39 protein-coding genes, 1 tRNA gene and 2 rRNA genes are annotated in these 41,544 nt (G+C 56.3%); 17 read left to right on the top strand and 25 right to left on the bottom strand.

The window, feature by feature from the left end; translation table 11 throughout:
* From oadA to mdh, 8 genes are all read right to left on the bottom strand, one after another.
* Nucleotides 1-1,536 (bottom strand): sodium-extruding oxaloacetate decarboxylase subunit alpha (gene oadA / locus MKR05_RS25320; protein WP_284118944.1); only part of this gene is annotated, 1,536 nt, incomplete at its 3' end.
* A gap of 15 nt (nt 1,537-1,551) precedes the next feature.
* The gene (locus tag MKR05_RS25315; RefSeq protein ID WP_023291145.1) at nt 1,552-1,803 is read right to left on the bottom strand and encodes an oxaloacetate decarboxylase subunit gamma; all 252 of its coding nucleotides are present in this window, start codon (nt 1,801-1,803) and stop codon (nt 1,552-1,554) included.
* Between the two features lie 141 nt (nt 1,804-1,944).
* A complete protein-coding gene (gene ttdB / locus MKR05_RS25310) occupies nt 1,945-2,562 on the bottom strand; it encodes a L(+)-tartrate dehydratase subunit beta (RefSeq protein WP_110238500.1) in 618 nt (205 codons plus the stop codon).
* On the bottom strand, nt 2,562-3,461 hold the full coding sequence (gene ttdA, locus MKR05_RS25305) for a L(+)-tartrate dehydratase subunit alpha (RefSeq protein ID WP_238875272.1): 900 nt from the start codon (nt 3,459-3,461) through the stop codon (nt 2,562-2,564). The genes ttdB and ttdA overlap by 1 nt, the downstream gene beginning before the upstream one ends.
* A gap of 32 nt (nt 3,462-3,493) precedes the next feature.
* Nucleotides 3,494-4,762: an SLC13 family permease gene (locus MKR05_RS25300; RefSeq protein ID WP_238875273.1), complete on the bottom strand. Its 1,269-nt coding sequence runs from the start codon at nt 4,760-4,762 to the stop codon at nt 3,494-3,496.
* A 211-nt stretch (nt 4,763-4,973) separates the two neighbouring features.
* On the bottom strand, nt 4,974-5,639 hold the full coding sequence (locus tag MKR05_RS25295; protein ID WP_048298461.1) for a GntR family transcriptional regulator: 666 nt from the start codon (nt 5,637-5,639) through the stop codon (nt 4,974-4,976).
* Nucleotides 5,626-6,255: a GntR family transcriptional regulator gene (locus MKR05_RS25290; protein WP_023291149.1), complete on the bottom strand. Its 630-nt coding sequence runs from the start codon at nt 6,253-6,255 to the stop codon at nt 5,626-5,628. The genes MKR05_RS25295 and MKR05_RS25290 overlap by 14 nt, the downstream gene beginning before the upstream one ends.
* A 131-nt stretch (nt 6,256-6,386) precedes the next feature.
* Nucleotides 6,387-7,325 carry a malate dehydrogenase gene (gene mdh, locus MKR05_RS25285; RefSeq protein WP_023291150.1) on the bottom strand — a complete coding sequence of 313 codons (939 nt, stop codon included), beginning with the start codon at nt 7,323-7,325 and terminating at the stop codon, nt 6,387-6,389.
* A gap of 414 nt (nt 7,326-7,739) precedes the next feature.
* Between mdh and argR the strand changes: the two genes are divergently transcribed.
* The 3 genes from argR (at nt 7,740) to yhcN-B (ending at nt 9,214) form a co-directional block, all read left to right on the top strand.
* Nucleotides 7,740-8,210 carry a transcriptional regulator ArgR gene (gene argR, locus MKR05_RS25280; RefSeq protein ID WP_002918625.1) on the top strand — a complete coding sequence of 157 codons (471 nt, stop codon included), beginning with the start codon at nt 7,740-7,742 and terminating at the stop codon, nt 8,208-8,210.
* 374 nt (nt 8,211-8,584) lie between these two features.
* Entirely contained in the window at nt 8,585-8,848 is a 264-nt protein-coding gene (yhcN, locus tag MKR05_RS25275) for a peroxide/acid stress response protein YhcN (protein WP_017899932.1), read from the top strand.
* A 99-nt stretch (nt 8,849-8,947) separates the two neighbouring features.
* A complete protein-coding gene (yhcN-B, locus tag MKR05_RS25270) occupies nt 8,948-9,214 on the top strand; it encodes a DUF1471 family stress response protein YhcN-B (protein WP_002918627.1) in 267 nt (88 codons plus the stop codon).
* Nucleotides 9,215-9,264: 50 nt separating this feature from the next.
* Here the strand turns inward: yhcN-B and MKR05_RS25265 are convergent, their stop codons facing one another.
* The 4 genes from MKR05_RS25265 to aaeX all read right to left on the bottom strand — a co-directional run bounded on the left by MKR05_RS25265 (nt 9,265) and on the right by aaeX (nt 12,736).
* The gene (locus tag MKR05_RS25265) at nt 9,265-9,540 is read right to left on the bottom strand and encodes a barstar family protein (RefSeq protein WP_002918629.1); all 276 of its coding nucleotides are present in this window, start codon (nt 9,538-9,540) and stop codon (nt 9,265-9,267) included.
* Between the two features lie 79 nt (nt 9,541-9,619).
* Entirely contained in the window at nt 9,620-11,587 is a 1,968-nt protein-coding gene (gene aaeB / locus MKR05_RS25260; protein ID WP_023291151.1) for a p-hydroxybenzoic acid efflux pump subunit AaeB, read from the bottom strand.
* Nucleotides 11,588-11,592: 5 nt separating this feature from the next.
* Nucleotides 11,593-12,525, bottom strand: coding sequence for a p-hydroxybenzoic acid efflux pump subunit AaeA (gene aaeA, locus MKR05_RS25255; protein WP_023291152.1), 933 nt, complete (start codon nt 12,523-12,525; stop codon nt 11,593-11,595).
* A gap of 7 nt (nt 12,526-12,532) precedes the next feature.
* Complete coding sequence (gene aaeX, locus MKR05_RS25250) at nt 12,533-12,736, bottom strand: p-hydroxybenzoic acid efflux pump operon protein AaeX (RefSeq protein WP_002918640.1); 204 nt, start codon at nt 12,734-12,736, stop codon at nt 12,533-12,535.
* Between the two features lie 131 nt (nt 12,737-12,867).
* Between aaeX and aaeR the strand changes: the two genes are divergently transcribed.
* Nucleotides 12,868-13,797, top strand: a complete 930-nt coding sequence (gene aaeR / locus MKR05_RS25245) for an HTH-type transcriptional activator AaeR (protein WP_002918641.1) — start codon at nt 12,868-12,870, stop codon at nt 13,795-13,797.
* A gap of 35 nt (nt 13,798-13,832) precedes the next feature.
* Here the strand turns inward: aaeR and tldD are convergent, their stop codons facing one another.
* The 9 genes from tldD to MKR05_RS25200 form a co-directional block, all read right to left on the bottom strand.
* Nucleotides 13,833-15,278, bottom strand: coding sequence for a metalloprotease TldD (tldD, locus tag MKR05_RS25240; protein ID WP_004206236.1), 1,446 nt, complete (start codon nt 15,276-15,278; stop codon nt 13,833-13,835).
* A gap of 87 nt (nt 15,279-15,365) precedes the next feature.
* Entirely contained in the window at nt 15,366-19,163 is a 3,798-nt protein-coding gene (gene yhdP / locus MKR05_RS25235) for an AsmA2 domain-containing protein YhdP (RefSeq protein WP_238875275.1), read from the bottom strand.
* A 37-nt stretch (nt 19,164-19,200) separates the two neighbouring features.
* On the bottom strand, nt 19,201-20,670 hold the full coding sequence (rng, locus tag MKR05_RS25230; RefSeq protein WP_004206239.1) for a ribonuclease G: 1,470 nt from the start codon (nt 20,668-20,670) through the stop codon (nt 19,201-19,203).
* 2 nt (nt 20,671-20,672) lie between these two features.
* The gene (locus MKR05_RS25225) at nt 20,673-21,254 is read right to left on the bottom strand and encodes a nucleoside triphosphate pyrophosphatase (RefSeq protein ID WP_023291155.1); all 582 of its coding nucleotides are present in this window, start codon (nt 21,252-21,254) and stop codon (nt 20,673-20,675) included.
* 7 nt (nt 21,255-21,261) lie between these two features.
* On the bottom strand, nt 21,262-21,750 hold the full coding sequence (mreD, locus tag MKR05_RS25220; protein ID WP_002918648.1) for a rod shape-determining protein MreD: 489 nt from the start codon (nt 21,748-21,750) through the stop codon (nt 21,262-21,264).
* Nucleotides 21,750-22,742, bottom strand: a complete 993-nt coding sequence (gene mreC, locus MKR05_RS25215; protein WP_004206242.1) for a rod shape-determining protein MreC — start codon at nt 22,740-22,742, stop codon at nt 21,750-21,752. Before mreC ends, mreD begins: the two co-directional genes overlap by 1 nt.
* A gap of 70 nt (nt 22,743-22,812) precedes the next feature.
* Nucleotides 22,813-23,856 carry a rod shape-determining protein MreB gene (gene mreB / locus MKR05_RS25210; RefSeq protein WP_002918653.1) on the bottom strand — a complete coding sequence of 348 codons (1,044 nt, stop codon included), beginning with the start codon at nt 23,854-23,856 and terminating at the stop codon, nt 22,813-22,815.
* A 305-nt stretch (nt 23,857-24,161) separates the two neighbouring features.
* A complete protein-coding gene (gene csrD, locus MKR05_RS25205; protein ID WP_044524921.1) occupies nt 24,162-26,102 on the bottom strand; it encodes an RNase E specificity factor CsrD in 1,941 nt (646 codons plus the stop codon).
* Between the two features lie 79 nt (nt 26,103-26,181).
* Nucleotides 26,182-26,373 carry a hypothetical protein gene (locus MKR05_RS25200; RefSeq protein WP_032429221.1) on the bottom strand — a complete coding sequence of 64 codons (192 nt, stop codon included), beginning with the start codon at nt 26,371-26,373 and terminating at the stop codon, nt 26,182-26,184.
* A 230-nt stretch (nt 26,374-26,603) separates the two neighbouring features.
* On the opposite strand from MKR05_RS25200, the gene msrP reads away from it, so the two are divergent.
* The 10 genes from msrP (at nt 26,604) to fis (ending at nt 35,070) form a co-directional block, all read left to right on the top strand.
* Nucleotides 26,604-27,605: a protein-methionine-sulfoxide reductase catalytic subunit MsrP gene (gene msrP / locus MKR05_RS25195; RefSeq protein WP_032454192.1), complete on the top strand. Its 1,002-nt coding sequence runs from the start codon at nt 26,604-26,606 to the stop codon at nt 27,603-27,605.
* Nucleotides 27,605-28,204 carry a protein-methionine-sulfoxide reductase heme-binding subunit MsrQ gene (msrQ, locus tag MKR05_RS25190; protein WP_023291158.1) on the top strand — a complete coding sequence of 200 codons (600 nt, stop codon included), beginning with the start codon at nt 27,605-27,607 and terminating at the stop codon, nt 28,202-28,204. Before msrP ends, msrQ begins: the two co-directional genes overlap by 1 nt.
* Nucleotides 28,205-28,436: 232 nt before the next feature.
* The gene (gene aroQ / locus MKR05_RS25185; protein WP_023291159.1) at nt 28,437-28,889 is read left to right on the top strand and encodes a type II 3-dehydroquinate dehydratase; all 453 of its coding nucleotides are present in this window, start codon (nt 28,437-28,439) and stop codon (nt 28,887-28,889) included.
* 22 nt (nt 28,890-28,911) lie between these two features.
* The gene (gene accB, locus MKR05_RS25180; RefSeq protein WP_004206250.1) at nt 28,912-29,379 is read left to right on the top strand and encodes an acetyl-CoA carboxylase biotin carboxyl carrier protein; all 468 of its coding nucleotides are present in this window, start codon (nt 28,912-28,914) and stop codon (nt 29,377-29,379) included.
* 10 nt (nt 29,380-29,389) lie between these two features.
* The gene (gene accC, locus MKR05_RS25175) at nt 29,390-30,739 is read left to right on the top strand and encodes an acetyl-CoA carboxylase biotin carboxylase subunit (protein WP_004174096.1); all 1,350 of its coding nucleotides are present in this window, start codon (nt 29,390-29,392) and stop codon (nt 30,737-30,739) included.
* A 110-nt stretch (nt 30,740-30,849) separates the two neighbouring features.
* A complete protein-coding gene (locus MKR05_RS25170; protein ID WP_004206253.1) occupies nt 30,850-31,092 on the top strand; it encodes a DUF997 family protein in 243 nt (80 codons plus the stop codon).
* Nucleotides 31,082-32,533, top strand: a complete 1,452-nt coding sequence (gene panF, locus MKR05_RS25165) for a sodium/pantothenate symporter (protein WP_023291160.1) — start codon at nt 31,082-31,084, stop codon at nt 32,531-32,533. Before MKR05_RS25170 ends, panF begins: the two co-directional genes overlap by 11 nt.
* 11 nt (nt 32,534-32,544) lie before the next feature.
* On the top strand, nt 32,545-33,426 hold the full coding sequence (prmA, locus tag MKR05_RS25160; RefSeq protein ID WP_060589649.1) for a 50S ribosomal protein L11 methyltransferase: 882 nt from the start codon (nt 32,545-32,547) through the stop codon (nt 33,424-33,426).
* Between the two features lie 357 nt (nt 33,427-33,783).
* A complete protein-coding gene (gene dusB, locus MKR05_RS25155) occupies nt 33,784-34,749 on the top strand; it encodes a tRNA dihydrouridine synthase DusB (RefSeq protein ID WP_004144972.1) in 966 nt (321 codons plus the stop codon).
* A gap of 24 nt (nt 34,750-34,773) precedes the next feature.
* Nucleotides 34,774-35,070, top strand: coding sequence for a DNA-binding transcriptional regulator Fis (fis, locus tag MKR05_RS25150; protein ID WP_000462905.1), 297 nt, complete (start codon nt 34,774-34,776; stop codon nt 35,068-35,070).
* Nucleotides 35,071-35,154: 84 nt separating this feature from the next.
* On the opposite strand, the gene envR is transcribed toward fis, so the two are convergent.
* Nucleotides 35,155-35,808: an acrEF/envCD operon transcriptional regulator gene (envR, locus tag MKR05_RS25145; protein WP_023291162.1), complete on the bottom strand. Its 654-nt coding sequence runs from the start codon at nt 35,806-35,808 to the stop codon at nt 35,155-35,157.
* A gap of 376 nt (nt 35,809-36,184) precedes the next feature.
* On the opposite strand from envR, the gene MKR05_RS25140 reads away from it, so the two are divergent.
* The 3 genes from MKR05_RS25140 to MKR05_RS25130 all read left to right on the top strand — a co-directional run bounded on the left by MKR05_RS25140 (nt 36,185) and on the right by MKR05_RS25130 (nt 40,961).
* Nucleotides 36,185-37,324: an efflux RND transporter periplasmic adaptor subunit gene (locus MKR05_RS25140; protein ID WP_064158539.1), complete on the top strand. Its 1,140-nt coding sequence runs from the start codon at nt 36,185-36,187 to the stop codon at nt 37,322-37,324.
* Nucleotides 37,325-37,336: 12 nt separating this feature from the next.
* Nucleotides 37,337-40,447, top strand: coding sequence for an efflux RND transporter permease subunit (locus tag MKR05_RS25135; protein WP_023291164.1), 3,111 nt, complete (start codon nt 37,337-37,339; stop codon nt 40,445-40,447).
* Between the two features lie 292 nt (nt 40,448-40,739).
* On the top strand, nt 40,740-40,961 hold the full coding sequence (locus tag MKR05_RS25130) for a membrane protein (RefSeq protein ID WP_004206262.1): 222 nt from the start codon (nt 40,740-40,742) through the stop codon (nt 40,959-40,961).
* A gap of 220 nt (nt 40,962-41,181) precedes the next feature.
* Here MKR05_RS25130 and rrf (MKR05_RS25125) read toward each other — a convergent pair.
* From rrf (MKR05_RS25125) to rrf (MKR05_RS25115), 3 genes are all read right to left on the bottom strand, one after another.
* A 5S ribosomal RNA gene (gene rrf / locus MKR05_RS25125) occupies nt 41,182-41,297 on the bottom strand.
* A 38-nt stretch (nt 41,298-41,335) separates the two neighbouring features.
* A tRNA-Thr gene (locus MKR05_RS25120) sits at nt 41,336-41,411 on the bottom strand.
* 14 nt (nt 41,412-41,425) lie between these two features.
* Nucleotides 41,426-41,541, bottom strand: a 5S ribosomal RNA gene (gene rrf / locus MKR05_RS25115).
* Between the last annotated feature and the right edge of the window lie 3 nt (nt 41,542-41,544).

Genomic DNA, 41,544 nt, shown 5'->3' with positions numbered 1-41,544 from the left:
GGCAGGAACCGGTGCGGAAGACGGGGTGGCCGCCGTCAGCTGGCTGACGTCGCCGCCGTCGCTGACCTTCACCACAAAGGCTTTGCCTTCCACTTCCACGGTGTAGACGCCGGAGGCGGCGGCTTTCCCCGGCGCGGCAGGCCTGGCGTCTTCCACCTGCGGCACCGGTTCAAAGGCCGCCGGGTTATGGCGGTTTTCGAGGAACTTCAGGCCGGGCTGCGGGAACAGGGCCACGGTGAGCACATCGTCGATGGCGTTCTCCGCCAGCTGAATATTCTTCTCCCGCGCCTGGCGCTTCACATCGGCTTCCAGCTGCGCCAGCTCCGGCTTCAGCAGGTCCGCCGGGCGGCAGGTGATGGCTTCAGCGCCGTCCAGTACGCGGGCCTGCAGGGCGGCGTTCACCGGCGCCGGCGTGTGGCCGTATTCACCTTTCAGAATGCCGGCGGTCTCCTTTGCGATGGTTTTGTAGCGCTCGCCGGTCAGCACGTTGAGCACCGCCTGGGTGCCGACAATCTGCGAGGTCGGGGTGACCAGCGGGATGAAGCCGAGGTCCTCGCGCACGCGGGGGATTTCCGCCAGCACTTCATCCAGACGGTGGGCGGCGTTCTGCTGCTTCAGCTGGCCCTCGAGGTTGGTGAGCATCCCGCCCGGCACCTGGGCCACGAGGATACGGCTGTCGGTGCCCTTCAGCTGGCCTTCGAAGGCGTGGTATTTTCTGCGCACCTCGCGGAAGTACGCCGCGATGCTTTCGAGCTTCAGGATATCCAGCCCGGTGTCGTGCTCAGTACCCGCGAGGGTGGCCACCAGCGCTTCGGTGGCCGGGTGGCCGTAGGTGGCGCTCATCGAGGAGATGGCGGTGTCGACGCCGTCGACGCCGGCTTCAATGGCCTTCAGCAGGGCCATCTCTGCCATGCCGGTGGTGGCGTGGCAGTGCAGGTGCAGGGTGACGGCAAAGCGTTTTTTGATTTCGCTGACCAGCTCAAAGGCGGCGCCGGGGGTGAGAATGCCGGACATGTCTTTAATCGCGATGGAGTCGACGCCGGTCTCCAGCAGCTGTTCGGTGAGGTCGAGCCAGGTCTGCAGGGTGTGGGCCGGGCTGGTGGTGTAGCTCAGGGTGCCCTGGGCGTGGGCGCCGTGGCTGCGGACCGCCTGCAGGGCGGCCTGCATGTTGCGCGGGTCGTTCATGGCGTCGAAGACGCGGAAGACGTCCATACCGTTTTTGACGGCTCGCTCCACGAAGCGTTCGACCACGTCGTCGGCGTAGTGACGGTAGCCGAGCAGGTTCTGGCCGCGGAGCAGCATCTGCAGCGGGGTTTTCGGCATCGCCTTTTTCAGCTCGCGCAGGCGGACCCACGGGTCCTCGCCGAGGAAGCGGATGCAGGCGTCGAAGGTGGCGCCGCCCCAGCACTCCAGCGAACGGTAGCCGACGTCGTCAAGCTGAGCGGCGACGGGGAGCATATCGTCGAGACGCAGACGGGTGGCGAACAGGGACTGGTGGGCGTCGCGCAGGACGACATCGGTAATGGCAACGGTCATGAATTCCTCCGTGAATTAAGGGTGAAGACGGCGGTGGTGGTGAATGGCGGCGACAATCGCCGGCGTTAAGCGGGCGAAGTCGCCGGCGGGCGCAACGGCGGCCGGCGCCGGTTTGGGGGCGGCAGGCGGCTCGGGAAACAGGCGGTTGACGGCGAGGGACATTCCCCGGATGGCGAAAATGAGCAGCAGCAGGAACACCAGCACAAAGCCCATGCCGAGAAACATCAGGGTGAAGCCTTCGCCTAACAGGACGGCATTATCAGTCATAAAATAGCCTTTGGGAGGGGCGCAATAATGGCTAACAGCAGACCGCGTTAGCAGAGTGGATTTCCCCGGACCGCCTGGTCAGAAGCCTCTGTTTAGCGGTCAGCTGCCGCTGCCATTACTGCGCTATATATTCAATCGGGGTTATTTAATGAAGCTCACATGTTTGCAGATTTCATCGGTGACAATGTCTTTGCGCTGATTAAAGATCACTTTATTCTGCTCAAACAGGTTATTGCCGTGGGTATCGATTGAGACAATTAACGGCCCGAACTCTTTCACCCGACATACCCATAAGGTTTCCGGCATCCCTAAATCACGCCACTGCGCATCTTCGATTTCTTCCACGCAGACCGCGGCGACGACCGCGCAGCCGGCCGGGAACACGCAGTGCAAGGCTTTATGCTCGGCGCAACCCTCTTCCGTTCCCTTCCCCATACCGCCTTTACCAACGATTAATTTCACGCCGGTTCTGGCAATAAACTCTTTTTCAAATTTCTCCATGCGCATACTGGTGGTCGGCCCAACGGAGACCATTTCAAATTTATTTTCCGAACCTTTAATCGGTCGCACAATCGGCCCGGCATGCAATATCGCGCCACCGGCAACATTAACCGGTAATTCACGACCGCCCTCAATTAAGCGACGATGAGCCACATCTCGACAGGTCACAATATGGCCGTTGAGATAAATGATATCGCCCGCTTTAATATCAGCTAAATCTTCATCTTTAATGGGCGTAGTGAGTATTTTTTTAGCCATCAGAATGCCACTCCTGTGTGAGACGTAATGGTGTAGTTCAGGTCTTTATCGAAAACGATATGTCCTTTGCGGTGCGACCAGCAGCCAACGTTAACCGCCACGCCAATAGTGGAAGGATGACGGGCAGTATTTTCGATATTGACGCCCATTACGGAGGTATTGCCGGACATCCCCTGCGGCCCCAGGCCAATTTTGTTGATGCCGTCTTCGAGCATTTTTTCCAGCGATGCCGCGCGTTCGTTGTCATTGTGCGGGCCAATCGGGCGCATCAGCGCTTTCTTCGACAACAGCGCCGCCGTTTCAACGGAAGTCGCAACGCCAACGCCAACCAGCAGCGGCGGACAGGCGTTCAGACCATAGCTGGTCATCACATCCAGTACAAAGCGGGTCACCCCTTCATAGCCAGCGCCAGGCATCAACACCATCGCTTTACCCGGCAGCGAGCAGCCGCCGCCAGCCATATAGGTGTAGATGCTGCACTGATCGGAATCCGGGACAATCTCCCAGAAAACGGTGGGCGTCCCTTTGCCAACGTTTTTGCCGGTGTTGTATTCATCAAAGGTCTCGACGCTGTTATGACGCAGCGGGGAGTCGACGGTGGCTTTGATCACCGATTCGCGCAACAGCGCTTCCAGTTCGCCGATCAGCGGGAAGTTGGCGCCGCACTCCACCAGAAACTGGATCACGCCGGTATCCTGGCAGGAGGGACGATCCAGCTCTTTCGCCAGTCGCTGGTTTTCAATCATGGTGGTGAAGATGACATCCGCCAGCTGGCTGGTCTCTTTCTTATGCAACTCTTTTAGTTTTGCCGTGACGTCATCAGGCAATACTTTGCCGGTATATCCCACAAATCTGGCCATAATGTCGGTCATGCGGGATATCTGTTCACTTTTGCTCATAAAGGCTCCTTAGTCAGAACAGCGTCCGTAAGTTACGGATGAAAAGGGAAAAGGATTGGCAGCAGGATCAGGCTGACAATGGTGGAAACGATAATCAGAGGGATGCCGCACTTGGCGTAATCGACGAATTTATAGCCCCCGGCCGACAGCACCATCATATTGGCGGGCATACCGATCGGCGTCGCATAGGCGCAGGAGCTACCAATCACTGTCGCCATCAGCACCGCACGCGGATCGGCTCCCATACCGGCGGCAATAGACAGGCTCACTGGCACCAGTAGCGCGACGGTGGCGGTATTGGACATAAAGTTGGTCATCACCACGGAGAGGATAAAAACCACCACCAGCAGCATGAACGGCGAGGAGTTGTTGCCCAGCAGACCGATAACCTGGTCAGCCACCAGCTTGCCCGCCCCGGTCATTTCCAGCGCCTTTGCCAGCGCCAGGGTGCCGCCGAAGATAAAAATAGTCTGTGAATCAATGGCTTTGTAAGCTTGCTTTTCCGTCAGTACCCCAGTAACAATCAGCACCAGGGCACCAATACAGCCCGCCACCGCCAGTCTAATGCCGGTCTGTTTTTCGAAAATCATGCCGAGGATCGTGGCGATCAGTACGACCAGGGACAGGATCTGCTTCCAGCGCGGAACATGACTGTAATCACGCTGTTCGCCGACGCTGCCCACTTCACCGCTGTTCGGGTTATTGGGCAGGAACTTATAGCCGATGGTCAGGAAATAGAGGATGCCGCAGACCAGCATTGGTAGGCCCACTTTCGCATACTCAAAGAAGCCGAAACCGCTACCGATCTTCTGCAGGGCCGATTGTGCGATCAGGTTGCCCGGAGCGCCAATCAGCGACAGGTTGCCGCCCAGCGCGGCAGCAAACACCAGCGGCATCAGCAGACGCGAGCGGGTAAATCCCGATTTGGCGGCCACGCCAATCACGACCGGGATCAATACGGCTGCCGTACCGGTATTCGAGAGAAAACCTGACATCACGCCAACCACCACCATAATGGTGAAGATCAGCTGCTTCTCAGTTTTGGCGAAGTGAGTGATCACCCCACCGACTTTATTGGCCATCCCGGTCTCAAATAACGCCCCGCCAACGATAAACATGGCGACAAAGAGAATGACGTTGCTGTCGATAAAACCGGCAAAGGCCTGTTTTAGATCCAATACGCCAGTGACCACTAACGCCACGCAAACCACCATGGAAGTCACTGCCAGCGGCACCTTTTCCCAGATAAACATGACGATAGCGAACACCAGCAAACATAGGGTGATGGTAATCGGTTCCATACTTATAATTTTTCCTATCAATGATATATGATATTGTATCCAATATTGACGAGAGAGAAATTATTCCCATGCAAAAAGTAAGTCAATGCGTTTTTGTGGAATGATCGCGCAATGAGATCTGCATCAAGATCCTGCGCAGATCGTCACGAGGAGGAATTAATAATGTTGATAAATACAACAAACGCCAGCCATTCGCTGGCGATCGAACCGGTCAGGGTGCCGGATCGGGCAGGTAACGCGTGAGCATATTCTCCATCGAGCGGATGATATGCTCATGCATTCGCTGGCGGGCCAGCGCTTCGTTATGCTGCTCAAGCGCTTGTAAGATCGCTTTATGTTCACGAATGGAAATGATGGCGTACTCTTCTTCGGTCACCTTGTGCCCCATCGAGAGTCCGTTCCACATGTTGCAGAGCAGCATCTTCATTTTTTCATTTCCCGCCGCGTTCCAGATCTCCATGTGGAAGGCCTGATTCAGGTCGGAATATTCAGCAGAATTATTGTCTGCCAGCGCCTTCTCTGCGGCATAGTGAACCTGAGCGATGCGTGTAATATCGGTCCCTGGGCGAGAAGCTTTCGCCACCGCTTCACTTTCCAGTACGGCGCGAATTTCGTAATGCTCGCGGATAGTCTGCTCATTAATCCCCAGCACCAACGCACCTTTATTCGGCCGCACTTGAATCAGGCCATCAGCGGCTAAAATCTGAAACGCTTCACGTACCGGCATGCTGGAAACGCCAACCATTTTGGCAATCCCTTCAAGGGTAATTTCCTGCCCTTCCACTAAATCCCGCGAAAGGATCGCTTTACGCAAAACCGCCGCCACCTGCTCCTTCGCGGAAAGAAGCTTAATTTTCCCTAATTTAGGCTTCTGCACTTTCCCAATCCTTCATATGTTGACGCATTATCTCCGCAAGGATAAGGAAATAACGCTGTGTTGCCTGAGCAATTTTTTCGCCTTCACCCTGGCCAATGGCGCTCGCCAGTTCGCTCAGGATCTGCGCCGACTCCTGGCCATCCTCTTTCAGGTACAGAATGACATAGGAAATATAACCGTCCAAAAATTGCTGATACGCCTTTGCCAGATAGCGGTTATCAAGATAGGAAATCAGCAACTGATGAAACGCCAGTTCACCGGCGTTATCACCAGCACACGCCAGCTCCTGCGCGCGTGCGCGAAGTAATTCCCCCTGATTCGCCGGCACGAGGGCAAATAGTTCCGCAGCCATCACCGCGATAACGCGAAAAATATGGCTCACGTCCTCGACGGCCAGCGTGGAGACCTGCATATGTCGGTTAGGCAAGCGCACCAGAAATCCTTCCTGTTCAAGGGACTGTAGCGCTTCCCTAACCGGCATACGTGAAAGTCCCAGCTGTTCTGCGATGTTCTCCTGAGTCAATTCCTCCCCGGGTTTCATGGCGCCGGAGAGGATCTGATAACGAATCATCTGCGCGATTTGGTCCCGGGTCTGTTTTCTTTCGATCTTTTTCACGCTGTCCTCATGGCTGGTGGCTTAAAACGCGGGGGATTTTAGCAGATTTGCCCGACCGCTGGCGCATTGGGGCGAAAAGTGAGGTAATAAAAAGCCGGAACAACAGTTCCGGCTTTTTTGAGCGTGCGAGGTTACTTGTTGACGAAGTCTTCGCCGAGCGCGATATCTTTCTTCAGGGTGTCCAGCATGCCTTCCAGCGCCTGCTGCTCAAAGGCGCTGAGTTTGCCGATAGACTGACGCTCTTCTACGCCATTCTTCCCCAGCAGCAGCGGCTGAGAGAAGAAACGCGCATACTGGCCGTCGCCTTCCACGTAGGCGCACTCCACTACGCCTTTTTCTCCCTGCATGGCGCGAACCAGAGAAAGGCCAAAGCGCGCAGCCGCCTGACCCATCGACAAGGTCGCCGACCCGCCGCCCGCTTTCGCTTCCACGACCTCGGTACCGGCGTTTTGAATGCGTTTAGTCAGATCGGCCACTTCCTGATCGCTAAAGCTGACGCCCGGGATCTGCGACAGTAAAGGCAGAATGGTGACCCCGGAGTGACCGCCAATAACCGGGACTTCCACCTCGGTTGCCGATTGACCTTTCAGCTCCGCCACAAAGGTATTGGAGCGGATGATGTCCAGCGTAGTCACGCCGAACAGTTTGTTTTTATCGTACACGCCGGCTTTTTTCAGCACTTCGGCGGCGATGGCCACGGTGGTGTTCACCGGGTTGGTAATAATGCCGATGCAGGCCTGCGGGCAGGTTTTGGCAATCTGCTGCACGAGGTTCTTAACGATACCCGCATTCACATTAAACAGGTCGGAACGATCCATGCCGGGCTTACGCGCTACGCCCGCGGAGATCAGCACCACATCAGCGCCTTCCAGCGCCGGGGTAGCATCTTCACCGGAAAATCCTTTAATTTTTACATCTGTGGGGATATGACTTAGATCTACCGCCACGCCCGGCGTAACCGGAGCGATGTCGTACAACGAGAGCTCTGAACCTGAAGGCAGTTGGGTCTTAAGTAGTAGGGCAAGCGCCTGGCCGATACCACCGGCAGCGCCAAGGACTGCAACTTTCATCCTAAACTCCTTATTATGGTTAATTTAGTCTTTCGTTATTCCGTCGCCTGGACCTTAATTCACAAGATGAACAATTACAATGATTATGGCTGAAGAATGCATTATTGTGCGTAGCAATAGAACAGCGGCGCACTTTATGCTTCCTGACTGACCATCCAGCAAAGCGAAGTACCGGATCGACTATTGGTTACAATACACCCAGCCAGTTGCGCAAAACAACACCAACTCAATAACATTTCATTTACTTTTACATGCCTTTAAGCGTTGTGATGAGAACATGTTCCTTATACGGTTTTTTTGCTAAAATATGCCCCCTTCATAACATTATTGACCTATCCCCTCGCGGATTATTTGCATAAAAATTCACGGTTATGCATAATGATGTTGATTTTACCACCATAATCTGGGTGACTTATGCGAAGTTCGGCAAAACAAGAAGAACTGGTTAAAGCGTTTAAAGCGCTGCTTAAAGAAGAGAAATTCAGCTCGCAGGGAGAGATCGTCCAGGCGCTGCAGGAAGAAGGCTTCGAGAATATCAACCAATCGAAGGTTTCCCGCATGCTCACCAAATTTGGCGCGGTTCGTACCCGTAACGCCAAAATGGAAATGGTCTATTGCCTGCCTGCCGAGCTTGGCGTGCCGACCACCTCCAGCCCGCTGAAAAATCTGGTGCTGGATATCGATTATAACGATGCCGTCGTGGTGATTCACACCAGCCCCGGGGCAGCGCAGCTGATCGCCCGTCTTCTCGACTCGCTGGGCAAGGCGGAAGGTATTCTTGGCAGCATCGCCGGGGATGACACCATCTTCACCACGCCAGCGCGCGGTTTCACAGTGAAAGATCTGCACGACGCTATCCTGGTGCTGTTCGAACAGGAACTCTGAGCATTCCCCTCTGGCAACCGTCAGAGGGTGATTCCCCCTCTTCTCTCCCTCCCCCCCTTTCAACTCAACAAAAATTTAACATTTCGTGTGATTTAGCCTGTCTATACGTTCTTTTACGTAAGGGAAACGCCTAAAACGCACGAAAGATCAAAATCGTATACCTTTATGATTTTATTAGAAATAAAACTTATCTCTGTCGGTGACTCGTCATTTTTAATTCTTATCGGTTATAAAAAGCGCAATTTATTGTAACTATTAACGCACAAAACAATTAGCATGGTATTAATATTTTTGGTGATTAGTGTATACTTGTTTTTGTGATGAGGGTCACGAAACAAAGACCCTCAACAAAAAGATTCGACGAGGTGAACATCATGAAAATCAAAACCACTGTAGCAGCTCTCAGCATCCTGTCCGTCATGTCGTTTGGCGCTTTCGCCGCTGATGTTATCAACAGCGAGCAAGCCCAGGGCCGCGAGGCCATCGGTACAGTTTCCGTCGGCGCGGTAGCCTCTTCCCCGATGGATATGCATGAAATGCTGAACAAAAAAGCGCAGGAAGAAGGGGCTTCTTCTTACCGCATTATCGAAGCCCGCACTGGCGACCACTGGCATGCCACTGCTGAGCTGTATAAATAAGTTTTAGATCGTCAACGATTAACCCGACAAAAATTCTCTACCGCGGCCCGGCCTCATTCATCGCCCCGCCGCGGCAAAACAAAGACTGGAGTAAAGATTATGAAACGCGCAATGATCATCGCATCCCTTGGCCTGGCTTCCCTTCTCTCTTTCGGCGCTAGCGCGGCCGTGCAGCAAGTGAACGCTGAGCAAGCCCAGAACCTGCAGTCCATGGGCACCATCTCGGTTTCCCAGGTAGGTAGTGCGCCAATGGACATGCGTCAGGAACTGGCCGCTAAAGCCGAGAAAGAAGGCGCCAGCAGCTACCGTATTATTGAAGCACGTACCGGCGATAGCTGGCACGCCACCGCTGAGCTGTACAAATAAACCCTCGTCGTCTTATTTCGACGACTTGCCCCCGCCTGCCGGGGGCTTTTTTATGCCTGCCGGGCGTTAAAACGTAACTCCCCCTCCAGCTCTTCCTCTGCTTCATCAAATAATAAAATTAACGCCCCAAAGCGCCGACGCTGCTTGTCATTTAAATGGATGAACTCAATGTCCAGCGGCAGCGGCAGCAGCCCACCGGTCACCGCGTCCCATAGCGAATCAAGGTTGTTGACCTTATCCTGTGCCAGCTCGAAGGTGCGGGAAAACTCCCGGTAGAAATCCTGTTGCTCGGCGATTTCGTCAAAATCAAACGTATAGGTGGTCATGGCAGCCCCTCCCGCTTCTCTTCCTGTCGCCGTTAAGTATAGCGATAAAAAAACCGACGCCTGGGCGTCGGTTTATGGGTTAACTGCTGGTCAGCACATGCTGGTACTTGTGCAACATCTCAACCAGTCGCCGTACCGGCTCGGTCACCTGCGGCGAAGCCTCCCAGACCCGCAGCTTCTCCTGATAAACATCAAGCTCCGCCAGCAGCCGGGTAAAGTAGCGCCGACGCTTATCATCGCTCCCGGCGGAGATCACATGATCCGCGGTACGTCGCAGCTGGCGATGGAACGCCGACAGATCCTCATTCACCGGCACGGGCGCATCGCGCAGGCGCTGGTGGGCAATGATTAACGTCAACGCCAGACGGAAACGGGCGACATCGCCAGGGAATTTGTTGAGCAATAAAAACAGCTGCTGATAGAGCGCGGGCAGATGATTCTCTTTGCGACGCGCCGAGTTGGTGGTCAGCGAAGAGACCGCCGCGGAGACAAACTGGTTCAGCAGCACCCGACCGGTTCTTGCCCGGGAGTTATCCCTGACAATGAGAATAACCATCAGGGCGAGGAAACAACCGACGATCTGCCCCAGCGCGCTATCGAGGAACTGACTGAACTGGAACTGCATCGGGTTATCCAGCACCAGAATGTTGATGGTGCTCGCCAGCGCCCCCAGCGATCCGAGGCGCCTTTTCTGCACTTCGATACCGATAAAAAACGCCATCGCCGCCAGGCTGATACAAAGCAACAGCATACTCTGCTGCGTCGCCGGCATGATCACCAGAAAGTACAGGGTACCCAGCGGTAACGCCGCCAGAGTACCGTAGAGGAAGTCTATCGCCACCATTCGCGGGTTAGGCAAGCGCATCGCCAGCGCGGTAACCACGGCAATCATCACCATCGCGCCGCTACCTGAGGTCCAGCCCGTCCACAGCCAGAACAGCGTCCCAAGGATACAGGAGACGGAGGTACGCCAGAAGTTCACCATCGCGTGGTGACGCTCGGCGGACTCCACTTTAACCACCGTTTCGCCGCGCAATACACCGTCTTCGATGCGGCTGATTTTGGTGTTGCCCACCACGCCACGCTTAAGCAGCAGGTAACGGGTGGCTGCGCCTACCCAGCTGTAGATGGTGACCGGCGTATTATGCTCGCCTTTCCAGGTCAGGAAGCGACGCATACGCTTCAGCTGCTGGTGAACATCCTGCACCGTCTCAACCGGCTCAGCGAACAGCTCGCGGTAGTCGTCCGTCACCATTTCCGGGCGCGAGTTCTGAATCAGGTAGGTTTCGCAAGCCTGGGTGATAAGCGTTAGCGAGAGGGTATTGATCGCCTTCAGGCGTTGATTCGCCTTAGCCCAGCGAGAGGACTCCATAATCAGGTTACTGCGCATTCCTTCCAGCGCCGTGGTGCGACGCACCAGCGCTCCCCAGGCCTGATCCACTTCATCTTTTTCGCCGTGCGCAACGCATAACTGCATCAGCTTATACTGCGCAATCAGCAGGTTATCCAGTTCAAGGTCGATCTCTTTTTTAATCGAACGCGGGGAGAACAGCAGATCGGCGACGATGGCGCTGACAATCCCGATGACGATTTCGCTGCAGCGCTCAACGGCAAACTGCGGCGCCAGCATCGGATCGGTGTGGATGGTAATAATGATAATCAGCGCGGTGTATCCGGCCAGCCCCCAGGCATAGGAGTTTTCGACCTTGACCAGCGACGAAACCCAGGTACAAAACCCGGCCCACAGGCAGCAGACCAGCATCATCAGCAGAGGGGCGCGGATCATCAGGATGATGATGACCAGCGCCGCAATACAGCCAATAAAGGTCCCGGCAATACGCAACATGCCGCGATAGCGGATCGCGCCGGAGTACGGCTCTCCCCCGGCGGCAAAGGCCGGGCCAGCGGCGACAATCGCCGCGGTCAGCACCGCCCAGCGCGGCGTTTCGAGCTGAAAATGGAAGCCGACGAACAGCGCCAACACCACCGCGCATGCAAGCTTAATAGCAAAGCGGAGATGCTGGGGAGCAATAGTATATGTCCCCATAGCGATTAACCGAATTCGCGCAGGCGCATAGCCAGTTTCTGGAAGAAGTTGGCCTGGCTGGTATCACGGTCTTCTTTACCGGTGATCACCACCGTCGCCGTCGTGCCCGATGGCCACAGATTCCCCTGCTGGTGGTCAAGGCGAATACGAACCGGCACACGCTGCGCCAGACGCACCCATTCAAGGTTGGAATCCACCGAAGCCATCCCTTTCGAGTCGCTGCTGCTGCTGGCGTTGGTTACCCCCGCAGCGATACTGTCCACCGTGCCTTTAATGGTTTTGCTGCTGCCAAGTGGGGTAATTTCCGCCCGATATCCAGGGCGGACGCCTTCCAGTTTGGTCTCTTCCAGATAGGCCATGACGTAAAATGTATTCTCTTTCACCAGCGCCACCGCCGTGGAGCCGCGAGTGATAAATTCCCCGGTATAGACGTTAAGGTTGGTCACCCAGCCATCAGCGGGGGCGCGAATCTCTGTGCGCTGCAGGTCCAGTCTGGCCAGGTCGCGGCTGGCCACCGCTTTCGCCAGCTGATGCTCAACGGTCTGCAGCACGTTGTTCGCCTGGTCAATCTCTTCCCGCGACATCGCCTGGACGCCAAGCTTATTACGCCGACCGGCTTCGACACGTTTTTCCTGGGCTAAGGTCTGGTAGTAGGCGACATCGGCTTCCGCCTGCGCCAGCGCTTTTTGGTAACGAGGTTGGTCAATAACGAACAATACCTGGTCTTTCTTAACCAGTTGGTTATCCTTGACGTTTACCTGGGAAATCAGCCCGGAGACGTCGGGAGCAATGGCCACAATGTCGGCGCTAAAGCGCGCATCCCGCGTCCACGGCGAGGCGGTGTAGTAAACCCAGGCGCGGAAAATCGCCACGAAGGCCAAAATGACCAGTATCACGGTAATAGCGGTACGGAGGATATTTCTTGTTAGTGTTTTCACATCAACCTCAAACGAACAAGCGCGATATCAAATAAAAAAGGCAGCAATATAGCGCCGTATTAAACAGTGCAGGGTGCCAGACAAAATCGTAAATGCCGGTCGGAACCAGCAATCGGTGCACCAGCCAGAAGATGGCCAGCGACAAAAGCAACTCGAAGAAGATCGGCGGAAACGATAAGCCGAAAATCACGATGACAGGAAACAGACTCATGATGACCTTGAATAAGAAGCGTACAGGTAGTGAGCAGATGCGTTTATTATGTAGCTAACAATATATTAACGTAACGATTGCCGCATTATCTACAATGTGTGATCTAAATCACTTTTAAGCCAGAGTGAATAATGGAACGATTAAAGCGCATGTCCGTTTTCGCCAAAGTGGTCGAATTAGGTTCCTTCACCGCAGCGGCCCGCCAGCTTCAGATGAGCGTTTCCTCGATCAGTCAGACCGTCGCCAAACTGGAAGATGAACTGCAGGTGAAGCTGCTCAACCGCAGCACCCGCAGCCTTGGCTTAACGGAAGCGGGTAAAATTTACTATCAGGGCTGCCGTAGGATGCTGTTTGAAGCACAGGATGTCCATGAGCAATTATACGCATTTAACAACACCCCCATCGGAACGCTGCGTATCGGCTGCTCTTCAACTATGGCACAGAATGTTCTGGCGCGCATAACGGCGAAAATGCTGAAAGAATACCCCGGGCTCTCCGTCAATCTGGTCACCGGCATACCTGCCCCGGACCTGATCGCCGACGGTCTTGACGTGGTGATCCGCGTGGGCGCCCTGCAGGATTCCAGTCTTTTTTCCCGCCGTCTGGGCTCAATGCCGATGGTGTTATGCGCCGCGAAAAGCTATCTGGCGCAGGCAGGCAATCCTGAGAAACCAGCCGATCTTGCCGGGCATGCCTGGCTGGAATATAGCGTGCGGCCGGACAATGAGTTTGTCATTATCGCGCCGGAAGGGATCTCAACCCGCCTGACCCCGCAGGGGCGCTTTGTGACCAATGACCCCATGACGCTGGTGCGCTGGCTGACCGCCGGGGTGGGTATCGCCTATGTGCCGTTGATGTGGGCGATCGAAGAGATCAATCGCGGTGAGCTTGAGATCCTGCTGCCGAGCTACCAGTCCGATCCGCGTCCGGTCTACGCCCTGTACACCGAAAAGGATAAACTGCCGCTGAAAGTGCAGGTCTGTATCAATTATCTGACGGAGTATTTTGTCGACGTGGCGAAGATCTATCAGGGGATGCACGGCAGAGGGATCGCCCGCTGAAGCGGTTCCCGGCGACGCCGGGAACCCGCTCAGGATCAGGCAGTGCCGCCGACGGTGAGGTTATCGACCTTCAGGGTCGGCTGGCCAACGCCCACCGGCACGCTCTGGCCCTCTTTGCCACAGACGCCGACGCCGTTATCCAGACGCAGATCGTTACCCACCATCGAAATCTGCTGCATAGTCTCAATCCCGGAGCCGATCAGGGTAGCGCCTTTCACCGCCTTCGTGACCTTGCCTTTTTCGATCAGATAGGCCTCGGAGGTGGAGAAGACAAACTTACCGGAGGTGATATCCACCTGCCCGCCGCCGAAGTTTGGCGCGAAGATACCGTAGTCCACCGACTCGATAATCTCCTGCGGCGTGGACTGGCCCGCCAGCATATAGGTGTTGGTCATACGCGGCATCGGCAGATGGGCATAGGATTCACGGCGGCCGTTGCCGGTCGGCGCGACGCCCATCAGACGCGCATTGAGTTTATCCTGCATGTAGCCTTTCAGGATGCCGTTTTCGATCAGCACATTGTATTGACCCGGCGTGCCTTCGTCATCGATGGCCACCGAGCCACGACGGTCGACGATGGTGCCATCGTCCACGACGGTGCACAGCTCAGAGGCGACTAATTCCCCCATATGGCCGCTAAAGACCGAGGTGCCGCGACGGTTGAAATCGCCTTCCAGGCCGTGACCGACCGCTTCGTGCAGCAGGACGCCAGGCCAGCCGGCGCCGAGCACCACCGGCAGCATCCCCGCCGGGGCGGCGACCGCCGAGAGGTTAACCAGCGCCATGCGCACCGCTTCTTTCGCCCAGGCGTCGGCCCGTACTTCGCCCTCCTGAGAGGCGAGGAAATAGTCATAGCCAAAACGCCCGCCGCCGCCGCTGCTGCCGCGCTCGCGTTTGCCGTCCTCTTCCACCAGCACGCTGACCGAGAGGCGCACCAGCGGACGAACGTCGGCGGCCAGAGTGCCGTCGGTGGCGGCCACCAGAATCAGCTCATAGACCCCGCTCAGGCTGGCCGAAACCTCCTGCACGCGCTGGTCCGCCGCGCGGGCGACTTTGTCTACCCGGCGGAGAATATCCAGCTTCTCTTCCCGGCTCATACTCTGCAGCGGGTCGATGCTGGTATAGAGGGCGCTGTGCTCTACGGCGCCGAGGGTCTGTACTTTGCCATTGCCCGTCTCGCGCACAATGGTCCGCGCCGCCTGGGCGCTCTGCTCCAGCGCCAGCTTGCTGATCTGGTCAGCGTAGGCAAAGCCCGTTTTTTCGCCGCTGACGGCGCGCACGCCTACGCCCTGGTCGATATTGTACGACCCATCTTTAATGATGCTGTCTTCCAGAACCCAGGATTCGTGATAGCTCGACTGAAAATAGAGATCGCCGTAATCGAGGCGGCGCTCGGTCAGTTGACCAAGAATGGCAAACAGGTCCTGATGATTCAGGCCATTTGCCGACAGTAATTGTTCACTTACCAGGTTCAGACTCATCGTTATGCTACTCGTTTGTTGCCGCCTGACAGGCGGAAATACAGAAGGCTTCTATTGAGATTGCGGCAATTCCCGGCAATCGTCAAATCATTGCTTTTTGTTGCTGCGCGCCTGGCGCAGCACTTCATTGATCTGCGGCTGGTCAATCGGGCCGGTGATGCGATAGCGCAGTATCGAGACTTTGTTCCACAGCGGCCCCAGCACCTTGCTGGCGGCAAACACCGCCGCGCCGACAATCGGGTTGACGGCGAAGGCCGCCGCCACGCCGACGGTCGCGGATATCTCCGGCGCCACCACCGCCTGCAGGTCCAGATGACGACGCACCAGATCGACCGACCCTTTCATGGCAATGTCCGCCTCCAGGCCATCCACCAGCGTATCATCGGTATGCAGTACACCATCCTTAATCCAGGCCGTACTGTTAATCGAGTCGAAGTAAAATCCTTCGCTAAAGGTATCGCTGAAGTCGAAGCGCAGTTTGCGCAGCAGGGCATCGACGCTCAGCAAACGCAGCAGCTGGCCTGCGTGTCCGGTACTCAGGTCGGTAAACTGACCCTTGCCGAGGTGGCTTTTAATGATCCCATTGAGCGACGCGACATCGGGTGACCAGGGCGGCGCGCGCCAGTGCAGATCGTAGTCGATATCAAACGGCGAATCCTTCACCGGTGTGGAAACGCCAAAGAAATCCGCAAATTCATTCGTTTTATTGCCATGCAGTCTGCCTTTCAGCGAGGTGCGCACCCCGGAAGGGGCGTTAACCCACACGCCGTCGGTCGTCAGCCGGCCAAACCCGGTATCCACCAGGCCATTGGAGAGCGTTAAGGTATCGCCCTTGATCGCCACATCGCCTTCGATACGGCCATATTTTTGCCCCCACAGCCAGCATTCCGCGCAGCGCAGCTGCAGATCGGGCCAACCGTGGAAATCCAGCCGCGTCTCCGCCTGCGGGGCCACGTTCTCCGTTCCGCCCTTGCCGCTGGCGCTGGCCGGGTTGAAATAGAGATAACGCACATTTGCCAGCCACGGGGCATTGTCGCGCATCGTCAGAGTGGCGTTGATCTCGCGCCCCTGCGCCTCAACCTGTGAACCGCCGGTGACCGGCTGCGACATCAGACTCACGTTGTTCCATTGCTGGCCGGCCAGCGCCAGCGACGGCGTACGCAGCACAATGCGCGGTGGAAAGAGGACGCTGCTGCTGACTTCATTCGCCGCGCCCTTCTGGAACAGCGCCAGCCACTGCGCGCCATCCATCGGCGGCAGATTGAGCTCAACGCCGGGCTGGTCGGGCAGCGGAGAGGGGCCTTTGCTGTCCGTCGTGAGGATCGCTCTGTCCAGCGTCAGCTTACGGTTCAGCAACCAGCGGCTGTTGATATGATTCTTCGCGCCAACGGAACCGGTCAGGTCGAAGCTGCTCAGACCGCCGGCAACATTAATTTTGACCGGCAGGGGTTCGCCAGCGGGCTTGTTGACCGGTGAAGGTAAGTGACTGCTCACATTCTTCAGATCGCCATTGATATCAACCTTATAGCTGGCATTGCCATGGTACGGCAGTTCGATAGCGACTTTACCCTCCCACGGAACGCTACCGCTCAGCGCCTCATTAACCGCTTTCGGCAGCAGCCCGGTGCGCGACGGTTGCCAGCTGGCGTTCATCCCGACATCCACCAGAAACGCTTTTTCGCCTTCGCGGGTGGAAAAATTGAGGTTCAGCGGCTGATTAAACCAGGTCGCGCTCAACGTTTGACTATTAAGATCGCCATTCACAAAGCTGAAATTACCGCTCAGATTCTGCAGCGTGGTATCTAACGGTTTGATAAACAGATTGTTATTCTGCAGATGCACATCGCCTTTCGCGGTGGTCATTTCGCCATCGAGGGGAATGTTCAGATGTAAGCGAGCGCTTACATCACCATCCAGCTGCAGGGAATCCAGCGCCGCTCCCAGGGTCTCTTTCAGCGGCGTGGTGTTGAAATAAGGTCCCACCTCTTTCCCCGGGCCTTTGATATCGGCATCAATCAGCAGTTTTTCCTGCGCATAATCCGGGATCGCGGCATCGAGATTGCTGGCGGTCACGTTGCCGAGCATCGCTTTCTCCGCCCGCATCCACAGGCCGCTGTTGATAAAATTAAGGTCGATATTCAACCCGGTCAGCGCCGGCCAGTCCGGTTGAAAAGCGAAAGTGGCATTCTTCAGCGGGACGTAAACCTGGAACTGGCCTTCGTTGTGCGGATACGGGAACAGATGTGGGTTGCCGCCATACACCAGCGTCGCATCGCGGGCCTGTCCGGCTTTAATCGCGCCGCTGAGATAGTCCACCAGCGCTTTGCCCATCAGGTTTTCCGGGAAGTAACGCCACGCCTGGCCGCCATCGTTGGTGCTGATCCCCGCCAGAATGCCCAGCCAGGGATCGTCCCCCTGCGGTTGCAGATAGCGGAAGCCGCCGCGGGCGCGTACCCCCGTCGCCTGCACGTCAATATCGCGGCCATCAAGCATAAACCCTTTGTCATTTTTCACCCAGCTGAGGGTGGCTTCGCCAGCGGCGATCTCCAGCGGGGCCCGGAAAACACCGGTATACGGCATCAGCGCCTTCGTCATGCGCGCGCGCAGTTCCCCATGCTCAACGCTGCCATTCAGGCTGCCGGAAAAGTGTTCCGCTCCCGGCAGGAGCTTCCACTGCTTCCACGCCAGATCGCTCCACTGCGCCTGAAAGCGCGTTTTCTCCGTCGCCTGCAGGGGAATATCGAGAGCCAGCAGGTTGATTTTGCCGCTGGGCTGCGTGGTGCGCCAGAGTTCGCCCAATGAAGGCGCCAGCTTATCGGCAAACGGCTGCAGTCCGCTCAGACCGCTGAGGGCTAAGTTGCTGGCGCGAATACGTAATTCATCACTACGCTGATGACCGTCGCCACCGACATCCTGCGCTGGGATCCACGCCATCGCCAGCGCGCCGCTTGGCCAGGGTTTGTCGTCGATCGCGATCCGCGTATCGGGAATGTAGAAGCCCCAGCTCTGCTTGTCATGGGAGAGATGCGCCGTCAGGTTATCCACTGACAGGTGATGAACCTCGCTATCCCCCTGCCAGCTGGCGCCCCCTTTTTTCAGCCATACGTCGCCGCTGGCCACATCGCCTTTTTCAATGGTCATCCAGCCTTCGAGGCTGAAGCGGGCGCTTTTCAGGGCGATATTGTCCTGCATCCAGCGGCCCAGCCAGGGCTTGACGTCAATATCGTCAGCCTGCAGCCAGACCCGGCCTTTGTTCAGCAGGCCATCCTCATCGCGGAGATCCATCCGCACCTGCATGACGCCATGCTGGCCGGTGAGACTGGAAAGGCTGAGCTGCCCCTCGGCGCGGTGACGGTTCCTGCCGTTAAGCCAGGTCAGCTGCGGGACCGCCAGCTCCGCCCGCTGACCGGAAATAGTCAGGAAGCTCAGATGGCTGTCGCGCAGAGTAAAGTGGTCGAACTGACGTAAAAAGAGATCGCTGACGCGGTCGGTTTTCAGGCTTTCGCCGCCGTCATTGGTCTGAATAGGGGTATTGGTATGGATCTGCAGCTGCCAGAAGGTGAGATCGCGGAACTGCCAGCGCATATGCAACAGACTCTGCCAGACGTCCAGCGCCAGGGTCACGCGCTTGACCGCCATTGTCCCACCATCTTTCAGCCCGACATGAATATCGCGGACATCTAATGTTGGGCCAAAAGTTTGCCAGCTGGCGGCGATCTGCGAGGCATCCACCGGCGTGCCGGTGAGAGAGGAGATCTTCTCCAGCAGCTGCGGACGCCAGGCATCGAGCTGCGGCAACACGAGACGCAAGCCACTCACCAGCAGCGCGACGATAACAATCAGTGTTGCCACGGTGAGCAATAAAATCCCGGGCAGTCGCCTCACGCCTCTCTCCTTGTCAGCCGCACAATGACGCAGTGTCTTACATCATAACCACATCGAACTGCTCTTGATTATAGAGCGGCTCAATTTGTACCTTCACCTGCTTGCCGACAAAGATCTCCACTTCCGCCAGCGCATGCGACTCTTCCCCTTTCAGGGTTTCCGCCACCGCAGGGGAAGCATAGACCAGGAAGCGATCGGAATCATAAGCATGATGCACGCGAACGATCTCACGCATAATCTCATAGCATACCGTTTCCACGGACTTTACCGTTCCGCGTCCGTGGCAGGTCGGGCATTCGTTGCACAGCACATGCTCCACGCTTTCGCGGGTGCGTTTACGGGTCATCTCCACCAGACCCAACTGGGAGAAACCGTTGATGCTGGTCTTCACCCGGTCTTTACTGAGGGCCTGCTCCAGGGAGTGCAACACCCGCCGGCGATGGTCTTCATTGTTCATGTCGATGAAATCAATGATGATAATGCCGCCGAGATTACGCAAACGCAGCTGGCGGGCTATCGCCTGGGTGGCTTCGATATTGGTATTGAAGATAGTATCGTCAAGATTGCGGTGCCCAACAAACGCCCCGGTGTTGATATCGATGGTGGTCATCGCCTCGGTCTGGTCGATGATCAGATACCCCCCGGACTTGAGCTCGACTTTACGCTCCAGCGCGCGCTGAATTTCGTTCTCAACGTCAAAGAGATCGAATATCGGCTGACGGCCGCTGTAGTGTTCCAGCTTGCTGGTCATTTCCGGGATATATTCGGCGGTAAATTCGAGTAGCGCCTCGTAGGTCAGCCGCGAGTCGACGCGAATCCGGTCGAGATGCGCGTCGGCAAAATCACGCAGCACGCGCTGAGCCAGGGCCAGCTCGCCGTACAGCTGATAGCGGGTCTGGTTGCGCTTTTTGCGCTCCATCACCTTGGTCCATACGCGCTTAAGATAGGCGGCATCGGCGGCCATCTCTTGCTCGTGAACGCCTTCCGCGGCGGTGCGAATGATAAATCCGCCCTGCTCGTCGCAGTACTCTGCCACGACCTTTTTCAGCCGCTCGCGCTCGGCTTCGCTTTCAATGCGCTGAGAGACCCCCACGTGGGAGGCGCCCGGCATAAAGACCAGATAGCGGGAAGGCAGGGTAATATCGGTGGTCAGACGCGCGCCTTTGGTACCGAGCGGATCTTTAACCACCTGGACCATCAGGTCCTGGCCCTGGCGCACCAGCTCCGAAATATCGCGCACGGTAAACTGCTTTTGCTCTTCACCGGCAACGCACTCGGTATGCGGCATGATATCGGAGGCGTGGAGGAACGCCGCCTTATCCAGACCAATATCTACAAAAGCCGCCTGCATTCCCGGCAGCACTCGGCTAACACGACCTTTGTAGATATTGCCTACTATTCCGCGTCGCGCTTCACGCTCAATATGGATTTCCTGCAGAATACCGCCATCAATATACGCAACGCGCGTTTCGGATGGCGTTACGTTCACTAATAATTCAGCCGTCATCTTTATCCCTTTTCTTTACGCAGTGAGTTAAAGTTACTGAGCAACTCATACGTTTCCACCAGCGGTAAGCCGACTACGGCGTGATAGCTGCCATTAATCTTCCTGACGAAACAGCCACCCAACCCTTGAATACCGTATGCACCTGCTTTATCTAAAGGCTCGCCGCTGGCCACATAATCGGCGATATCCTGCTCGCTGAGCGGCCGGAAGGTCACTTCCGTGACCACCAGACAATCCAGCGTCTGCTGCTTATCCGCCAGCGCCACCGCGGTCATGACCTGATGGGTTTGGCCGGAAAGCAGGCGCAGCATCGCTGCAGCGTGTTCGGCATCGCGCGGTTTTTCCAGCACTTCGCCGTTCAAAATAACAATCGTATCCGCTCCCAAAACCGGCAAATCCCGCGATGCCAGCGCCACTCCGGCCTGCGCCTTTTCGCGCGCCAGGCGCACGACATAGTGCTGCGCGCTCTCCTGCGGCTGGCGCTGCTCCTCGATACCAGGAACCAGACGCTCAAACGCGAGACCAAGCTGAGTCAGCAGTTCCTGCCGACGCGGGGAACCAGAAGCAAGATACAGAGTTGTCATATCAACCTTATTGCACTGCAAATTGCTGACGCACTTTACGCATCAGCAGGAAGAGCCATGGCCAGAGGATACCGTTTACTACACTACTCCAGAATACTTCCGGACGGAAAGAGACGTTGATCACTAAAAACTCTGCCCAGAAAACAATGATATCCACGGCGAGGGATAACAGCATGACCACCAGCGCCTGTTGCCACAGCGCCAGGTTACGGAACAGCTGATACTTCAGCGCCACCAGATAGGCGACGATGCTTAAGGACAGCGCGCGAACGCCCAGCGTCGAGCCGCTGATGAGATCAAGAATAGCCCCCATCACGAAGCCCGTTCCCACATTCACCCGGTGCGGCAGCGCGAGGATCCAGTACAGCAGGATCAATAATACCCAGTTGGGCCGGAAAACGCTGATGTCCGCCGGCCAGGGCATAATTTGCAGCAATAGCGCGATAAGAAACGAGAGCCAGATAACCCAGCGTCCCTGGCTACGGTAACTTGCCACTATTGCCCCCCTGCAGGCTGCGACGGCTGAGACGGCGTCAGCCCGGTGGCGGGCGCCGGCATCTGCGGCCCCATCGCATCCGGCGCAGGCAACACCTGCGGCATCATCTGCATCAGGCGTTCGTTAGCCACCCGATGGACCTCTTCCGGGGTCATCGGGTTAGCGCCATTGCGATCGGCGCCCCACAGCAGCAGCAGATAGCGCAAACGCTGCAGACCGGCCGTCGGACGCGCCTGGATCACCGTGTAGGCGCGCTGGGTGTCCAGTTTCACTGAAGAGACAACCCCAACCGGGTACCCTTCCGGGAAACGACCGCCCAGACCGGAGGTCACCAGCACATCGCCGACGCGAATATCGGTATTTGCCGGCAGATGCTCAAGCTGGAGGTCGTCGGTGCAGCCGTTACCGGCGGCAATGACGCGAATATCGTTCCGCAGGACCTGGATCGGCAACGCATGGGTGGCATCACAGATCAGCAGTACCCGGCTGGTCATTTTCGCCACGGCTACGACCTGCCCCACCACGCCTTTATCACTGATAACCGGCTGGCCTTCGTAGACGCCGTTGACGCTGCCCTTATCGATAACCACCTGATCGCTGTAGGGGTCGTTGACCGTTGAGATGACCTGGGTCACCATTTTTTGCTCGTCCTGGCGCAACGGCGAGCCAAGCAGTTCACGCAGGCGCGCATTCTCCTGCTTGTACTGGCCCAGCATCAGCAGATCGCTGTTTTTCAGCAACAGCTCCTGACGCAGCGCGCGGTTTTCCAGTTCGAGCTGGTCACGGGTAGCCAGCGTCTGCGATACGCTGTCGAGCAGTTCCCGGGGACCATTAGAGACAAAGTAGAAAGGGCTGACGGCTGTATCCATGTACGTTCTGATTTGACTGAACGTACCCAGGCGGCTGTCGGCGATAATCACGCCAAGCGCCACCAGCACCGCCAGAATAAGGCGAATCTGTAGCGAGGGGCCACGGCTAAAAATTGGCTTCATAGGCTATGCGTATTCTCGTGTCAGTAAAGACCTGGGGCAGCGCGGAAGCCACCCCGGACCTTCAGGCTGACTACTCTTCGCTAAACAGGTCGCCGCCGTGCATGTCGATCATTTCCAGCGCCTTGCCGCCGCCACGCGCTACGCAGGTCAGCGGATCTTCAGCAACCACGACTGGAATACCGGTTTCTTCCATTAACAGACGGTCCAGGTTGCGCAGCAGCGCACCACCGCCGGTGAGAACCATCCCGCGCTCGGAGATATCAGACGCCAGTTCCGGCGGGCACTGCTCAAGGGCAACCATGACCGCGCTCACGATGCCGGTCAGCGGCTCCTGCAGCGCTTCAAGAATTTCGTTTGAGTTCAGGGTGAAGCCGCGTGGAACGCCTTCCGCCAGGTTACGGCCGCGCACTTCAATTTCACGCACTTCATCGCCCGGGTAAGCCGAACCGATTTCATGTTTGATACGCTCAGCGGTCGCTTCACCGATCAGAGAGCCGTAGTTACGACGCACGTAATTGATGACGGCTTCGTCGAAGCGGTCGCCGCCGATACGCACGGAAGAAGAGTAAACCACGCCGTTCAGGGAGATAACCGCTACCTCGGTGGTACCGCCGCCGATATCCACCACCATGGAACCGGTCGCTTCAGAAACCGGCAGGCCAGCGCCGATCGCGGCCGCCATCGGTTCTTCAATCAGGAACACTTCGCGAGCGCCAGCGCCCTGCGCGGATTCACGGATAGCACGACGCTCAACCTGGGTGGCGCCAACCGGCACGCAGACCAGTACGCGCGGGCTCGGGCGCATAAAGCTGTTGCTGTGCACTTGTTTGATAAAGTGCTGCAGCATCTTTTCCGTCACGAAGAAGTCAGCGATAACGCCGTCCTTCATCGGGCGAATCGCCGCGATATTACCCGGGGTACGGCCGAGCATCTGCTTCGCTTCATGACCCACGGCGGCGACGCTTTTCGGCGATCCGGCACGATCCTGACGAATGGCCACCACGGAAGGCTCATTCAATACGATGCCTTGTCCTTTTACGTAAATAAGGGTATTCGCGGTACCCAGGTCAATGGACAGGTCATTGGAAAACATGCCACGAAATTTTTTTAACATACTAAGGGATAATCCTGAAAGCTGGGGCGGAAAACAAAATCCGCTTACTTTACCAACCACACGCAGCAGCGACAAGGCGCAAAAATCACCTGCTGCGGTGAAAATTAGTGCAGTTCATTTCCTTTGTTACAAATTTTTCCGACTCCGTTCATTGCTGAAATCTTCAGCAGCGCTCCACGCCTGAATTTGTAACCTGTCAAAGGAGGGTCACTGGCATTTACATTGCGATGATCCGGCAGGTAGACAAGCACACCCCCTTCACGATGGCGCGCGTTATTCTACGTGAAATCACGCTAAACGGCAGATCAAACCGAGTATCTTTGCGAATATTTTTTCACATTTGTGTCAAGTGGCTGTGAGGCGGCAAAAAATTCCCCCTGCCCGCCCGTGACACCGCATTGGGACAGTACCAGCCACTCGCTGCGGCTGCGTACGCCCGTCGCAAAAACTTGCATAGGCATGCCTTTACAGGCTTCCACCAGGCTTTGCACCAGCAGCTGGTTCTCGCTGCGCTTTTCGATGTTGCGCGCCAGGCCCGGATGCAGTTTGATCAGCTCCGCATCCAGCTGCTTGATCCAGCTGGTTCCCACCAGGGTTAACCCTGCCTGAACCACCGCCACCCGAACGCCAAGCGCGTTAACCAACCGCATAACCGGCTGCAGACGGCCGATATATTGACAAACATCTGCCTCAGCAAGTTCAAAAATAATCCGTTGACGCTGCGATTTTTCACACTGCATCAGAGCATCGCGCAGCCAGCGCTGGAAACGCGGGCGGATCAGCGACTCCACCGACAGCTGCAGCGCCAGATTCTCCTCGGGCCAGAAGCCTAAAAACGGCAGCAGGCGCGTCACCTGCAGGCGGTCATACTCCTCCGCCAGGCCAAACTGCAGCACCATCGGCATGTACTCGGCGGCAATCACCTCTTCTTTACCGTCGTACATCCGCGACATCAGTTCACGGTGATGCACCCGACCGTCGCGGGTGACGGCGGGCTTCTGGTACAACCGCGGCCCGCCGCGGCTCAGCATCTGTTCGATCAGCGTCCGCCAGCGAACGTTGCCGCGGCCTTTCTCCGGAAGGGTATCGTCATAGACCGACCAGCTGTTGCTGCCCTGCAGCACCGCGTTGCGCGTCGCCGCTTCTGCATGTTCCATCACTTGCGCCGCCGATTGTCCGCTGCGGAAAGAACAGATGCCGATATGCATCATATCGTCACGATCGAGGATCCGCGTCGGAGGTAGCGCGTCCATGGCCTTCAGCAGCAGCCCGGCGATACTATCCGCCTCTTTTAACGTGCGGTGCGGCAGCAGCACGGCGAAGTCGCTACGGTGATAGCGCGCCAGCAGCGCGCCAGGGTAACGCATAATAAAGGTAGAGAGCAGGTTGATAAGCGTGAAGTAATGTTCTTCGGCCGCCGCCCGCCCCCAGTTGTCCCGTAGCAGATCAAACTCCGGTAGACGGATCATCATCACGATGCCGTACGCCCCCACCTTCTCCTGATCTTCCAGCAGCGTGGCCAGCTGATTGTCAAAAAACAGGCGATTATTCAGCCCGGTTTTAGAATCCTGTGCCGCATAGGAGCGAATCAGCGTATCCATCCGGCTGCGCTGATCGCTGGCAAACTGCAGCTCCGACAGCAGCATATCCAGCGCGCTACTGGTGCTGGCAGGCCATTCATAGACTGAGCCGCGCACCTGCGGCCCGCGCTCGCCGCTCAGGATACGCGTGGAACGAAGCTCAAGCAGCTCCTGACCCGCCAGCTGGCGGCGGATCCAGCGGACGGCGAAGAAAATAATCACCACCATGAAGCCGATGGAGATCGACAGCGGGGCGGTAATCGACAGCGAACGGAAATAGTTCACCATCGGGTCAACGTAGACCAGATGCAGAGAGATACCGGGATGTTTCAACGACGGGACCGTGATCTCACGGAATTGCTCATGACTGCCAAGCGGGCGGTAGCTGTCGGTTCGGGAGTGGCTGTAGAGCGGTTTACCGTTAAGCATGAAATCGATATGCACGATCTCTATCGGCGTCATCAGCTCATCCAGCTGCGGCTCAAGCTTATCAAAAGAGGTAGTGATGAGCCGGTTATCCAGCATGGTCGCCACCGCCTGAACCCGGTTTTCGACCTTGTTCTCAATGCCGTTGTAAAAACTCAGCGAAGCGCCAATCAGCGTGACAAAGATGGTCAGGCTAGTTAGCAGCGTGATAAAGGCTGAGAACTTCGTCGTTAATCGCATCCCTGTGTTAACTCCGCGAGTGAATGACTGCCCGATGAACCATCAGGCTCCCGTGCCGGCGCGCGCCTTGACGCTAGCATTAACCTTTTAAAGCGCGACGCATACTATCAAAGATGGCGAGTCTGGCAATGGAATGCGTATTATCGGCGAAAGTATGCCGATAGCGAGTATAGTCGGCAGAAAAAATTTGCCAATCGCCGCCCGCCTGCGGCCTGCGCCAGAAGCGCTTTAATTTTAGACGCTGGATGGCAAACCCGCGCCAGCGGCGCACATTATTGCCGATTTTCCGTCCTGCCAGCCTCCCGTCCGCTTTTTTCCCTGCTAAAGATGCCGGGTCAGGCGCGGTAAAGGAAACGTCTTGCGCCACTTTCCGATGATTCCTGGACGACCGCGCCCCTGCTTCGGCGGCGGCTCATGCTCCTAATGTGCAATTTTTCGTGACATATTCGCGATTCATCGCCGCCTCCGTCATGCTTAAGGAAACGCATGACGGAGGACACCATGAAAAGAAAAAAACTGACGGAAGCCGACGTCACGGCCGAATCCGTTTTTATGCTCCAGCGGCGCCAGGTACTGAAAATGCTGGGCATCAGCGCGACCGCCCTTTCGCTTCCCGCCGCCGCGCAGGCCGACCTGCTGGACTGGTTTAAAGGCCACGACCGTCCGCCAGCCCCGGCGGGCAAAGCCCTGGACTTTGCTAAACCCGCTGAATGGCAGGCTAAGCTGACGCTTACCCCGGAAGATAAAGTCTCCGGCTACAATAACTTTTATGAATTCGGCCTCGATAAAGCCGATCCGGCGGCGAACGCGGGTAGCCTGCGCACCGATCCCTGGACATTGACCATCGGCGGTGAGGTGGCGAAGCCGCTGACTCTCGACCATGACGATCTGACCAAACGCTTCCCGCTGGAAGAGCGTATTTATCGTATGCGCTGCGTGGAAGCCTGGTCGATGGTGGTCCCCTGGGTCGGCTTCCCGCTGCATAAGCTGTTGGCGCTGGTGGAGCCCACCAGCAATGCGCGCTATGTGGCCTTCAAAACCCTCTATGCTCCGGATCAAATGCCCGGGCAGAAAGATCGGTTTATCGGTGGGGGACTGGCTTACCCTTACGTGGAGGGGCTGCGGCTGGATGAAGCGATGCATCCGCTGACGCTGCTCACCGTCGGGGTGTATGGCAAAGCGCTGCCGCCGCAAAATGGCGCGCCGGTCCGCCTTACTGTGCCGTGGAAGTACGGTTTCAAAGGCATTAAATCCATCGTCAGCATTGAACTGACCCGCGAGCGGCCACCGACCACCTGGAACCTCGCGGCGCCGGACGAATACGGCTTCTTCGCCAACGTCAATCCGCACGTCGATCACCCCCGCTGGTCACAGGCTAGCGAGCGGTTTATCGGTGCCGGCGGCGTGCTCGATGTGAAACGTCAACCGACGCTGCTGTTTAACGGCTATGCCGACGAGGTGGCGTCGTTGTATCGCGGCATGAATCTGCGGGAGAACTTCTAGTGCGTTTCACCGTCAAACAGATCGCCTGGCTGAAGGTTTTACTTCATCTGGCGGGTTTTTTGCCGCTGGTCTGGCTATTCTGGGCCGGACATCAGGGCTACTTTAGCGCCGATCCGGCCAAGGATATCCAGCATTTTACCGGCAGGATGGCGCTGAAGTTTCTGCTGGCGACGCTGCTGGTCTCCCCGCTGGCGCGCTATGCGAAACAACCATTATTGATTCGCGTTCGTCGCCTGTTAGGTTTATGGTGTTTCGCCTGGGCGACGCTGCACCTGACCAGCTATACCCTGCTGGAGCTGGGCATTAACAATCTGGCGCTGCTGGGCTCGGAGATTATCAACCGCCCCTATCTGACGTTAGGCATGGTCAGCTGGGCGATCCTGCTGGCGCTGGCGGTGACGTCGACGCAGGCGATGCAGCGAAAACTGGGCCGCCGCTGGCAACTTTTACACAACTTCGTCTATCTGGTGGCGATCCTCGCGCCGATTCACTACCTGTGGTCAGTGAAGATCCTCTCGCCGCAGCCCATCATTTATGCCCTGCTGGCAGTGGCGCTGCTGGCATGGCGTTACAAGAAGTTCCGCCAGTGGTGGCGCTGAATCCCGTAATGTGCAGTTTCCCGCAGATCCTTTATCAACCGCGACTCTTTTTAAGATAGCGGTTGATAATCTTCCCTGATAAGACCAGTATTTAGCTGCCAATTGCTACGAAATCGTTATAATGTGCGACTTTGGCTTTCCTGACGGGGTTTTCTGACCCTGAAAAGGTGACAAGGGCGCATTGAAGGTATATGTTGTTTTTTACCCGAAAATGGCAGGAGATCGCCACACGATGGCAAAGAAGTTTCACATTTTGCTTTTGAATGGTCCAAACATTAACATGCTCGGTACCCGCGAGCCTGAGAAGTATGGTCCGCTCACGCTGGCGGAGATTGTTAACCATTTAACATCTGAAGCGGCGGCGCTGAATGTGAGCCTGGATCACCTGCAGTCCAACGCGGAGCATGCGTTAATCGACCGAATTCATCAGGCTAAAGACAACGTGGACTATATCCTGATTAATCCGGCCGCGTTCACGCATACCAGCGTAGCAATCCGTGACGCTTTGCTTGCCGTGAACATCCCGTTTATCGAGATTCACCTGAGCAATGTGCATGCACGCGAACCCTTCCGCCAGCATTCGTATCTGTCAGATGTCGCCGCTGGCGTCATCTGCGGACTGGGGGCGGACGGCTATTCATACGCTTTACAGACGGCGGTAAAACGCCTGTCACAATCACACTAAACAAAGAGTACGGAACCCACTCATGGATATTCGTAAGATTAAAAAACTGATCGAGCTGGTTGAAGAATCAGGTATCTCCGAACTGGAAATTTCTGAAGGCGAAGAGTCTGTTCGCATCAGCCGCTCTGCACCGGCCGCAAGCTATCCGGTTATGCAGCAGGCTTATGCTGCGCCGATGATGCAGCCTCAGGCACCTGCCGCCGCGGCTGCCGCGCCAGCTGCAGCAGCAGAAGCGCCGGCAAAAGCGGAAATCAGTGGTCACATCGTACGTTCCCCGATGGTTGGTACTTTCTATCGTACGCCAAGCCCAGACGCGAAAGCGTTTGTGGAAGTTGGCCAGAAAGTTAACGTGGGCGACACCCTGTGCATCGTCGAAGCGATGAAAATGATGAACCAGATCGAAGCCGACAAAGCCGGCGTGGTGAAAGCCATTCTGATCGAAAGCGGCCAACCGGTAGAATTCGACGAGCCGCTGGTAGTTATCGAGTAACGAGGCGAACATGCTGGATAAAATTGTCATCGCTAACCGTGGCGAGATCGCACTGCGCATCCTGCGTGCCTGTAAAGAACTGGGCATCAAGACCGTTGCTGTGCATTCCACCGCGGATCGCGATCTAAAACACGTATTGTTAGCGGATGAGACGGTCTGTATCGGTCCGGCTCCGTCCGTAAAAAGCTATCTGAACATCCCAGCTATCATCAGCGCCGCTGAGATCACCGGCGCGGTAGCGATTCACCCGGGGTATGGCTTCCTCTCCGAGAACGCCAACTTTGCTGAGCAGGTTGAGCGCTCCGGCTTTATCTTCATCGGCCCGAAAGCCGACACTATCCGCCTGATGGGCGACAAAGTGTCCGCGATCACCGCCATGAAAAAAGCCGGCGTCCCGACCGTACCCGGTTCTGACGGCCCGCTGACCGACGACATGGACGCTAACCGCGCCCATGCTAAACGCATCGGCTATCCGGTGATCATCAAGGCCTCCGGCGGCGGCGGCGGTCGCGGTATGCGCGTTGTGCGCAGCGATGCTGAACTGGCCCAGTCCATCTCCATGACCAAAGCGGAAGCCAAAGCGGCTTTCAACAACGATATGGTCTACATGGAGAAATACCTGGAAAACCCACGTCACATTGAAATTCAGGTACTGGCGGACGGTCAGGGCAACGCTATCTATCTGGCTGAACGTGACTGCTCCATGCAGCGTCGTCACCAGAAAGTGGTCGAAGAAGCGCCGGCGCCGGGCATCACTCCGGAACTGCGTCGCTACATCGGCGAGCGTTGCGCGAAAGCCTGTGTCGATATCGGCTACCGCGGAGCGGGTACCTTTGAGTTCCTGTTCGAAAACGGCGAGTTCTACTTCATTGAAATGAACACCCGTATCCAGGTAGAGCATCCGGTAACTGAAATGATCACCGGCGTTGACCTGATCAAAGAGCAGCTGCGTATCGCAGCCGGCCAGCCGCTGTCCATCAAGCAGGATGAAGTGGTGGTTCGCGGCCATGCGGTGGAATGCCGTATCAACGCCGAAGACCCGAACACCTTCCTGCCGAGCCCGGGTAAAATTACCCGTTTCCACGCGCCGGGCGGCTTTGGCGTGCGCTGGGAGTCCCATATTTACGCCGGCTACACCGTACCGCCGTACTATGACTCCATGATCGGCAAACTGATCTGCTACGGCGAAAGCCGTGACGTGGCGATTGCCCGCATGAAGAATGCGCTGCAGGAGCTGATCATCGATGGCATCAAGACCAACGTCGATCTGCAGATGCGTATTATGAGCGACGAGAACTTCCAGCATGGTGGCACCAACATCCACTATCTGGAGAAAAAACTCGGCTTGCAGGAAAAATAATTCTGCTCTCTCAGCAAAAGGCCGGATTTTCCGGCCTTTTTTCTTTTTCTCTCTCCTCATCTATACCATGCGGTACAATCCCCGCTTTCTTTATCCTCAAGGGACAAAAAATGGACAAACGCTTTGTTCAGGCCCACAAAGAAGCGCGCTGGGCGCTGTGGCTGACCCTTCTCTATCTTGCCGCCTGGCTGGCCGCCGCCTATCTGCCGGGGGTGGCTATCGGTTTTACCGGCCTGCCCCACTGGTTTGAAATGGCCTGCCTGCTGGTTCCGCTGCTGTTTATTCTGCTGTGCTGGGCGATGGTCAAACTGGTTTTCCGCGACATTCCTCTGGAGGACGATGATGCAGTTTGAGGTCATTATTCCCCTGATCGCCTATCTGGTGGTGGTGTTCGGCTTATCCCTTTACGCCATGAGAAAACGCGCCTCAGGAAGCTTTCTTAATGAGTACTTTCTCGGCAGCCGCTCGATGGGCGGCTTCGTGCTGGCCATGACGCTAACCGCCACCTATATCAGCGCCAGCTCATTTATCGGCGGACCCGGCGCCGCCTATAAATACGGCCTGGGCTGGGTACTGCTGGCGATGATCCAGCTCCCCGCCATCTGGCTGTCGCTGGGCGTACTGGGAAAAAAATTCGCCATCCTTGCGCGTCGTTATAATGCCGTCACCCTCAATGACATGCTGTTTGCGCGCTACCAGAGCCGTCTGCTGGTCTGGCTGGCCAGCCTGAGCCTGCTGGTAGCCTTCGTTGGCGCCATGACCGTCCAGTTTATCGGCGGCGCCCGCCTGCTGGAGACAGCTGCGGGTATTCCCTACGATACCGGTCTGCTGATCTTCGGCATCAGCATCGCGCTGTATACCGCCTATGGCGGCTTTCGCGCCAGCGTGCTCAACGATACCATGCAGGGCATGGTGATGCTGATCGGCACGATCGTGCTGCTGGTGGGGGTGATCCACGCCGCCGGCGGGATTGGCCATGCGGTAGAGACTCTGCAGTCGATCGACGTCAAGCTGGTGTCCCCGCAGGGGGCGGAAGATATCCTCTCGCCAACCTTTATGGCCTCGTTTTGGGTGCTGGTCTGCTTCGGCGTCATTGGCCTGCCGCATACCGCCGTTCGCTGTATCTCCTACAAAGACAGCAAAGCCGTGCATCGCGGCATTATGATCGGCACCATCGTAGTGGCGATCCTGATGTTTGGCATGCACCTGGCCGGCGCGTTAGGTCGGGCGGTGCTCCCCGACTTAACCGTACCGGATCTGGTGATCCCGACGCTGATGGTCAAAGTGCTCCCGCCCTTTGCGGCAGGGATCTTTCTGGCCGCGCCGATGGCGGCGATTATGTCGACGATCAATGCCCAGCTTCTGCAAAGTTCCGCTACGATCATCAAGGATCTGTATCTGAACTGGCGTCCGGATCAGGCGACTAACGAAAAGCGGCTAAAACGCATGTCCGCCGGCATCACGCTCCTGTTGGGTGTTCTGCTGCTGCTCGCGGCCTGGCGACCGCCGGAGATGATTATCTGGCTGAATCTGCTGGCCTTCGGCGGCCTGGAAGCCGTCTTCCTGTGGCCGCTGGTACTGGGCCTGTATTGGGAACGTGCTAACGCGGCTGGCGCGCTGAGCGCGATGATCGTGGGCGGCGTGCTGTATGCCGTACTTGCCACGCTGAAAGTGCAGTTTCTCGGCTTCCACCCGATCGTTCCCGCGCTGCTGCTGAGTTTACTGGCGTTTGTGGCAGGGAACCGTTTCGGCCGTCCCGCACCACAGCCACCTATTTTGACTACTGATAAATAAAGAGTTTTGCTATGCCATGGATCCAACTGAAACTAAATACCACCGGCGCGAACGCTGAAGATCTTAGCGATGTGCTGATGGAGGCCGGATCGGTCTCGATCACCTTCCAGGATACGCACGATACGCCGGTATTTGAGCCGTTGCCCGGGGAAACCCGGCTGTGGGGCGATACCGACGTGATCGGCCTGTTCGATGCCGAAACCGATATGAAAGCGGTCGTTGCCCAACTGGAGCAGCACCCGCTGCTGGGCGCCGGCTTCGCGCATAAGATCGAGCAGCTGGAAGATAAAGACTGGGAGCGGGAATGGATGGATAACTTCCATCCGATGCGTTTCGGTGAGCGGCTGTGGATCTGCCCGAGCTGGCGCGACGTTCCGGATGAAAATGCCGTCAACGTGATGCTCGATCCGGGTCTGGCCTTCGGTACCGGCACGCACCCGACGACATCCCTGTGCCTGCAGTGGCTCGATGGACTCGACCTCAACGGAAAAACGGTCATTGATTTCGGCTGCGGTTCCGGCATCCTGGCGATTGCCGCGCTGAAGCTGGGGGCCGCAAAAGCGATCGGCATTGATATCGACCCGCAGGCTATTCAGGCCAGCCGCGATAACGCGCAGCGTAACGGCGTATCTGAGCGTCTGGAGCTCTATCTTCCTCAGGACCAGCCGGAGTCGATGAAAGCCGACGTCGTGGTCGCCAATATCCTGGCAGGCCCGTTACGTGAGCTGGCGCCGTTAATCAGCGTCCTGCCCGTTTCAGGCGGTTTGCTGGGGCTTTCCGGCATCCTTGCCAGCCAGGCGGAGAGCGTCTGTGAAGCCTACGCCGATCTCTTCACCCTTGACCCGGTGGTCGAGAAAGAGGAGTGGTGCCGGATCACCGGCCGGAAAAACTAAGCGCAATGCGGCCTGTGGGCCGCATTTTTGTTTCCAGTAGCCACCAAATAATGCCAGGAAATGAGAGGCAGATCGCACTACAGAGCACTTTTTTGGCTATAAAAACAGCGTTTTATATCGTCTGGTAGCGAGTTTTTCTAAGAAAAATCGAGAAGTTTTATGATTTTATAAATGGACACAAATTATCCATCACCCATTAAATCAATGATTAATATAAGTATTTATTCATTCCTTTTACGTTAGTCCCGGATTCATTGATCTGCAACAGAGGATTGCTCAAAGTTTGGCCTTTCATCTCGTGCAAAAAATGCGTAATATACGCCGCCTTGCAGTCACAGTATGGTCATTTCTTAACTCATGCGCATCGGACACCACCAGCTCAGAAATCGCCTGATCGCAGCGCCCATGGCTGGCATTACTGACAGACCATTCCGGACGCTGTGCTACGAGATGGGAGCGGGTTTAACCGTTTCCGAGATGATGTCCTCTAACCCACAGGTGTGGGAGAGCGACAAGTCCCGTTTACGGATGGTGCATATTGATGAGCCCGGTATTCGTACCGTGCAAATCGCCGGTAGCGTGCCGGAAGAGATGGCTGCCGCCGCGCGGATTAACGTGGAAAGCGGCGCCCAGATTATTGATATCAATATGGGATGCCCGGCGAAAAAGGTGAATCGCAAGCTTGCAGGTTCAGCCCTCTTGCAGTACCCCGACCAGGTGAAGTCGATCCTGACGGCGGTCGTGAATGCGGTGGACGTTCCTGTGACTCTCAAGATTCGCACCGGTTGGGAACCGGAACACCGTAACTGCGTAGAGATTGCCCAACTGGCCGAAGAGTGTGGCATTCAGGCTCTGACTATTCACGGACGCACCCGCGCCTGCTTGTTTAACGGAGACGCTGAGTACGACAGTATTCGGGCAGTTAAGCAGAAAGTTTCCATTCCGATTATCGCGAATGGCGACATTACTGACCCGCTTAAAGCCAGAGCTGTGCTCGACTATACAGGGGCTGATGCCCTGATGATAGGCCGTGCAGCTCAGGGAAGACCCTGGATCTTTCGGGAAATCCAGCATTATCTGGACACTGGAGAGCTGCTGCCCCCGCTGCCGCTGGCAGAGGTCAAGCGCTTGCTTTGTGCGCACGTTCGGGAATTGCATGACTTTTATGGTCAGGCAAAAGGGTACCGAATCGCGCGTAAACACGTCTCCTGGTATCTTCAGGAACATGCTCCAGATGACCAGTTTCGGCGCACATTCAACGCCATTGAGGATGCCAGCGAACAGCTGGAGGCGTTGGAGGCATACTTCGAAAATTTTGCGTAATAGAAATAAAGAGCTGACAGAACTATGTTCGAACAACGCGTAAATTCTGACGTACTGACCGTTTCTACCGTTAACTCTCAGGATCAGGTAACTCAAAAGCCCCTGCGTGACTCGGTTAAACAGGCACTGAAGAACTATTTTGCTCAACTGAACGGTCAGGATGTGAATGACCTGTATGAGCTGGTACTGGCTGAAGTTGAACAGCCCCTGTTGGACATGGTGATGCAATACACCCGTGGTAACCAGACCCGCGCTGCCCTGATGATGGGCATCAACCGCGGTACGCTGCGTAAAAAACTGAAAAAATACGGCATGAACTGATACTAGTCAGTTGCTTGCTTGATATAAAAGGCGCTCTTCGGCATGGGGAAGCGCCTTTTTTATTACCTGCGGCAGCGGGACACATTACTGATTCACCGCCCGCAGTACCGGCGTCTCCGATACACGAGCAGCACAGACTACCGCCATAATATTATCCACCAGCGCAGGCGCCTGCTGATAAAGATCGACGCGTTGCGGATCGAGCAGCCAGTTTTTAATTAGTCCGGAAAAGGCGCTGTGTAAAACAATTAATATCACTTCAATATTTGTTTCGGCTGGCAATATATTGTTACGCACACAGCACTGCAGCATGCCGCCGATGAGCGAATAATTAAAGCCAATGCGCTGGCGAATTTCATTTTCCGAAAGCATATCATTGGCAAACTCGCAGCGCTGATAAAGAATTTGCATCAGCGCGCGCTGGCGAGGATTCGCAGCAATATAGCGGAGCCCGGTAATAAACCGCTCGCGCAATGCATTTAAAGGCTCCTGTTCATTCTCTGTTGCGAGGCTATGCTGAATCAAATCCCTGAGCGGTGGCTGCTGCTGCCACATTTCATTAAACAGCTCGGTCTTACTGGCAAAATGCCAGTAGACGGCGCCGCGGGTCACTCCCGCCGCATCAGCAATATCCGTCAGGGTCGTGTTGGTCACCCCCCGCAGAGCGAACTGCTGGATCGCGGACTCAATCAGGAGCTGCCGCGTGCGTAGCGCCTCTTCTTTCGTTTTTCTTGCCATACAAGCCCCCTTCCCGCCGGACAGGATATTTAGGATTTTCTGAAGATCGCTTAACCTAACATTTGTCATGGAATATTTTTTAGCAAAAATGCAAACAAGTTAATTCTGACGCCATCGTCAAATAAATTACCCAAATCAATATTAATAAATAACTCATTCACGGAATTGATGTCTATTTATTAAGATTTACAATTAAGGTAAACAGAATAAAAAGGCAGCGCGTTTTTTTGTTTTTGCGTGCCTTGCTGATTGTCCCAAAATAACTATCCCTTACATCCAGTGGCGTTTATTTGTAGGATGGCAAACTGCTTTTTAATTCCCTCTTTCTTTCACAGATTCGCCGCCGAATTTGGCACGTAATCTATAAGGAACCGCCATGACTACTCACGCCAGAGTGACACTTTTATCCGGTTTAATTATCTCGGCCTTATTGCTTACCGGCTGCGATAATTCGGACAATCCGCAACCCCATGCCCAGGCGCCGCAGGTGACGGTCCATGTCGTGAACAGCGCGCCGCTGTCGGTCACCACCGAACTGCCAGGCCGAACTTCAGCTTTTCGCGTGGCGGAAGTCCGCCCTCAGGTAAGCGGTATTATCCTGAAGCGTAACTTTGTTGAAGGAAGCGATGTCGAAGCAGGCCAGTCGCTCTATCAGATCGATCCGGCAACCTACCAGGCGGCGTGGAACAGCGCCAAGGGCGATGAAGCAAAAGCCGAAGCCGCAGCCGCCATCGCCCACTTGACGGTGAAACGCTACGTTCCGCTGCTGGGTACCAAGTATATCAGTCAACAGGAATACGATCAGGCGGTGGCCACCGCCCGCCAGGCCGATGCCGACGTCATCGCTACCAAAGCCTCCGTGGAAAGCGCCCGCATCAACCTGGCCTACACCAAAGTGACCTCTCCCATTAGCGGACGCATCGGTAAATCGAGCGTCACCGAGGGGGCATTGGTTACCAACGGTCAGTCGGATGCCCTGGCCACCGTCCAGCAGCTCGATCCGATCTACGTCGACGTGACGGAATCCAGCAATGACTTCATGCGCCTTAAGCAGGAAAGCCTGCAACGCGGCGGCGACACCAAAAGCGTTGAACTGCTGATGGAGAACGGTCAGGCCTATCCGCTTAAGGGTTCGCTGCAGTTCTCCGACGTCACTGTCGATGAAAGTACAGGTTCAATTACCCTGCGCGCTATCTTCCCTAACCCGCAGCATGTCCTGCTGCCGGGGATGTTCGTCCGCGCCCGCATCGATGAAGGCACCGATCCGCAGGCCATCCTGGTGCCGCAGCAGGGGGTGACTCGAACGCCGCGGGGCGATGCCTCCGTCATGCTGGTGAATGACAAAAATCAGGTTGAACCCCGTCAAGTGGTGGCTTCCCAGGCCGTGGGCGATAAGTGGCTTATCACCAGCGGGCTGAAGCCGGGCGATAAGGTGATTGTCAGCGGCTTACAGAAAGTCCGTCCCGGCGTCACCGTTAAAGCAGAAGTGGAGCGTGCGGCACCGGTCGCGCAATAAGGATACCCAGCCATGTCTAAGTTTTTTATCCATCGACCGGTCTTTGCCTGGGTGCTGGCCATCATCATGATGATTGCTGGCGGTCTGGCCATTCTCCAGCTGCCGATAGCGCAGTATCCGACGATTGCGCCCCCTGCGGTGGCGATCTCCGCCACCTATCCCGGTGCGGATGCTCAGACCGTGCAGGACACGGTCACTCAGGTTATTGAGCAGAACATGAACGGTATCGACAACCTGATGTATATGTCGTCGACCAGCGATTCCGCCGGCTCAGTAACCATCACGCTTACCTTTAAGTCCGGCACCGATCCGGATATCGCCCAGGTGCAGGTGCAAAACAAACTGCAGCTGGCCACCCCGCTGCTGCCTCAGGAAGTCCAGCAGCAGGGAATTAGCGTAGAGAAGTCCAGCAGCAGCTTCCTGCTGGTGGCCGGCTTTATCTCTGATAACCCGGTCACCACCCAGGATGATATTTCCGACTATGTCGCCTCTAATGTTAAAGATCCCATCAGCCGACTCAACGGTGTGGGCGATGTACAGCTGTTCGGCGCGCAGTACGCCATGCGCATCTGGCTGGATGGCAACCTGCTGAACAAATACAACCTGACGCCGGTGGACGTCATCAATGCGCTGCAGGTTCAGAACGATCAGATTGCCGCCGGCCAGCTGGGCGGTACGCCAGCGCTGAAAGGCCAGCAGTTGAACGCGTCGATCATTGCCCAGACGCGGCTTAAAGATCCGCAGGAGTTTGGCAAGGTCACGCTGCGGGTCAATGCCGATGGTTCTGTCGTCCATTTGAAAGATGTCGCCCGCGTTGAGCTGGGCGGAGAGAACTACAATGTCGTCGCCAGAATTAACGGCAAGCCCGCCTCTGGTCTGGGTATTAAGCTCGCGACCGGCGCCAACGCGCTGGATACTGCCACCGCGATTAAAGCGAAGCTGGCCGAACTGCAGCCTTACTTCCCCCAGGGAATGAAGGTGGTCTATCCGTACGATACGACCCCTTTCGTCAAAATCTCTATTCACGAAGTGGTCAAAACGCTCTTTGAAGCGATTATTCTCGTCTTCCTTGTCATGTATCTGTTCCTGCAGAACATGCGCGCTACGCTCATTCCGACCATTGCCGTGCCCGTCGTGCTGTTGGGTACCTTCGCGGTACTGTCGATGTTTGGCTACTCCATCAACACCCTGACGATGTTTGGTATGGTGCTGGCGATAGGTCTGCTGGTCGATGACGCCATTGTGGTGGTGGAAAACGTCGAACGTGTGATGGTTGAGGAGAAGCTCTCGCCAAAAGAAGCGACGGAAAAGTCGATGTCGCAGATCCAGGGGGCGCTGGTGGGTATCGCCATGGTGCTCTCTGCGGTTTTCGTGCCGATGGCCTTCTTCGGCGGTTCCACCGGCGCGATTTATCGCCAGTTTTCGATCACCATCGTTTCCGCCATGGCGCTCTCCGTGCTGGTTGCCCTGGTGCTGACACCAGCGCTCTGCGCCACGTTGTTGAAGCCAGCCTCAGCTGAACACCATGAGAAAAAAGGATTTTTCGGCTGGTTTAACGCCCGTTTTGACCAGAGCGTTAACCACTACACCAACAGCGTCAGCGGTATTTTGCGTGGAACCGGCCGTTACCTGGTGATCTATCTGCTGATCGTCGTGGGAATGGCCGTGCTGTTTATGCGTCTCCCGACATCCTTTCTACCCGATGAAGACCAGGGGGTCTTCCTGACCATGATCCAGCTGCCTTCCGGCGCTACACAGGAGCGGACACAGAAAGTGCTGGATACCGTGACCGACTACTATCTGCATAACGAGAAGGCTAACGTCGAAAGCGTCTTTACCGTTAACGGCTTCAGCTTCAGCGGCCAGGGACAAAACTCCGGCATGGCGTTTGTCAGCCTGAAACCATGGGAAGCGCGCAGCGGCGATAAAAACAGCGTGGAGTCCATCATCAAGCGAGCCACCGTGGCCTTCAGCCAGATCAAAGACGCCATGGTTTTCCCGTTCAACATGCCTGCCATTATTGAGCTGGGTACCGCCACCGGCTTCGACTTTGAGCTGATCGACCAGGGCGGGCTAGGTCATACTGCCCTGACGCAGGCGCGCAATCAACTGCTGGGCATGGTGAAACAGCATCCGGATCAGCTGGTACGGGTACGGCCTAATGGGCTGGAAGATACGCCGCAGTTCAAACTGGATGTCGACCAGGAAAAAGCGCAGGCGCTGGGCGTATCGCTCTCCGATATCAATGAAACGATATCCGCTGCGCTGGGCGGGTACTACGTCAATGACTTTATTGACCGTGGTCGCGTCAAGAAAGTGTACGTTCAGGCTGATGCCCATTTCCGTATGCTGCCGAGCGACATTAACAATATGTATGTTCGTAGCGCCAATGGCGAGATGGTTCCGTTCTCCGCCTTCGTCACCTCGCGCTGGATATATGGCTCGCCGCGTCTGGAACGCTACAACGGTTTACCCTCCATGGAGATCCTCGGTGAAGCCTCGCCGGGCAAGAGTACCGGGGAAGCCATGGCGCTGATGGAAGCGCTGGCCAGTAAACTGCCGAGCGGTATTGGTTACGACTGGACTGGGATGTCTTACCAGGAACGCCTTTCCGGCAACCAGGCTCCCGCGCTCTATGCCATCTCGCTGATTGTCGTCTTCCTGTGCCTGGCGGCGCTGTATGAGAGCTGGTCGATTCCGTTCTCAGTCATGCTAGTGGTTCCGCTGGGGGTCATCGGCGCGCTGTTAGCCGCCACGCTGCGTGGGCTGAATAACGACGTTTACTTCCAGGTAGGCCTTCTGACCACGATCGGTTTGTCGGCGAAGAACGCGATCCTGATCGTCGAATTCGCCAAGGATCTGATGGAGAAAGAAGGGAAAGGGATCATTGAAGCAACCCTGGAGGCATCGCGGATGCGCCTGCGACCCATTCTGATGACCTCTCTGGCTTTTATTCTCGGGGTCATGCCGCTGGTGATTAGCCATGGTGCCGGCAGCGGGGCGCAGAATGCGGTGGGTACCGGTGTCATGGGCGGGATGCTAACCGCGACACTGCTGGCGATCTTCTTTGTTCCGGTCTTCTTTGTGGTCGTCAGACGACGTTTTACCCGGCACGCTGAATAACCCGGCCTGGTATTAAAGGCGCCCCTGCGGGCGCTTTTTTTTCGCCTGGTATATGAGCAACCACTACAGCTTCCCGCTATCTGACAACCGCTATCGCGCGCGGCAGCGCTGGGACACGATCGTTCTCTCCATCTTTTCTGCATATTCCCCTGCCTATCTTCACGATATTTACGTGGCTCATATATTGAGATGATTTCGGCATCCGGGCCGGACAATCCGCGGTGATAAAATAAGCCATTCCGTTCTGCACTGGCTTTCAGTACAACCCTGCGGATTATCCAGAGGTAATATCATGAAAAAGTATTTAATCGTGGCGCTGCTGGCCTCTCTGCTCGCAGGCTGTGCCCATGACTCTCCCTGCGTGCCGGTGTATGACTCGCAAGGCCGCTTAGTCCACACCAATACCTGTATGAAAGGCACAACAGAAGACAACTGGGACACCGCAGGCGCGATCGCCGGGGGCGCCGCCGCGGTAGCCGGCCTCACGTTAGGGATCGTCGCGCTGACCCGCTAATTCTCCCCCGACCAGCAGATACAGGGGCTAGCGTCGAACCTGTATCTGCTCTTCTGCGCATCATCCACATGACAACCGAACAAACAAACTCACTGTCCCTTGCTGCATTACGCGCAAATCGGCTTTGACGGGTTTCCCCCTGGCGGCAGGACTACTTATCGACAGATAACACAAAAGCAGAAGGCCCAGTCTTTCGACTGGGCCTTCTGCTTTATTTGATGCCTGGCGATTCCCTACTCTCACATGGGGAGACCCCACACTACCATCGGCGCTACGACGTTTCACTTCTGAGTTCGGCATGGGGTCAGGTGGGACCGCCGCGCTATTGTCGCCAGGCAAATTCTTTACAACGTGCCGAACTTTAACCTAAAAAGTGGTGCTGATACCCAGAGTCGAACTGGGGACCTCACCCTTACCAAGGGTGCGCTCTACCAACTGAGCCATATCAGCACGCTAAATTTGATGCCTGGCAGTTCCCTACTCTCACATGGGGAGACCCCACACTACCATCGGCGCTACGGCGTTTCACTTCTGAGTTCGGCATGGGGTCAGGTGGGACCACCGCGCTAGTGCCGCCAGGCAA

The organism is Klebsiella sp. K5-204, from assembly GCF_030128585.1.
In the GTDB taxonomy this organism is placed as follows: Bacteria; Pseudomonadota; Gammaproteobacteria; order Enterobacterales; family Enterobacteriaceae; genus Klebsiella; species Klebsiella quasipneumoniae.
Note: the sequence above shows the minus strand (reverse complement) of the source record. Positions and strands in the feature narration are given on the sequence as shown.

Bases quoted from the DNA above. Each gene is read 5' to 3' on its own strand.
- MKR05_RS25315 (WP_023291145.1), bottom strand. From the start codon at position 1,803: ATGACTGATAATGCCGTCCTGTTAGGCGAAGGCTTCACCCTGATGTTT.
- yhcN (WP_017899932.1), top strand. From the start codon at position 8,585: ATGAAAATCAAAACCACTGTAGCAGCTCTCAGCATCCTGTCCGTCATG.
- MKR05_RS25135 (WP_023291164.1), top strand. From the start codon at position 37,337: ATGTCTAAGTTTTTTATCCATCGACCGGTCTTTGCCTGGGTGCTGGCC.
- rng (WP_004206239.1), bottom strand. From the start codon at position 20,670: ATGACGGCTGAATTATTAGTGAACGTAACGCCATCCGAAACGCGCGTT.
- accC (WP_004174096.1), top strand. From the start codon at position 29,390: ATGCTGGATAAAATTGTCATCGCTAACCGTGGCGAGATCGCACTGCGC.
- mreB (WP_002918653.1), bottom strand. From the start codon at position 23,856: ATGTTAAAAAAATTTCGTGGCATGTTTTCCAATGACCTGTCCATTGAC.
- envR (WP_023291162.1), bottom strand. From the start codon at position 35,808: ATGGCAAGAAAAACGAAAGAAGAGGCGCTACGCACGCGGCAGCTCCTG.
- accB (WP_004206250.1), top strand. From the start codon at position 28,912: ATGGATATTCGTAAGATTAAAAAACTGATCGAGCTGGTTGAAGAATCA.
- mreC (WP_004206242.1), bottom strand. From the start codon at position 22,742: ATGAAGCCAATTTTTAGCCGTGGCCCCTCGCTACAGATTCGCCTTATT.
- mdh (WP_023291150.1), bottom strand. From the start codon at position 7,325: ATGAAAGTTGCAGTCCTTGGCGCTGCCGGTGGTATCGGCCAGGCGCTT.
- dusB (WP_004144972.1), top strand. From the start codon at position 33,784: ATGCGCATCGGACACCACCAGCTCAGAAATCGCCTGATCGCAGCGCCC.
- ttdB (WP_110238500.1), bottom strand. From the start codon at position 2,562: ATGGCTAAAAAAATACTCACTACGCCCATTAAAGATGAAGATTTAGCT.
- ttdA (WP_238875272.1), bottom strand. From the start codon at position 3,461: ATGAGCAAAAGTGAACAGATATCCCGCATGACCGACATTATGGCCAGA.
- MKR05_RS25300 (WP_238875273.1), bottom strand. From the start codon at position 4,762: ATGGAACCGATTACCATCACCCTATGTTTGCTGGTGTTCGCTATCGTC.
- tldD (WP_004206236.1), bottom strand. From the start codon at position 15,278: ATGAGTCTGAACCTGGTAAGTGAACAATTACTGTCGGCAAATGGCCTG.
- aroQ (WP_023291159.1), top strand. From the start codon at position 28,437: ATGGCAAAGAAGTTTCACATTTTGCTTTTGAATGGTCCAAACATTAAC.
- MKR05_RS25140 (WP_064158539.1), top strand. From the start codon at position 36,185: ATGACTACTCACGCCAGAGTGACACTTTTATCCGGTTTAATTATCTCG.
- MKR05_RS25170 (WP_004206253.1), top strand. From the start codon at position 30,850: ATGGACAAACGCTTTGTTCAGGCCCACAAAGAAGCGCGCTGGGCGCTG.
- aaeB (WP_023291151.1), bottom strand. From the start codon at position 11,587: ATGGGGACATATACTATTGCTCCCCAGCATCTCCGCTTTGCTATTAAG.
- MKR05_RS25265 (WP_002918629.1), bottom strand. From the start codon at position 9,540: ATGACCACCTATACGTTTGATTTTGACGAAATCGCCGAGCAACAGGAT.
- argR (WP_002918625.1), top strand. From the start codon at position 7,740: ATGCGAAGTTCGGCAAAACAAGAAGAACTGGTTAAAGCGTTTAAAGCG.
- csrD (WP_044524921.1), bottom strand. From the start codon at position 26,102: ATGCGATTAACGACGAAGTTCTCAGCCTTTATCACGCTGCTAACTAGC.
- prmA (WP_060589649.1), top strand. From the start codon at position 32,545: ATGCCATGGATCCAACTGAAACTAAATACCACCGGCGCGAACGCTGAA.
- MKR05_RS25130 (WP_004206262.1), top strand. From the start codon at position 40,740: ATGAAAAAGTATTTAATCGTGGCGCTGCTGGCCTCTCTGCTCGCAGGC.
- aaeX (WP_002918640.1), bottom strand. From the start codon at position 12,736: ATGAGTCTGTTTCCTGTCATCGTGATTTTCGGCTTATCGTTTCCGCCG.
- aaeR (WP_002918641.1), top strand. From the start codon at position 12,868: ATGGAACGATTAAAGCGCATGTCCGTTTTCGCCAAAGTGGTCGAATTA.
- panF (WP_023291160.1), top strand. From the start codon at position 31,082: ATGCAGTTTGAGGTCATTATTCCCCTGATCGCCTATCTGGTGGTGGTG.
- fis (WP_000462905.1), top strand. From the start codon at position 34,774: ATGTTCGAACAACGCGTAAATTCTGACGTACTGACCGTTTCTACCGTT.
- msrP (WP_032454192.1), top strand. From the start codon at position 26,604: ATGAAAAGAAAAAAACTGACGGAAGCCGACGTCACGGCCGAATCCGTT.
- yhcN-B (WP_002918627.1), top strand. From the start codon at position 8,948: ATGAAACGCGCAATGATCATCGCATCCCTTGGCCTGGCTTCCCTTCTC.
- MKR05_RS25225 (WP_023291155.1), bottom strand. From the start codon at position 21,254: ATGACAACTCTGTATCTTGCTTCTGGTTCCCCGCGTCGGCAGGAACTG.